Below are 56,637 nucleotides of genomic sequence, written 5' to 3'. Positions count from 1 at the left end.
ATCCTGCCGGAGGCTTTTGCCACCTGCCGCGAGGCGTCCTACCGGGTGCTGGGCATGCGCCATTTCCCCGTGCAGGTCATCGGCGGCATCGTGCTGCATCGCGGCGAGATCGCCGAGATGAAAACCGGCGAGGGCAAAACGCTGGTGGCGACGCTGCCGGTCTATCTCAACGCCCTTGCCGGCGCGGGCGTGCATGTGGTCACGGTCAACGACTATCTGGCCAAGCGCGACTCTGAGTGGATGGGCAAGGTCTATCGCTTTTTGGGGCTTTCCGTGGGCCTGGTGACCCATGACATGCCGGGGGCCGAGCGCAAACGCGCCTATGCCTGCGACGTCACCTACGGCACCAACAACGAGCTGGGCTTCGACTATCTGCGGGACAATATGGTCACCTATAAAGAGCAGATGGTGCAGCGCGGCCACGCCTATGCCATTGTGGACGAGGTGGACTCCATCCTCATCGACGAGGCCCGCACCCCGCTGATCATCAGCGGCGAGGGCGACAAGTCCACCGATCTGTACCGGGATGCCGACGCGTTCGTCAAGCGGCTGAAAAAGAAAGTCTTTGCCGACGTGGACGACAAAGAGGAGCACGACGACGAGGTGGAGGACGACGTGGACTACATCGTCGTCGAAAAGCAAAAGACCGTCACCCTGACCCAGAACGGCATCAAGCGGGCCGAGGCCCATTTTCATATCGAGAACCTGGCCGACGCCGAAAACATGACCCTTTCGCACCACATCAACCAGGCCATCCGCGCCCACGGCATCATGAAGCGGGACGTGGACTATGTGGTGAAGGACGGCGAGGTCATCATCGTCGACGAGTTCACCGGCCGCCTGATGCTGGGCCGCCGTTTCAACGAGGGCCTGCATCAGGCCATCGAGGCCAAAGAGGGCGTCAACGTCCAGAAAGAGTCCAAAACGCTGGCGACCATCACGTTCCAGAACTATTTCCGCATGTACAAAAAGCTGGCCGGCATGACCGGTACCGCCAAGACCGAGGCCGACGAGTTCAACGAGATCTACGGCCTCAACGTGGTGGAGGTGCCCACCAACCGGCCCATCGTGCGCCGGGACATGGACGACGTGGTCTACAAAACCGAGCGCGGCAAGTTCAACGCCGTCATCGAGCAGATCGTGGAGAGCCACGCAAAGGGCCAGCCGGTGCTGGTGGGCACCATCAGCATTGAAAAAAGCGAGCTGCTCTCCAAAATGCTTCGGCCCCACGGCATCAAGCATGAGGTGCTGAACGCCAAGTATCACGAAAAAGAGGCCGAGATCGTGGCCCAGGCCGGCAAATTCGGCGCGGTGACCATCGCCACCAACATGGCCGGACGCGGTACCGACATCATGCTGGGCGGCAACGCCGAATTCATGGCCAAGGCCGACCTGCGCCGCCAGGGGTTTGACGACGAGCTGATCGCAGAGGCCGACGGCCATGCCGACACCAGCGACCCCGAGATCCTCAAGGTGCGCGCCGCTTTCAGCGAAGCGCTGGCAAAGTACCGGCCCATCGTTGCGGATGAGGCCGAAAAGGTCAAGGCCGCGGGCGGCCTGTTCATCATCGGCACCGAGCGGCACGAATCCCGCCGCATCGACAACCAGCTGCGCGGCCGTTCCGGCCGCCAGGGAGACCCGGGCGCGACCCGGTTTTTCCTCAGCCTGGAGGACGACCTGATGCGCCTGTTCGGCGGCGAGCGGGTACAGAACCTGATGGACACCCTCGGCGTCGATGAGGATATGCCCATCGAGAACCGCATGATCACCAGCACCATCGAAAGCGCCCAGAAAAAGATCGAGGGCCAGAACTTCAGCATCCGCAAAAACGTCCTCTCCTTTGACGACGTCATGAACCAGCAGCGCGAGATCATTTACGGGCAGCGCAACAAGGTGCTGCAGGGCGACGACGTGTCTGAAAGCGTGCGCAGCATGATGGAGGATTCCATCCGGGAGACCGTGGCCCAGTACACCGCGGGCGATCTGTCCAAAGAATGGGATCTCTCCGGCTTGCGGGACCACTACCGCGGCTGGCTGTGCCGCGACACCGACTTCCAATACGGCGAGGAGGAGCTTGCCTCCCTGCAGCGGGATGCGGTATCGGATCTTCTGATCCAGCGCGCCCGCGGCATCTGCGAAAGCAAAGAGCGGGAGTACGGCAGCCAGATGATGCGCGAGCTGGAGCGGGTCGTGCTGCTGCGGGTCGTGGATACCAAATGGATGGAGCACATCGACAATATGGATGAGCTGCGCAAGGGCATCTATCTGCGCAGCTACGGCCAGCGCGACCCGGTGGTGGAGTACCGCATCGAGGGCTTCGACATGTTCGACGGGATGGTGGCCTCCATCCGCGAGGACACCACCCGCATGCTGCTGACGGTGAAGATCCGCACCAAAGAGGAACCCAAACGCGAGCAGGTGGCTATCCCGGTGGGCGAGGGCGTGGGCGGCACCAAAACCAACACCAAGACCCCGCAAAAGGTCAAAAAGATCGGCCGCAACGACCTGTGCCCCTGCGGCAGCGGCCTGAAGTGGAAAAAGTGCAACTGCAAGGAATACCATCCCGACCTGTGACGGCCGCAAAGCGCCCCGGCCTGCCCTGTTGAATCAGGGCCCGGCGGGGAATGCGGTTCCGGGAATGCCGCAAAGCATCCGGCAGTAAGAGGGATCCCCCGCCCGTTTTAAGATGGGCGGGGGATTTTTTGTCTGCTGCGCCCGCCGGCAACGGGGCGGCCTGCTTTCAACCCAGATGTCCTCGCGGGCGGCGGCCTCTTTTGCATTTCGCCGGCTTACCGGGCGTCCCTGTTTCCAAGCGCGCCGCTCTTTCGAGCGGCGCGTTTGTTTTTTCGGGCGAACTTGTTTCTCTACTGAGGATCTCTGCCGGGCTTTTGCCCCTGTTTTCCTGCGTTGCCCGGCGTTTTTTCTGCTCCCTCACGGCGGTTTCCGATTCCGTCGTGGTGCTGTCCCGCGCCGCCCCGGCGGTTTCCCGCGTCGTCTCGGTAGCTTTCTGCGCCGTCCCTGTGTTTCCCCGCGCTCTGCCGGTGCGGCCATTGGCGCTACCGGCGCTTGTGTCCCATCCGTGTGCCGCTGTGCTTTTCCCGTCCGGGACCGGCGGCGAGATTTCCGGCCTCTTCTTTTTGTGTGCCTCCGCAGCATCGTCCGGGCCTGAGGCGCCCCCCCTCTCCCCCAGGGGCACCGGCAAGGTTGTCGTCCGGCATATGGTATCTCTCCCTCTCGGTCTGCACGGAGGGAGACTGTGCGCCGCTTAGACGGGCGCCCCGGCAGGACACGGGCGTGGAAAAACGCCTCTGCCTGTGGTAAAATAGTCAAAAGGAAAACGGTCCCCGGCCGCCGGAAAACGGTCCCGCCGCTGCGCGGCCCGCCGGGGCGCCGGAAAAGGTCCATAAAAAGGAGAGATGCAAACGATGCGGCAACCGAAATGGTGGCAGGACGCGGTGGTTTACCAGGTCTATCCGCGCAGCTTTTACGACGCCAACGGCGACGGGGTGGGAGACCTGCGCGGCATCACGGAAAAGCTGGACTATATCGCCTCGCTGGGGGTGGATGTGGTCTGGAGCTGCCCATTTTTTGTCAGCCCCTGGGCGGACGGCGGCTACGACATCGCCGACTACCGCGCCGTCGACCCGGCTTTCGGCACCATGGAGGATTTTGAGGCCCTGGTGGCGGGCGTCCATGCCCGCGGCATGAAATTCGTCATGGACTTTGTGGGCAACCACACCTCTGACGAGCACCCCTGGTTCCAGGCGGCGCTGGCGGACAAAAACAGCCCTTATCACGATTACTACACCTTCCGCCCCGGCAAAGACGGGCGGGAACCCAGCAACTGGGCCAGCATCTTCGGCGGCAGCGCCTGGGAGTATGTGCCCGCGCTGGACGAATATTACCTGCACCTGTTCGCCAAAAAACAGCCCGACCTGAACTGGGAAAACCCGCAGGTGGTGGAAGAGGTCCTTTCCATCCTGGAATTCTGGGCCGACAAGGGGGTGGACGGCTACCGGCTGGACGCCATCAACTACCTGTACAAGGAACCCGGCTACCCCGACGTGGAGCCGCTGCCCGGTTCCCCTTACGGCTTTGCCACTGCACACTACGCCAACAAGCCCAGGGTGCACGAGCATTTCCGCACCCTGCGCAGCCGGGTGATGGGGCCGCGCGGCCTTTCCACTGTGGCCGAGGTGGCGTATCTCGACGACGAGACCGCCCGCGGCTATGCCGACCCCGCCCGCGGCGAACTGGATATGCTCTACCTGTTCGACGTGCTGAACGTGGACCAGCAGGGCTTTGACAAATTTTCTCCCCTGCCGCTGGACCTGCCCCGCTTCAAGCAGGCCCTGGCCCACTGGCAGCAGGTGCTGCACGGGCACGGCTGGCTGGCGCTGTTTTTGGGCAACCACGACCAGCCCCGGGCGGTGAGCCGCTTTGGCGACGAGGGCCGATACCGGGCCCGTTCCGCAAAGATGCTGGCAAACGCCATGTACTTTTTGCAGGGCACTCCCTATCTCTACCAGGGGGAAGAGCTGGGCATGACCAACCCGCACTATACGTCCTTATCCCAGTTTAAAGACGTGGAGGCGCTGGACGCGCTGCGGGCAGGGCTTGCCCGGGGCGAGAGCGAGCAGCACTGGCTGGAACTGCTGAACGCCCGCTCGCGCGACTGCGGCCGCGCACCGTTCTCCTGGAATGACGGCCCGGCCGCAGGGTTCACCGCCGGCACGCCCTGGATGGACCCCTGCGCCGACGCCGCCCAGATCAATGCCGCCGCGGAGGAAAACGATCCCGACTCGGTGCTGAATTTCTACCGCACCCTCATCCGCGTGCGCAAGGGCCGCCCCTCGGTCTTGTGGGGACGCACGGACTTTCTCGTGCCGGAGGATCCGGACCTGTTTGTCTACACCCGCACGGCGGAGGAAGAGGCGCTGCTTTCAGTAAACAATTTTTCCGGCGAGGAGCGGCACTTCCCGCTGCCCCAGGGCTTTGCCGGAGGCGAGCTGCTGCTGTCCAACTGCGGCGCGCCGCAGCTGGATGAAGAGGGCGTCCTCACCCTGCGGCCGTGGGAGGGCTTTGTCCTGCTGCGCAAACAGCAGCCGTGACAGGGACCGCTGTCCCGGCCCCGCCCTTTGGCCCCGCGCATCCGCGCGGGAGACGGCGCGCAAAGCCGATCGGAAAAAGCATCGTCTGGCTTTGGGCCCGCACGCCCGCGCGGAAGACGCCTGCGGCTGCGGGCGGGCAAAGGCGGCTCCCCCTCTCTTTGCGCCCGCGCTCCCGCGGCGGGAGACGCTCCCCAAAAAGGGCATCTCCTCTTTTACACCGCAATTTTACACAGCAAAGAAAACAGCCGCCGGCTGTTTCTCCCCTCCCCGCTTCTCCGCTTTTGGGCGGGGCACGCCTCTCAAAATATGCCGTTTCAGATCCGGGCAAGGCCGGCTTTGCGAGACCGGGCGTTTGCATCCGCCTGTGTCCCGGCGGCGGCTGCAAACCGGGGAGGACCGTCTCTTTCTGCTGTGCTCCCCCGCATCAACATAGAAAAACAGGGTGCAGCCCCGCCGGGGCCGCACCCTGTTTTTCTATATTCACCGCCCAGCTTATTCCATGCCGGCAGTGATGATGGACATCTTGTAGACCTCTTCGGCGCTGCACCCGCGGGAGAGATCGTTGATATTGGCGGCCAGGCCCTGCAGGATGGGACCCACGGCCTCAAACCCGCCCAGCCGCTGGGCGATCTTGTAGCCGATGTTGCCCGCGTTGATATCCGGGAATACAAAGACGTTCGCCTCGCCCGCCACCCGGGAGCCGGGCGCTTTCAGCTTGCCCACCTCCGGCGCAAAGGCCGCGTCGAACTGCAGTTCGCCCTCCACAGGGAAAGGCAGATCCATATCTTTCAGCAGGGCGGCGGCGGCGCGCACCTTGTCCACATCCTCGCCCTTGCCGGAGCCCAGCGTGCTGTAAGACAGCAGCGCCACCTTGGGGTCGATGCCGAAAAAGCTGGCGGTCTTGGCGGTCTCGACGGCGATCTCCACCAGCTCTTCCGCGCTGGGGTGCAGGTTGATGGCGCAGTCAGCCATGGCGTAGCGCTCCGGTTTGCCGTCCGCGCCGGTGCGGTCCATGATGAAGCAGCTGGAGACGATCTTGCTGCCGGGACGGGTCTTGACGATCTGCAGGGCCGGGCGCACGGTGTCGGCGGTGGAATAGGTCGCCCCGCCCAGCAGGCCGTCGGCCAGCCCCAGCTTTACATACATGGTGCCGAAATAATTGGCCTTTTTCAGCGCCGCCGCGCACTCGTCAGCGGTCATCTTGCCTTTGCGCAGCTCGGTCATCTTGTCCACCATGGCTTCGAAACCGTCATAGTGCATCGGGTCGACGATCTCAATGCCCTCGATGTCAAAGCCGGCGTTTTCCGCCGCGGCCCGCACCGCCTCCGGCTCCCCCACCAGCACAGGGGTCAGCAGCCCTTCCCGGTGCAGGCGGCTGGCGGCCTCCAGAATGCGGGGGTCGCAGCCCTCTGTGTAGATCAGGCGTTTGTTTTTGATTTTCAGTGTCTCGACCAGTTTTTCCAGCATACCTTTTGTACTCCTTTCACTCCCGCCGCCGCAGCACAGGGCGGCGCTGTGTTCCGATGCTATTGTACCACGTTCCGGCGCACAAAACAGCCTGTTTCAGTAATCTTTTTCATGTCCCATATAAAAATATACCCGCGCGTACATGACAAAGGTAAACAGCATCATCCCGGTGCACAGCGCGATCAGGGCGTTTGCCAGGCCCAGCGGGATCTCCACCCAGAGAATGAGCGTGAAAACCACCAGATAAAACACAAATGTGCACACCTTGCCAAACCACTTCGCACCGTCCAGCTTTTTGCCCCGCCGCAGCATCACCAGGCCCGCCACGGTCATGAACCCCTCTTTCAGCAGATAGACGACCACCAGCGCCACCACCCAGCGGTAGCGGGTGGCAAGACAAAAGATGACCGCGCCCTCGGTGAGCTTGTCCGCCACCGGGTCCAGCAGGATGCCCAGCTCGGTGATCTGGTTCAGGCGGCGCGCCAGCCGCCCGTCGAACAGATCGGTAAAGCCCGAAACGCCGATCACCACCGCGGCCAGCGCAAAGTCGCGGGTGCTCTGCGCCCGCAGATAAAGCCACACAAAGAGCGGGATCAGCAGCAGCCTGAAATAGCTGAGAAGATTGGGGATGGTAAAGACCTCCCGCAGGGTCGGCTTTTTCATCATAGGCTTTTTCCCTTCCCGCGCGCTGCGGGCCCCCGCCGCGCCGCTTGTTTTCCATTAATACGAGGCGGGACCCATAATCGCCTCAAATTGACATTTTACGATAACTTTATTAATTTTTTGTGAACAGAGCTTCATTTTACAAAAACAGGGGGGCGGAAATTTTCCGCCCCCCGTCAGCTTCGCCGGGGCTGTTGTCCCGGAGAATCCCTTTATCACGCCCCAGCCGTTTTACAGGTTGGAGAGGATGTACATCAGCACAAAAAGCAGCGAGAGGATGTACATCAGCACCGGCACTTCCTTGAATTTGCCGCGGAAGACCTTGATGACCACCCAGCTGATGAACCCAAAGCCGATGCCGTCGGTGATGGAATAGGCAAAGGGCATCATGGCGATGGTCAAAAAGCAGGGCATGGCGATCTCAAAATCGCTCCAGTCGATGCGCGCGGCCGACTTGAGCATCAAGATGCCCACGATGATGAGGGCCGGGGCGGTAGCTGCGCCGGGGATGATGCCGGCCACAGGGGCCAGCACGCAGGAGGCGAGGAAGCAGAGGCTGACCACCAGGCTGGAGAAACCGGTGCGGGCGCCCTCGCTGATGCCGGTGGAGGACTCGACGAAAGTCGTGACGGTGGAGGTGCCCAGGCAGGCGCCCGCGCAAGTGGCGACGGCGTCGGCGATCAGGGCGCGGTCGCCGTGGGGCAGCTCGCCCTTTTCATTCAGCATGCCCGCGTTGCCAGCGGTGCCGATCAGGGTGCCCACGGTGTCGAACATGTCGCAGATGGTGAAAGTGACGATGGCGGTGATCAGCGGCAGCACGCCCATGCTCAGCAGGCCGCCGAAATCCATCTGCATAAAGGTGGGGGCCAGCGAAACGCCGGACAGGGTGATCTCGCCGGGCAGGGTGGTCAGGCCCATGGGGATACCGATGACGGTGGTGACCAGAATGCCGATGAGCATGGCCGCCTTGACGCCGCAGGCCATCAGGATGCCGGTGACGAGCAGGCCGATCAGGGCCAGCAGAGGCGCGCCGGAGGTGATGTTGCCCAGATCCAGCAGGTTGCCGTCAGCCACCACGATGCCGGCGTTGAGCAGGCCCACCAGGGCGATGAACAGGCCGATACCGGCGCTGATGGCGTTTTTGAGCGGGGCGGGGATGGCGTCGATCACCTGCTTGCGCAGCGGGGAGACCGTGATGGCCAGGAAGAGCAGGCCGGAGATAAAGACGATGGCCAGCGCCTGCTGCCAGGTATACCCCATGCCAAAGCAGACGGTAAAGGTGAAAAAGGCGTTGAGGCCCATGCCGGGGGCCTGGGCAAACGGCACGTTGGCCAGCAGCGCCGTCACCGCCGTGCCGACGGCCGCCGAAATGCAGGTGGCAAGCATCACCGCGTTGAAATCCATGCCCGTCTGGGACAGAAAATTCGGGTTGACGAAGATGATGTACGCCATGGCAAAAAAGGTCGTAAAGCCGCCCGCGACCTCTTTGCCGACTGTGGTGCCATGCTCCTTCAGCTTGAACATTTTCTCCATGAAACAAACTCCTCCATTTTTTGGTGCGCGTTGCCCCGCGTCCATATTTCCAAAGGGGGCGCAGCCCCCGTATGGCCCCTGTGCCCAAAACAAAAAGCGGCCGGATCACCGGCCGCCCTGAGCTTCTCTCAGAAAAAAACAAAACACAAAGGAAAGGGCCGCAGCTCGCGCACGTCCCGTTCTGTTTTTTCCAATAGTCGCGCCATTTACGGCGGCGCGGTAGAAACTCTGGACCCGTATTATCCATATTATATTGGCTTATTCAATTTTTTTGAGGCAATATCCTGCAAAAGATTTTCACCTTTTGTTCACAATCTAATTTTAGGCCATCCCGGCGGGAAACACAAGCCGCAGTTTTGCCCAAACTTTTTGCTGAATCGGCATAAGACTACAGCAGATTGCAGGATTCAGGTCAAAGATCCCCTCACCCGTTTTATCCGATCGCTGCTCTCAGCGCCGAAAACCAGCCGCTCAAACGCCGCCCTGGGCATGGGTCTTGCCAGATAAAAGCCCTGGATGGCGTCGCAGCCCTCGCGGCGCAGCCATTCCAGCTGCTCTTTCCGCTCGATGCCCTCCGCCACGGTGCTGATGCCCAGCTCTTTTGCCATGGAAAGGACGCTGGCGACGATGGCGCGCCCGCGGGAGCGGCTGGCAAAGTCGTCAAAGAACCGCTTGTCCAGCTTCAGCTCGTCAAAGGGGATACTGTCCAGCAGGTTCAGCGAGGAATACCCCGAGCCAAAATCGTCCATTGAGACCCGGAAGCCCGCGTCGTGCAGCTCCCGTGTCACCTCTACCAGCGCCCCGGCGTTGTCCAGCGCCGCGCTCTCGGTGATCTCGAGCACGATCATCCGCGGCGGCACGCCATAGCGGCGGACCGTGCCCAGCAGCCGCTGCAGGTAATCGGCCCGGTACAGGTGCAGGCGCGACTGGTTCACCGAGACGGGCACAGGGTCAAAGCCCGCGTCCAGCCACTCCCGCAAAAAGAGGCAGACCTCCTCCAGCACATAAAAGTCCAGCTCGGTGATCGAGCCGTTCTCTTCCAGCACCGGGATGAAATCCCCCGGCGACAGCAGTCCGCGGCGCGGGTCGTCCCAGCGCACCAGCGCCTCCGCACCGGTCACCCCGCCGCCCGCGGCGGAAAACTGGGGCTGCAGATAGACCACGAACTCGTGGGCCGCGAGCGCCGCGTCCAGGTTCGCCTCCACCGCCCGGCGCAGCTGTTCCCGCTCGTGCAGGGACACATTGTAAAAGCTGACCCGCTCCTGTCCGCCCCGGCCGGCGTCCAGGGCTGTTTTAGCGCGGTCCAGCAGCACGCTGATCTCCCTCACCTTTGCGTCCTCCGCGGTGAGCAGATAGACGCCGCAGTGCACCGAGAGCACAAACTGCCGCCCCTGCTGCGGGATCTCCCGCTCAAGGCGGGCGGCGAGCTTTTCTCCCAGCCCGCGCAGCCCCTGGGGGCTGTACCGCCCGGTGAGCAGATAAAAATTGTCCGCTTCCCCCCGCGCATAGAGGTCGCCCTCGCCCAGTTCTTTCTGCAGCATGCGCCCCACGGCCGCCAGCAGCCGGTCGCCCTCGGCAAAGCCGAACAGCTCATTGACGGTCCTAAAACCGCTCAGGTTGAAGATCATCACCGCCATCGGCGGCCCCGCCTGACGCTCCAGCCGGCGGGTCGCCTCCATCCGGAAGCGGTTTTTATTGTACAGGTCGGTGACCGGGTCCACATACGCCAGCCGCTGGGCCTCCTGGCGGCTCTTCTGCCGCACCCGCAGCACAAACCCCAGCGCAGAGGCAAACAGCAGCGAAAGCACCAGCAGCAGCTCCACCGTGGTGCGGGTAAACTGCCGGGCCTGCCTCTCGACGACCGCCTGCGGCACCACGCTGAACAGATACCAGTCCTGGACCCCTACCGGCGTGTAGGTCACCAGCACCTCCAGCCCGGTGGGGGTCCTGTGGGCAAAAGTGCCGCTCTCCCCCGCCGCCATGCGGTCCTGCACCAGGCGCATCTCTTTTGGGCTCTCAAAATTGGCCTCGTCCTCAAAGGCGTTGAGGATCTCCTGGTCGGCGTTCTCGTTGGCGCTGTGCATCAAAAAGGTGCCGTCCGCTTTCAGGATGTGGGCAAACCCGCTGCCGTCAAAGGAGGAGCCCCCCAGCGCGTCCCGGAAAAGTTCGTTGTCAAACACAGCGGTCAGCACCCCGATGGGCGCGCCCGCCGGGTCCGCCTGCCGGTAGATGGGCACCGCATAGGTATTGATGTATCCGCTGTCCGCCAAAGGGTCGGAACGGGTGTCGTCCAGATATCGCTCTCCGTCCATGGCATGGCGGAAAAAGGGCTCGTCCCGCACGTTGCGCTCAGCGGCGGAAACGGCCTCGTAGCTGACGGCATAGACCGTGCCGTCCGGCGCGATCATGGCCATGCGGCGGAAATGGTTGTTCAAATTTTCGCGGAACAGCCTGGGCAGCAGCGTCTCGAACGTTTCCCCGCTCTCGCCGATGGCCCGGGCCGCCGCCTCCAGCGCGTTGAAATCGCCCTCGATCTGCTTTTCGATCACTGCGGCGCTCTGGCGCGCCACCTCCAGAAGATAGCGCTCGGACTGTTCCTCCTGATCCTTTAAAACAGAAAACAGATATCCGCAGCCCAGCGCCATCACCAGGGCGGCCGCAAGCGCCGTGGCAAGGATCGTTTTCAGGATCGTCTTTTTCTCCGCCTGCATGGCGCCCTCCCCGTCCGGACAAGCAGTCACTAAACCTAATATTCCATTATAAAATATAAAGGCTTTTATGACCTGTGTCAACCGATTCTGTCCGGCCGGCACCCAGGCGATCATCTTTAATGAACTATTCTTTCTTTTCTCGTTGTTTCAGGATCTTTACTCCTTTTTGCGCCTTTGCCGCGGCCGCTGCGCCGCGCGGGCCCCGTTTGATTTTTTCTCTTCGCTTCTATAAAATAGGACGAAAAGGAAGGGGGCGGCCGGATGGACAAGGAGCGGTTCGACGCGCTCTGTCTGCAGGAGCAGGCGGCGGACGGCGGGATCGGCACGCTGGGAGAAAAGCGGCTGCACCGGGTGCTGAAAACGTATTTTGAACCCCGGGCGGCATGCCGGGAGCGGCCCTTTGCCGGGTACGTCGCCGATATCCTGAACGAGGAAGGCGTCACCGAAGTGCAAACCCGCAACTATGGCGCGCTGCGCAAAAAGCTGGACGCCTTTCTGCCCCTGGGGCCAGTGCGGGTGGTGTGCCCGCTGCCGGCGCGAAAATGGATCAGCTGGGTCGACCCCGCCACCGGCGAGATCTCCGCGCGCCGCCCCTCCCCCAAGCACGGCGCCCCCATCGACGCGTTTTATGAGCTGATGCGCATCGCCCCGGTGCTGGCCCACCCCAACCTGACGCTGCATCTGCTGCTTTTTGACGCGGACGAATACCGCATGCGGGACGGCTGGGACAAAAGCGGCAAGCGCGGCTCGACCCGGGCCGAGCTGCAGCCCCTTTCTCTGCGCGCCGAACAGGAGGTGCGCGGGCCGGCGGCCTACGCCGCCCTGCTGCCCGCAGGCCTGCCGGACCCGTTTACCCTGCGGGAGCTGCGCGCGGCTGCACGGCGCAGCGAAACGCTCTGCCGCCGCGCGGTCTACACGCTGGAAAAGGTCGGCGCCCTCCGCCGCGCGGGCAAGCGCGGGCGCGAACTTCTGTACCGGCGCTCTTGCCCGCCGGAGGGGGAAGCGCGCATTACCGGCAGCCCTTGAGCTTTGCGCGCGAATGTGTTAGCATGTCCGTAAAAGCAAGAGAACAGCTCCGGCGGGCGGGCAGCCGCCGCGCCGGCGAAGGGAAGCGATGATATTGAAAGAACTGCGCGCGGAACAGATCACCAGCGCCGTGCGGGAGCTGTGCATCGAAGCCAACTACCAGCTGCCGCCGGATGTGACCGCCTGCATCCGCGCCTGCCGCGAGCGGGAGAGCTGGCCGGTGGCAAAAGAGATCCTGGGCAATATCCTGGACAATGTCCAGGCCGCCGCAGGCGGAGATTATCCCCTTTGTCAGGACACCGGGCTGGCCTGCGTTTTCATCCGCCTGGGGCAGGACGTACACATCAGCGGCGACCTGAGGGCGGCCGTGGACGAGGGGGTGCGGCAGGGCTACCGGGACGGATACCTGCGCGCCAGCGCGGTGCGCGATCCGCTGCAGCGCGTCAACACCGGCGACAACATGCCGGCCCTGCTCACCGTGGAGCTTGCGCCCGGCGAGGACTGCGAGATCACAGTGGCCCCCAAGGGGTTCGGCAGCGAAAACATGGGGGCGCTGAAAATGCTGCGCCCCAGCGACGGCGCGGCAGGCGTGCGCCGGTTCGTGCTGGACACCGTCAGGGCCGCCGGGCCGAACCCCTGCCCGCCCATCGTGGTCGGGGTGGGGGTGGGCGGCAGCTTTGACAAGGTCGCCCTGTGCGCCAAACGCGCCCTGCTGCGCCCGCTGGGACAGCATCATCCCGACCCGGTGTGGGCGGCGATGGAAGAAGAACTGCTGGACGGGATCAACGCCCTGGGCATCGGCCCGCAGGGGTTCGGCGGCCGCACGACGGCGCTTTCAGTCGCCATTGAGACCATGCCCACCCACATCACCGCCCTGCCCGTGGCGGTGAACATCAACTGTCATGTCACCCGCCATGCACGGCGGGTGCTGTAGAGGAGGCGCGCGCCATGACTGAGATCACCACCCCTTTCACCCGGGAACAGGCCGACCGCCTGCGGGCCGGCGACAGCGTGCTGTTCACCGGCACCCTCTATACCGCCCGGGACGCCGCCCACGCCCGCCTCTGTCAGGCGCTGGAAACAGGGGCGCCCCTGCCCTTTGATCTCCGGGACGCCGTCATCTACTACGTGGGGCCGACCCCCGCCCGGCCCGGCCATGTCATCGGCAGCGCCGGGCCCACCACCAGCTACCGCATGGACACCTATTCCCCGGCGCTCCTCGAGCAGGGCCTGCGCGGCATGGTGGGCAAAGGGCTGCGCGGCCCGGACGTCGTCGAGGCCATGCGCCGCCATCACGCGGTCTATTTCGGCGCGGTGGGCGGCACCGGCGCGCTGATCGGCCGCTCGATCAAAACCGCCGAAATCATCGCCTATGAGGATCTGGGCACCGAAGCGGTGCGCCGGCTGACGGTGGAGCGGCTGCCGCTGACCGTGGTCATCGACACACTGGGCAACAACCTGTATGAGCTGGGGCCCCGGCGTTATCTGGAGAATCTGGAATGACCGATCTTGCGTCCCCTGGGCCAGCCTCGCGCCGGGACGCGGACAGGTCAAAAACGATTGCGGAGAGTATGCGCGCAGCCCCGGGCTGCGGGACGCGTACTCTCTCTTTTTAGGGAGCAGCAGAAAACGCCGGGCCGCCGGCTTTGCGGCGCTGGGCGGTCGAACCCCACGATTTTGGATGCAGCGTAGGCGAAAACCAAAAACGCGATCCTGTATGGATCACCCCGCATGTTTGAACCTGTGCTGCGCCAAAATCGTATGGCTCGACTCTTGTTTCCTTGTCCGGATCCGGTTTCTCCCTATCCCTGTTTTTTCCTTTTGATGACATCCGGCAGGAGGAGACCGCCTGCCCGCAGACAGGCGCTTTCGGTGCGGGGCAAAGCCTTTGGCCGCGGCAGGTTTATCTCTGTGTTCCCCTCCTCGTTCGATATAGGATGCGAAAACGCTTTCATCCGGCCCGGCAAGACGGAAAGCCTTTTTCGCCGATAAAACAAAGACAGCGGCAGGCCCTGCGCGGTCTGCCGCTGTTTTTGTTGGAAGATTTTTTGCCGTCCGCTGCCGCACAAATCGCCGGCCGGAAAACGCGCAGCCCCGCGGCACGTTGCCGCGATACGCCGCAGACCGCGCGGCGCTGCTCCTTTCCGTTCACTCATGCAGTTCCAGCGGCAGGCCGTCCGGGTCGAAGAAAAAGGTAAAGGGCTTGCCGGAAAACTCGTCGATCCGCACCGGCTCGGTGGCGATCCCCATGGCATTCAGGGCGGCTGCTTCCTGCTCCACGCTTTCCACCCGGAAAGCGAGATGACGCAGCCCCAGCGCCTCCGGCCGGGTGGGGCGGGCCGGCGCCTGCGGGGCGCTGAAGATCTCCAGTTCCAGTTCCCCCACGACAAGGTCCAGCTTCCAGTCGCCGCGCTGGGGGCGGTAATTCTCCCGTATCACCGCAAATCCCAGCAGGTCCACATAAAAATGACGGCTCTTCTGATAATCTTTCACCAGGATCGCCACGTGGTGCACCGCTTTTAAACTCATAAAACACTCCCTCTTTCTTCCCGCAGCCGGCTCTCGCCGCCGGGGAACGCCTCTTGCGTGAGCCTGTTCCCGCCCATTATAGCACAGACCTTTCCCCTGCGGAAAGTTTGTCTTTTGCAGAAGGACAAGTGGTTTTCGCCACCTTTTTATGCTATAATAAAAGCGACCGCAGCGAAGCGGAGGCCGTGCGGGGAGCCACCCGCCCGGCTGCACCGCGGCGGCGGGGCAAAGCCATTGAGACGGCAATTATCCGTGCACGCCGAAAATGCGCTTGAAATGCTGCGGCGCCGTCTTTTTGCCGGATCATCCCCTGGAGAAGCTGCCGCAGCAGCTGTCCAGGGCCCCGGCCGGCCCTTTTGCTGCTGTCTGGCACGGCGGCGAAGAGAACATCCGTTAAAATAAGCAGCGGAAGGTGTGGGCAAAATGTATCAGCATTCCCTGGACCAGCTTTCAGTCTACGACGTCGTGTCCCCGCTGGGGGATGCGGTGCGGCCCGACAACCGCTGGGTGCGCCTTGCCGCCCGCATCGACTGGCGCGCGCTGGAAGAGCAGTACGCCGCCCATTTCCGGCGGGGTGGCAAGCAGGCTATCCCGGTGCGCTGCGCTTTCGGCAGCCTGGTCATCAAGCGCGCGCTGGGTGTCTCCGACCGCCAAACCGTGGAGCTGATCCGCGAAAGCCCGTATCTGCAGTACTTTATCGGGCTGCCCGTGTTTTCCGAAACGCCCCCTTTCTCCACGCGCAGCATGGCCGCTTTCCGCAGCCGCATCCCGGAGCGGGAGGTCGCCCGCGCCGCACGGCTGCTGAACAGAAGATAACCGCCCGGACGCCCCTGCGCCCCTTTCTTCTCCAAAAAAGGACAAGCTGGGGGCGGTTTTTTCTTTTTTTGTTCCTCTGCCCGTCCAGGCGACAAAAATGTTCTCTTTTCCCCCTGTGAACTTTTCTCAAAATACGGTACAATATTTTAAAGTGAATATGGCCCTCTCCGCGGGGCTTAAAGGAGTGTAGGAGCAGCATGAATGTAATCGTCACCGAAAGTTATGAGGCCTCCGCCGCGTGGGTGGCTGACCAGATCTGCGCGCTGATCGCCGCGAAACCCGACGCAAAGCTCGGCCTTGCCACCGGGGGGACCCCTGTGCCGGTCTACCGCGCCCTGATCGAGGCCTGCAAAGAGGGGCGGGCAGATTTTTCCGCCGTGCGCACCGTCAATCTGGACGAATACTGGGGACTTCAGCCCGACAACGACCAGAGCTACCGCTATTTCATGGATACCAACCTCTTTGACCACATCAACATCAAAAAAGAAAATACATATGTGGCCAGCGGCCTGGGCGACCCGCAGGCGAACTGCCGGGCGCTGGACGCCGCAGTGCTGGAGGGCGGCGCGCCTGACCTGCAGCTGCTGGGCATCGGCGCAAACGGGCACATCGCGTTCAACGAGGCCAATCCCGACCGCCTTATCGCCCCCTCTCACCTGGAAGATCTGACCCCCAGCACCATCCAGGCCAACAGCCGCTTTTTCGACCGCCCCGAAGATGTGCCCACCAAGGCCATCACGATGGGGATGGCGGGGATCATGGCCGCAAAGTCCGTGGTGCTGCTGGCCACGGGCGCTTCCAAGGTGGAGGCGATCCGCGGGCTGGTGATGGAGGACGCGGTCACCACCAGCAACCCCAGCACTTTGCTCAAGCTCCACCCCAACGCCACCGTCGTCATCGACAGGGCGCTTGCCGACGCCGTGGGCTATCAGGGCTGAAACCGGCCCGGCAGCGCTGTGATAAGCCGGAGGCGGCGGCAGGGGTCGCCGTCCTCCGGCTTTTTGTCTGCGGCAAAACGGGTCCCTCCGCCGTCTTTTTTGGGCGCTGGGCGGGCCGATCAGCGCCTGCAGCCGAAAGTCCGGGCCCCCTGTGTGATCCGCAGCCCTGTTTTGAAAAAGAAAGACAGCCGCCCGGGAATGGCGGCTGTCTTTCTTTTTTATAGAGGGGTGGGAAAGTATCAATAGATTGTGTGATCTATCTGCTACGCTTTAATCATATCCAAAAACAGCTAAAAGTCAAGTCTTTTTTCTGTTTGGCTTTTCTTTTCGTGCTTTACATTTTGTTTTTTATTTAATATAATTAATAAGAAATCGTTTTTGTTTTTGTTTTAAAAATATTTTCTTTTTTATCCGCTCGCCGACTTTATTTTGCAAAAATTTTTGAGGGAGGAATGTCGCCGTGGACATGCTGGACAAGCAGATTTTGGCCCTGTTGGAGCAAAACGCCCGCATGAGCGTCAAAGAGATCGCCGCGCAGGTGGCGCTGACCCCGCCGGCCGTGTCCCAGCGCATCCGCCGTCTGGAGCAGGAGGGCATTATCCAGGGGTATACCACCGTCATCGACCTGGCCAGGGCGGGGCGCAGCATCCGCGCCCTGATCAGCCTCTCGGTGCCGCCCGCCGCGCGGGAGGATTTTCTTCACATGGTGGCCCAGCAGCCTTCCGTGCTCCAGTGCCATCATGTTACCGGGGACTACAGCTATATCCTCAGCGTCGCCACCCGGGACATGGACTCGCTGGAACGCCTGATCAACCGCTTCCAAAAAATCGGGCAGACCAGCACCCAGATCATCCTGTCCAGCACCGAAGCCAGCGTGAAGCTGCTGTAAAACAGCGCATAAAAAACGAGCGGACCATTTTACTGTGATCCGCTCGTTTTCCGTTTTTGTTTTCAAGCATCCACCAGGGTACCTGCCAGAGGAAGCCACTGAAGGACTTTTCGGATCTGTGGATCCCAATAATCCCAGTTATGAATGCCGGGCCCCTCGTCGTAGGTCAGATCAACGCCCAGCTTTTCCAGTTCTCTGCGCACCTTTTGGTTCTGGCCATAAAGAAAATCTTCTGTTCCGCAGCACTGGTAAAAACGCGGTAATTGGGCTCCCTGCTTTTTCAGTTCGCTGATGCGCCACAGGTTGTCATTCTTTGTTCCGGCAATGGTTCCTTCCCCAAACACATCTTCCATGCGGATAGAATTCGGCGCTCCCTCGATTCCTTTTTGATATACAGAGGTCATATCGATCGCCCCAGACAGACTGGCGACGCAGGAAAACCGCTCCGGGGCCTCAAGACCCACGCGAAACGCGCCGTATCCTCCCATCGACATACCCGCGATAAAAGTATCTTCTCTGCGGGTACTTACAGGAAACATGGCGTTGATAAAGGCAGGCAGTTCTTTTGTCATATAAGTCAAAAATCTGCCTCCGTGTGCCATATCCACATAACAGCTGTTCGTGACCGAAGCGCTTACCACCATTAACTTGTATTCCTGCGCATACCGCTCAATGCCCGTGTTGCGCGTCCAGACCGTGCAGTCTCCATGCGCCCCGTGCAGCAGATAAAGTATCTGGTAACGCTTATCAGGGCGGTAATACGGGGTATCGTCCGGCTGGAACGGTTCGTCGGGGGTAGGCACCACTACCCGTACATCGGTGTTGGTCAAAAGGGACGTAGAAAACAATTTGATATCAAATAGCGCCATATTAAACTCCTTTTTACGGTTTACAAAGGATCAGAAAAGTTTTTCTTACCCAGAAATTCCTCGAGATGCTCTGCGTCAAAAACAAAACCGCAGTATTCCGGATCGTCAAAATCCCGTCCCACGGTATATTCCAGCGGATGGATACCCGGCAGACGCAGGGAAAAACAGATCGGCGGTTTGCCCTTTGCGGGGTCAAATGCTTTCACTATCGTTTTCACCTTACCCAGCCAGCTGCGCGGAATCAGGTAAGGTACATGGGCCGCCACAATTTTTTCAAAATCCAGCTTTTCAGTGTCCAGCAAGGTCTGATAAAATTCGGGCAGTGTAGTGCTGTGGATGGAGTCCAGCAACAGCACCCGGCGGGTGATGTTATCCCCTGTGAAAAGGAACCTCGTCTTGCTGTCCAAAAAAGACATACTGCCGCGGGTGTGTCCCGCACAGCAATGCGCCGTGACTGTCCGGTCTCCCAGATCAAATACCGCGCCTTCTTCCAAAGGCAGCTTTTCCCAGGGGCCATCTCGCAAAAGTTCACAAAAGTCAGCGCTGCCCTCGCTGCTGCGCCGCATTTCCAGCGAGGTGTGCCAATTTGCCAGTTCCCAATCCTCTCGGTTCAGCCATACTTTGCCAAACTGGCAGTTCCCGCTGGCGTGGTCGATGTGCCCGTGTGTATTGACCACCGTTACAGGCCGGTCGGTAAGAGATTCTATATAGGTGCGGTAATCTCCAATGCCGTACCCTGTGTCGATCAAAAGCGCCCGTTTACTGCCCACGATCAAGGAACTGTAGACCCGCCCCGGCCCCGGCGTCTTACCCGGCATCAGCGTATGATATACCCCGTCTCCCAGTTTCAGACTGGAAAACAGCCCGTTTTCCCTCATTGCTCGTCCTTTCTCTTAATCGCCCGCCGCGCGGCGCTTTTGTATGGCGTCCATCGCGATGGCAAACAACAGCAAAAAGCCTTTGATGACCTGCTGCATATTCGAATTGACCCCCATCAGGATCAGTCCATTCGCCAGGATGCCAATGATCAGTACGCCGATAAAAGTATTGATCATATTTCCATTACCGCCGCCAAACGTAATACCGCCAAGACAAATCGCGGTCATGCAGTCAAACTGGTAATTGCCTCCGCTGGTTGCCGTAGCGCTGTTGGTACGCGCCAGCATGACGACGGTGCCGATGCTTGTGAACAGCCCGCAGAGGCCATAGACCATAATGCGCATCTTAACGATGTTGATGCCCGCCAGGCGGGCGGCTTCCTGGTTCCCCCCAAGGGCATAGACATTGCGACCAAAATAAGTTTTTGAGAGCACGAACCAGCCTATCAGGCAGACGAACGCCAAAACAATGACCGAGACCGGAATCGGCCCGATCCACCCCTGGCCAAACCAGAGGAAACTTTCCGGCATATCATAGATAGGGTATCCGTTTGTCACCACCAGAGCTACTCCGTTTAAGATCAGCATCGTACACAAAGTAATGACAAAGGGTGTTACACGAAGCACCGCCGCGATGGCCCCATTGATGCAGCCCAGGACGATGCCGGCCACGATCCCCAACAGGATCGCCACCGGCACAGGGATATGCCAGTAAACCATCATAGCCGCCATCAGCAGACCGTTACAGGCTACCTGCCCGCCTACGGACAGATCCGTACCGCCGGAGATCATGACAAATGTGACGCCAGTCGCCACGATCCCATAGATGGCCACCTGCTGAAGTACGTTCATCAGGTTCGCCGGCTTCAAAAAGGCCTTTTGTGTGAGTGCAAAGAATAGAAAAACTGCTGCGAGAATAATATAAGAGCCAAATTTTCTATAAAATTTCCAAAATTTATCGCCCATGATATTTCACTCCATTCTAATTGGTACCGGACGCAAGATCCAGGATATGCGCCTGGCTGAACTCTTCTTTGGGCACAATGCCGGCCTGCCTGCCCTCGCAGATCACCACGATCCGGTCGGACATACCAAGCAGTTCCGGCATATCAGAGGAGACCATCAGGATGGAGTGCCCCTCTTCTACCAGCTGGTTCATCAATTGGTAAATCTCCTGTTTCGCCCCCACATCCACGCCTCTGGTGGGTTCGTCAAAAATAATGACGCGCGTGTTCGCCGCCATCGTTTTCGCCAGCACCACCTTTTGCTGGTTGCCGCCGGACAGATTGCCCGCCAGCTGATCCGGGGACGGGGTGCGGATACGCAGACGTTCAATGTAATAATCTGCAATTTCCTGCTCTTTTTTCCGATTTACGATCCCGAACCGGCTGATGCGTTTAATTGCGGAGATCACGGTGTTCCAGCGTATGCTCATGCGCAGAAAAACGCCGGTACGCTTGCGATCTTCGGGGATCATGCCGATCCCTCGGGCCAGAGCGTCGGCCGTGTCTTTGATGCGGACAGGCTTCCCTTCCAGGTAAAGTTGGCCGCTCTCAAGCTTATTTGCCCCGTAGATGACATTCATCAGTTCGGTGCGGCCGGCACCCACCAGGCCGCCGAATCCCAATATCTCGCCTTTGTGCAGAGTGAAATTGATATCTTCGACCCCATTACCGGTGAACTTCTCGACTCTAAGGACCTCTTCCCCCAGGTCCACTTTGCGGCTGGGATAGCTTTCAGTGAGTTCCCGGCCCACCATCAGATCCACCAATTCCTTGCGGTTTGTCTCGCCTATATTCAACGTTTTTACGTACTGGCCGTCCCGCATGACAGATACCCGGTCACCGATCTCAAACAACTCTTCAATGCGATGTGAGATATAAATAATCGTGACGCCCTGCTCTTTGAGCTGTTTTACGATGCGGAACAGCAGCCCGACCTCGTTGACAGTCAGCGGTGCCGTGGGCTCATCCATGATCAGGATGCGCACGTTGCGGCTCACCGCTTTGGCGATCTCGACGATCTGCATATACGCGGGCGTATAGCTTCCCACTTCCCTGTCAGGGTCCACATCCACTCCAAGGTCCTCAAATATCTTTTTTGCTTTTTGAGAGCGCTCCTTGGTATTCACGATCAAGCCGCTGGTGCGCTCATTCAGATAAACATTCTCTGCACAGGACATCTGCGGCACCAGATTAAATTCCTGATAGATGACCTGGACCCCTTTTTCTTTTGCCTGTTGGGGCGTCAGGGAGGTAAATTTTTCTCCACTGATCTCTATGATCCCCTCATCCGGGTGGATGGCGCCTGCGATGCATTTGATCAGGGTGGACTTGCCTGCGCCGTTTTCACCCAGCAGCGCATGGACCTCTCCTTCTCTGAACTCCATCGACAGATGATCGATGGCCTTGACACCCGGATAATACTTGGAGAGTCCCTCGATCTTCAGTATCGTCTTGTCTGTCACAATGAGCCTCCTATTTTTACAGAGGGAAAGCGGATATATCCGCTTTCCCTCTGTCTCGCGTCTTCAGTATTGTCTGCCGCTCACTCCTGAGCGTTCAGCTCCGCATAGTAATCGTCATAGTAGGTGGACAAATTCTCCCGGGTGATGGGGAAGTTGAGCGCGGCCCAGTCGTGAGGGTAGCTTTTTCCCTCCAACAGGCCCAGAGTATGCTCAGCCAGGTTGCGGCCCTGATCTCCCATCCAGATCTCGCCCTCATAAATGCTGTCTTCTTTATTCAGTTCGCTGAGGACCTGTTCGGAAAGAGCCGAACCAAACACCGCGAACTCGTCTTTAACGGCTTTGCCTGCCGCTTTTGCCGCTTCCAGGCCGATGAGAGAAAACGCATTGTGCATCGCTACGATGCAATGTACGTCGGGATACTGCATCAGCAGGGTATCCAGATCAGCACGCACCTGATCGGGGCTGACGAGCACGACCTCGCCCACGCATTCACCGTTCGGCAGCAGTTCTGCCATACCGTCTACCACGCCTTTGGATTTGTCTGCCGTCGCCTCGGTGGTATTGTTGGAGACACAGATATACTGACCGTCTTCATAGCCATGTTCTTTCATCCAATCAGCCGCCATAACAGCCGTCTGGTAGCCCACGTCAAAGTTGTCCTGCATGAGCCAGTGATGATAATACTGGATTTTTGCAGAGGCGGATACCACCAAAATCCCCTGCTCCATTGCCTTTTTCAGAGCCAGGTCGCAGGTCTGATCCTGAGCCATGATGATGATCGCGTCGATACCGCCGGCGATCCAGCTCTCGATCGCAGTCACGCCGCGGGTGGCATCCTTGTTAACGCCGTCGGAGACAAACTCATAACCCGCCTCCTCAAAGATCGCTTTCGCGTCCTTGATGATGCCGTTATAAAACTCGCTGGTCGTATCGGGAACGATCAGCCCGACTTTTTTGGTCACCTCGTTGACCGGTGTCCAGGTGACAATCTCGTCAGCAGCCATATCGAAAAATTTTTCGGCGGAATAAGTCTCTCCCCCGCTGGATACTGTTACCGACGCGCTGCCCGAAGCAGCCGTGCCCGAGCTGGGATCCGAGCCGCCGCAGGCGGCCATCGAGAGCGCCATCGCGCCCGCCAGGATCAGTGCTAATAGCTTTTTCATTTTCTTTCCTCCTGTTTCTGTGATGGGGTCCGTTCATTTCTGCATGCTGTATAGTCACGGCGCTTTCTGCGCCGTTGGCCACAGATCTTCCGTCTCTATCCTATCGCGTCCAAGGGGACAAGGTAAAATCCAATTTCTGTCAGCCGGCCCGGGCCGCTTCCAGCTTTTCTCTCAAAAAGCGGTCCGCCTGCGCCAGATCCTGCCTCCAGGCGTCCCCGCCGGTATACCAGAATTCTCCCACAAAGGCCCGCACCCCCAGCTCAAGCGCCGTGCGGGCGGCGGAGACAAAGTCTACATGCCCCGTCCCAAAGGGGACCTCCCGGAACACCCCCGGCACGGTCTCCTTGAGATGGACGGCCGCCAGATGCCCGCGGCCGAGCCGCAGGTCCTGTTCCACGCCGCCGCCCCCGGCCTTTGCGGCGTTGGTGAGGTTGCCCACGTCCGGGTAGACCTGCAGCCAGGGGCTGTTCACCCGCCGCACCTGGGCCATGGCCTTTTCCACCGTGTTCATGAAAGGGGTCTCCATGGTCTCAAAGGCAAGGGTCACGCCGTATTCGGCCGCCAGCAGCGCCGCGCGGTCCAGGTTTTCTTCAAACCAGCGCCGGGTGTCCGCGGTGCCGGGTTCGTAATAAACGTCGTACCCGGCCAGCTGGATGACCCGCACCGAGAGCCGGGAGGCCAGCACCAGCGCCTTTTCCATGATCTGCAGGCTGCGCTGCCGCACCGCCTTTTCCGGGTGGCCCAGGGGATATCTGCGATGCCCGGACAGGCAGATGGAGTGGATGGGCACCCCTGCCGCGTAGACGGCGTCCGCCAGGGCTTTGGCTTCTCCGGCCGTCCAGTCCAGCCGCGCCAGCTTCTCGTCCGTCTCATCCACCGACAGCTCCAGATAATCAAAGCCCGCCCGGGCGGTCTCTTCCAGCTTTTGCGGCAGGGAAAGGCTGCCCGGCATGCTTTTTTCATAGAGCCCCAGCCGGTAATGCGCCATCTCGCCGCCCCCCGTCATCTGTTCTGCCCGTAATAAGCGTCCGGGCCGTGCTTGCGCAGGAAATGCTTGTCCTGGACGCGCCGGGGGGCGGGGGCTGCGCTGGGGTCGACCTCACGGGTGAGGATGGCCATTTTGGCCACCTCCTCCAGCACCACGGCGTGATATACCGCCTGGGCCGCGTCCGTGCCCCAGGTGAAAGGCCCGTGGCTGCTGCAGATCACACCCGGCACCTGCGCCGGGTCCAGCCCGCGTGCGCGGAACGTCTCCGCGATCACGGCCCCGGTGTTCTTTTCATAGTCCTCGTCGATCTCCGCCTGGGTGAGCTGCCGGGCGCAGGGCACCGGGCCGTAGAAATAATCCGCGTGGGTGGTGCCGTAACAGGGGATATCCCTGCCGGCCTGGGCCCAGGCGACGGCGGCCGGGCTGTGGGTATGTACCACCCCGCCGAGCGCGGGAAAGGCGCGGTACAGCTCCAGGTGGGTCCTGGTATCGGAGGAGGGGTTGAGGCTTCCCTCCACCACCCGTCCGCTCTCCAGGTCCACCGCCACCATGTCCTCGGGCCTCAGGTCCTCGTAGTCCACCCCGGACGGCTTGATGACCATCAGCCCCCGGCTGCGGTCAACGCCCGAGACGTTCCCCCAGGTGAAGGTCACCAGCCCGTATTTCGGCAGCAGCAGGTTTGCTTCCCACACCTGCTTTTTCAATGTTTCATATGCCATGCTCAATCCTCCGCAAAATAGACCGCAGCCTGCGCGGCCTCGCGGTCGGCGGCAAAAATGCAGTCGCCGGAAGGCCCATTGTAAATGACGGCGTTGCTGGGGCCCACCCCCTCGTCCACGATATGGGTCTCAAAGCGCCGGCGCTCCGCGTCCCAGGTCACGGCAAAGAGCTGCTGCTTCCCCCGCCGGCAGCCACCCAGAAACACCGGTCTGCCGCAGAGGGTCCCCGCCCGCACCACGTGGTAAAACTCGCTGACCTCCGGGTGCTGAAAGACCTGCTCCCACACACCGTTCAGCTGCTTGTAGATGCGGAAATAGCTGCCGTGAAACGGCTCTATCGCTGCGATCTCCAGCTCGCCGTCCCCGTCGATGTCGATGACATCGGCATCGCTGGTGGGCTGGTCCATCAGCTGTTCCAGCTTCCAGTCCCGCTCCCCCGCTGGGGGCGGCACGGCCAGGAACACGCCCTGCCCGCAGGTGATGAGGCCCGCGTCATATCCGTCCCGCCGCAGTCTGGCATAACCGTGGTTCTGGTAAAGATCGTCCCGCAGCACCGAGAGTTCGAAGGGCTGTTCAGGGCTCTGCGGCAGGGGCGCCGTGTAGACGCTGCCCGGGCAGCTCCAGTCGTCCCGGGTCTGCTTGTGGGCGGCCAGCGTGCAGCCGATGAACCAGGTCCGGCCGTCCCGCTGCAGCAGATCGAAGCGATGCAGGTAAGGCAGTGTGAACAGCTCTTTCACCTGGTAGCCGCCCAGGCCGTCCGGCCGCGCCCACACCAGGCAGGCCTCTTCCCAGTCGTAGAGCCGGAAAAATTTCTGTACCGCCAGGAACTCGCCCGGCCGGCCGGGGATGGGCACGATGCTCATGGTGCCGCCCGGCTGCTCCCACACGGCTTTGCGCCGGGTGAGGGTATCACAGTCCCAGGCAAAGCAGCCGCCGCGGTTTTCCGCCGCAAAAAAAGCGTGCGGCGCGCCGTCAGCCTCCATCACGGCGACGGCATAGCAGTGATCCTGCTCTTCCAGGATCCGCTTGGTAAATTTCATGCTCTGTCCGCCCTCCCCGCTTACAGGATGGAACGGAACGGGGTGTTCGGTTCCTCTTCAAAGCAGTCGCTGAAGCCCCGGTCGTGATGATAACGGCGCTTGTCCGCATCCTGCGGGTAGACGTATTTGCCGCCCACCTCCCAGATAAACGGGTGGAAGCGGTACTCCAGCCGCCGCCTGCGCAGCTCGTAAAGGAGTTCGATCTCGCCCGGGTCCGCCGCAAAGTTGCTCCACACATCATAGTGCAGGGGGATCACCACCTTGCAGCGCAGCGCCTCCGCCATGCGCAGGACGTCCACCGAGGTCATCTTGTCGGCGACGCCCACCGGGTTTTCGCCGTAAGAGCCGAAAGCCACGTCGATGTCATAGTCCTTGCCGTGTTTGGCAAAATAAATGGAATAGTGGCTGTCGCCGCTGTGATAGATGTTGCCGCCGCTGGTCTTGATCAAATAGTTGACCGCCTTGTCGTCCATATCGTTGGGGCAGGTGTTGTGGATGTCCTGCTCGCCGTCGGTGGTCACAAGACAGGTGCGGTCAAACGAGTCCAGCGCCACCAGTTCCACGTCCTTGACCCGGACCGTGTCGCCGGGCCTCACAACGACGCACCGCTCTCTGGGCACCCCCCAGCCGACCCAGGTCTCCACCGCTTTCAGCGGCCCGATGAAGGGGATGTCCCCCGGCAGGTCCCGCAGCACGTGAGCGGCCAGATTGGGGTCCATGTGGTCCTGATGATAATGGGTGGCGACCACCGCGTCCAGCTGCTTCACCGCAAAGGGGTCCAGCACATGGGGGATGGCCCGCAGGTTCGGCTGCAGTTTGCGGCCGCCGCACATGTTGGCCATCTGGTGCCCTTTTGCCATCAGCTTTCCCGCTTTGGTGCGCTTGCCGTTGCCGGCCCAAAAATCCACGCTCAGGTTGCAGCCGCCCGCGCTTTTGATCCACATGCCGGTGCAGCCGAGCCACCACATGGCCACGTTTCCCGGCGGGACGGCCTCCTCTTCAATTTCCTCGTTCAGCCAGGTGCCCCACTCGGGGAAAGCACTCATGATCCAGGACTCCCGGGTGATCTCGTCGACTTTGCTCATCTGCTTCTCTCCTCCGCCAGCCGTCCCTGCATTCTCTGATCCTGCAGAAGATCGTAAACGCATTTTTACGTTCTTTTTGTGTTCATTTTTTGTTGGCATCCTCATTATATTTTCTTTTTGCTCTAAATTCAATCTATAAAATGAACTATTTTTGTCGTATTTTATTGTTTATTCTCACAAAAGCATAATATAAGTTCTTTTTAAGATTGTTTTTTCCATTCCATCGTGCTATCCTGACTTCTGTAAGATCATCTATTTCAACTATTCCATCCAGAAAGGGGAGGATGAGACCATGCCTGTCATTCTTGTGATCGACACCGGCTCTTCCAGCATGCGGGGCATCCTGTTCGACCAGAACGGAGAGATCCTGCTCAAGGAACGGCGCAAATATTTTATGTCGGTGGAAGCGGACGGCACAGCGGAGCAGGACCCCGCCGTGTTTGCCCGCTGCCTGGAAGAGATCTGCGCCGCGTGCGCGGGCTGGGCCGGGGCGCAGGGACGCTCTATCGCCGCCCTCTCCTTTACTTCCCAGCGCTCTTCGATCCTGCCCCTTTCGCGGGCGGGCCGGCCGCTGTGCAATGTGATCACCTGGTATGACAAGCGCTCTGCCGCGATCTGCGAGCAGATGATCCGCCGCTGCGGGGAAGAGCTTTACACCCTGGCGGGCATGAGACCCACGCCGGTGCTCTCCGCCCCCAAGATGGCCTGGCTGCGGCAGGCCCGGCCCGACGTGTACGCGCAGGCGGATAAGATCGTGGGCATCCACGATTATCTGCTGCTGCTCTGCACCGGCCGCGCCGTCACCGACGCCACCCTGGCCAGCCGCACCTGCCTGATGGATGTGCGGCGGCTGCGCTGGTCGGACCGCCTGCTGGACCTGTTCGGGCTGGATGGGGACAAGCTCTGCGAGCTGCTGCCGCCGGGGTCGGTGGCGGGCTCGGTGACCCGCAGCTTTGCCGAAAAGACCGGCCTTGCCCCCGGCACGCCGGTGGTCACGGCGGGCGGGGACCAGCAGTGCTCGGTGCTGGGCCAGGGCCTGCTGCAGGCTGGCATGGCGGGCGTCACGGTGGGCACCGGGGCCTATCTCGCCGCCGTCAGCGACCGGCCGGTCTTTGATCCGCTGCGGCGGGTCAACCTCAATGCCGCGGCAAGCCCCGGCCAATGGGTGCTGGAGGCCAGCACCCTCTCCTCCGGCTCCGTTTACGACTGGTTCAACCGCCTGTTTTACGCCCGGCCGGGACAGACTGCCTCTCTGGAGCAGATCGACCGGGAGGTCCGCGAGAGCCCGGCGGGCGCGCGCGGGGTGCTCATGCTGCCGGACCTGGCCGGCAAGGGCTGCCCCGACTGGGACGACTGGGCCCGCGGCGTCTTTTACAATCTGAGCTTTGCCGCCACCCGCGGCGACTGCGCCCGCGCCCTGCTGGAGGGGATCGCCGCGGAGATCGCGGAATGCCATCAGGTTCTGCGGGAGCTTTTGCCCGGCACCGGCCCCATCCGTTCCACGGGCGGGCTGGCGAAATTTGACATATTCGATCAGATACTGTCGGATATGATTGAATTTCCGGTCGAAAGATGTACAATAGAAGAGACGACTGCAATCGGGGCATTCCTTTCCGCCGGGCGGGCGCTGGGGTGGACCTCCTCGCTGGAGGAGGCCTGCGGACGGCTGCCCGGCGGCAGGGCGGCGCGGCGCTTTGAACCGCAGGCGGCGGAGGTATCCCTCTACCGGCGGCTCAACACGGCGCGCAGGCAACTTGCACAGTCTCTGCCCAACCGGGAGCTGTCCCGGCTTCTGGCAGGGCTGCGGTCACAATAGTTGCGAGGAGAAGAAGCATGAAAAATAACAGAGGTGCGATCCAGAAACGGCAGATGCAGCTGCTGCATCATCTCAAGGAAAAGGGCTTTGCGGATGTGACCCAGCTCTCAGAGCTGCTGCGGGTCTCCCCCATCACAGTGCGGCGGGACCTGGACGAGCTGGCCGGGCGCGGGCTGGTGACCCGCTATTTTGGTGGGGCAAGGCTGGCCGAAAGCGCGCAGGAGGACGACGAACCCGCCTATCTGGAGACCACGACCCAGCATCTGTCCCAAAAGCGCGCCATTGCCCGGCGGGCGGCAGAACTGCTGGAAAACGGCGACACCGTCTTTATCAACTCCAGTTCCACCGCGCTGCTGATCTATCCCTATATCCAGGACAAATCCGTTCTGGTGGTCACCAACAACGGCCGCAGCCTGCTGGCGCAGCGCGCCGCCGGCGTGGAGCTTGTGCTCACGGGCGGCGAGGTGTACGGCGACAAACAGTCCTTGGTGGGGCAGTTTGCGCTGGACGCGCTGTCCCGCATCACAGCGACCAAATGCATCTTGGGCGTCAGCGGCATCAGCGTGCAGGGCGGCATCACCAGCCGGGTGATCCAGGAGACTGCGATCAACCAGATGATGCTGCGGCGCTGCAGCGGCCCCAAGATCGTGGTGGCGGACTACACCAAGATCGGTCTGGAACACAACTTTTTCAGCGGACGGCTGGGGGATATCACCCATCTGATCACCGACACCGGCGCCGACCCGCAGAAGCTGGACAGCATCCGGCACGCGGGCATCGCCGTCGATGCGGTGGCGCCGCTGGAGGACGGCTGAAAGGCGGCACACAGCAAAAATACCGTGCGGCGGGGAGATTTCTGTGGAAACCGCGCGCCCGCGGCCTCGCCCGCAAAAAAGCGCCCTGCATCCAGGACGCTGCAGCGGTAAATTTTTGCAAAAAAGGCAGCCGGGGGCCACGACTCCCGGCAGGCGGATCCGGCCGCTGCAAAAAAGCTGCACAAAACCGCCCTTGGGCAGGCTACAAAAGCCTGGTTCCAAGGGCGGTTTTGTGCAGCTTTTCAAAATCGAGGTCTCAGGGCGCTTTTATCCCCCTCTGTGCGGGAACGTCTGCGCCCGCCGCCGTCCCGGAGGCAGGCCGCCCCCATGACCCGGGCACCGCCAGCGGCAGAGACAGTCTGCCGGAATATCGCACCTTCGGCCCTTCTCCTCCGTTGAAACGGTCAAAAAATGTTCTGCGGCCTGCTTCCCCAAAACGCCGTTTCTCTCTCAGACGGTCTCGTAATACACGTATTCCTCCAATTTTCTGCGGTCCGTATGCATTTTAGACGGAGCGCTCTCAGCCGCGGGATATCCCAGCGCAAGCAGATTGACCGGCTCCCAGCTGGCCGGAAGCCGAAACTCCGCCCGGATGACCTCCGGGTCAAAGCGGCAGATCCAGACGGACCCCAAACCCAGATCGGTGGCTTTCAGCATCATGTGATCGGTCAGGATGCTGGCATCGATGTCCAGGTGATTTTTGTGGTCAAACTCTCTCACCCACGCCGCGTCTCTGTCGGCACAAACGATCAGAACAAGCGGGGCGCGGTAAACGCGGGCGGCCTTTGCCACCTTGTCCAGCCCCTGTTCTTCCTGAACAACAATGACCCGTACCGGCTGACGGTTGGCCGCAGTGGGGGCCATTTGGGAGATGCGGAGAAGTTCATCCAGCTTTTCCCTTTCCACCTTTTTCGGAGAGTACTGTCTCACGGAATAGCGCTCTTTTATCGCCTGATCCAATTCCATTTTTTTGCCTCCTGTTTCATGATATGCTGTCTCTGGTCTTATTATAAAACATCATTTCTATCTTGCAAGAACCCACTTTTTAGGTATATACTATCTAATTGGAAAGTATAAGATAAAGGAGCCAAAGCAAAGATGCCCGAACAAACGGAAAAGGGATACGACCTGTGCGCGGTGGCCGGGACCATCCGCCTGATCAGCGGAAAATACAAGGCGGTCATTCTGTATCACCTGATGGATGAAAGCCTGCGTTACAGCGAGATCCACAGATATGTGCCCTATGCGACCGACAAAATGCTGGCGCAACAGCTTCGAGAGATGGAAAAAGACGGCCTGATCGTCCGCACAGTCTATCCTGTCGTGCCGCCAAAGACAGAATACGCCTTAACGGAATTCGGCAGGACGCTCCGTCCCCTGCTTCTGGAAATGGCCAAATGGGGAGAGACCTATTTTTTGAAGGAAAAAGCAGCGGGTCCGGGGGCGGAATAACGCTGCCGCGCCCCGGGTGCAAATTTTATCCGCCGGCCCAGCCGGTGGTTTTTCGCTGCAAAAAGAAACAGCGCTTCCGAACTCATTCGGAAGCGCTGTTTTTATACTCTGCAAAATGTAACCGGGCGGCACAGAGCGGACAGACGGTCCGCGCCGTGTCTGTTATCCTCTGTCAGTTACTCAGACTTGCCCGGAGCCGCGTCTTTCGGGACCATCTTGATGATGTTTTTCTTGTACAGGACCCAGGCGATGAGCACGTTCAGCGCCATGCAGGCCAGCACGGCAAACCCTTCTTTGCCGGACAGCGGGTAGACCAGATTGATGACAAAGACCAGCACCAGGGGCAGGATCATGACCAGATTTTTGCCCTTGGCAATGTATTCGCCGCAGCTCTCGTTCATAAAGCTGAGCACCATGCCGCCGAACAGGGAGGGCAGCAGATAGCTGGTAGCGGTGGCCACCATCGGGCTGGTCAGGATCGGGCGCAGGGGCACCATCAGAAGAACGCCCACGATGATGATAAGGGTGGTGGTGATGGAAGAAGCCGCAACGCTGATGGCTGCGATGGTGTCACCCTCATCGGTGCCCTGGGTGGTGCCGGTCAGGGTGTGCGAGTTGATGACGCAGGGCAGCTTCAGGTTCATGACGTTGCCGGTCAGGAACGTGATATAGGCCGAAGACCCCAGCACCGGGGTATAGCTGATGACCTCAGCCAGAGCGGTGGGGATAAACATCAGCAGCAGGCCGCCGCCGATGGTCATGACCTGAGTGATCGAAGAGGGCCAAACATCGTATACCGCGCTGATGACTGCCGGGATACCCAGCATGAATGCAATACCGATGATCAGACCGATACGGCCGATCAGGTGGATGCCTCTCTCGTACTTTTTATCCATGTTCGTTTCATCCTTTCTCTAGTGAGGTCTCAACCGAGGAGATTGGTCCAGAGCAGCGAAGAAGCCATACCGACAAGCAGTGTGACAGCCATGATAAAGTTGTTCCACCACTTCCAGCCGGTCAGCTTGATCAAAAACAGCTGCAGGACCGTGACGACGACAGAGGTAATCACAACCGCGATATAGACCGGGCCCTTGACCAGCTGCAGGGGCAGGAAAGCCTCGATGATGGCCATGGACAGTACGCCGGTCATCAGCGCGCCCCACGCGCCGTGTTTGCTGCGCAGGCCGGAAACGCCTTTCATGATGCGCGGTCCAAAGAGCAGGATGGCGATGACGCCGGCCATGATACCGATGCTCATTACGAACATGACGGTGCCCACCAGGGAAGCGCCCTCAGCAGAGGCGCCCAGCGCGGCCATATCTGCAAAGCCGGCGCCCGTGGCGGTCATCTCTGCCGAGATCAGCTCATAGGTGACCGCGCCCACGACCGACAGGCGGAACCAGGCCCAGGGCACACCGATCACGGTGGAAAGGCTGATCAGGCCCACCACGATCGAGATGGAGGGGACGATGGAGTAAATAGAAGACGAAGTGATCGCCGTCCTGAGCTGTTCTTTGCTCAGGCCGATCGCCAGGCCGTGGCGATAAGAGCGCACCAGAGTGATGCCGCAGAAAACCAGGATGTACAGGACGCCGAGGCCTACCAGTACAAACAAGATCGGGCTGGACATGATTTCCAGAAAGGTCATGATTTGATTTCCTCCTTCATTACCGGACAATTTTTTTCAAACCCGTGTCACAGGCTTGGTTTGACGTCGTCGGGTACCGGGCAGAGATAGCCGTCCGGCACGTTGAGCTTGTGCTCCTGTTTGGCGCGGTCGATCACCGCGGGGTCCTCGAACAGACGGGCCGCAGTGAGGGCCAGCGCCTTGCCTGCGGTCAGCAGGCCCTTGTGGCCGATGGCGCTGCCCACCTGGGCCGTCATCTGCCAGGTATGGGCGCCGGTGCCGATCGCCGCGCAGGCCGAGCCCAGCTGGGCGGTGGGCACCGCATAGCTCACGTCGCCCACGTCGGTGCTGCCGGGCATCGCCATCTGGGGCATATGCGCATAGGGCAGCACCACGTCGCAAAGCCCGCTCTCGGCGATCTCCATCGCCCTGGGCGCGCCCAGCAGCTGCGCGATGGCCAGCGGCGGGGCGCTGCGCTCCCGCTCACTCAGGGTGGCGCGGAACTCTTTTGCAAGCGCAAAATCCGCCTCGTCGAACTCGGGCGCCCCGACCTGGCTGAAGCACTCGGCCGCCAGCTCGCTGAGCGCGCGGTTGGGTATGTAGTCGCACAGGCCCTGCTTGATCTCGTAGGTCATCTCGGTGCCGGTCATCAGCGCCGCGCCGCGCGCCACGTCAAGCACCCGGTCGCACAGCTCCAGCACCTGTTTGATCTTCGGCGCGCGGATCATGTAATAGGTCGTTGCGGTCCCCTGCACCACATTGGGGGCGTCGCCGCCCACATCCAGATAAGCGTAATGGATGCGCGCCTCGGGGATCACATGCTCCCGCAGGTAATTCACGCCCACATTCATCAGTTCGCAGGCGTCCAGCGCGCTGCGGCCCATCTGGGGCGCGGCCGCCGCGTGGGCGGTCTTGCCCTTGAAATGGAAATGGATGTGGCGGTTGGCCAGCGTGGAGATGCCCCACACGCTGTTGCTGTCGCCGGGATGCCAGGTCAGCGCCGCATCCAGGTCGGCAAAGACGCCGTCCCGGGTCATGAACATCTTGCCGCAGCCATGTTCCTCCCCCGGGCAGCCATAATAGCGGATGGTGCCCGCCTTGCCGGTCTCCTGGAGGTAATCCTTTACCGCCACCGCAGCGGCCAGCGAGCCGCTGCCCAGGGCGCAATGCCCGCAGCCGTGCCCGTTGCCGCCCTCTTCCACCGGCTCTTTGACCGGGCAGCCCGCTTTCTGGCTCAGCCCCGGCAGGGCGTCAAACTCGCCCAGGATGCCGATCACCGGCTTGCCGCTGCCCCAGCTGCCCACAAAGGCGGTGGGGATGCCCGCCAGCCCTTCTTCCACCTGAAAGCCCTCTGCTTTCAGCGCCCCGATGAGGGCCGCCGCACTTTTTGTCTCTTTGAAGTCCAGTTCCGGCGTAGACCAGATGCTGTCGTTCAGCTGGACAAAGCGGTCGGCCTTTGCATCTACGAGACTACAGATTTTGTCCCGCAATTCCACTTTCCGCGCCTCCTTTTGTATCGCTCAGCCCTCCGAATGTACTCCCGTGAAGAACTGTGCGCTTCGCTTCATATAATAGCGTAGCAAATTTTAACAAAAAATTCAAGAATTAACCGCAAGTTGGAAAAACTTTATTCTCTATGCATAACGCGGCGGGGACAAAAAAAGAAGCCCCGGCGCATCCGGGGCTTCTCTCAAAAGGCAGGCAGAGCTTACAGTTCGGTGGCGGTCTCTTCCTCGGCCGGATCGACGCGGTCGGGGTTGGGCTCCACCTTGATGATGTTTTTCTTCCACAAAAAGCGCGCCCAGAGCAGGGTCACGGGCAGCATGACCAGGATCGCGATGCCCTCCATGCCGCTGGAGATAATGCCCATCAGGCCCAGGACCAGAACGATCAGGGCCGGCAGCGCGGGGATGAGCAGCTTTTTGCGGATGACCGTCTCGCCTCCGCCGTTGCCCAGCAGGCCCAGGAACATACCGCCGAACAGGGCGGGCAGCATATAGTTGGTGGCCACCTGCACGCTCTCGTTCTGCAGGATGCCGCTGTTGTTGAGGGGCACCGCCAGCACAACGCCCACAGCGATGACGCAGATGGTCAGGATGCTGCTGGCCGCGACCGCGACGGTGGAGATGGCGTCGCCCTTTTCCGTGCTCTGGTCCACCTTTGCCAGCTTCATGGCGTTGATGGCGCAGGGCAGTTTCAGGTTCATGACGTTGCCGGTCAAAAAGGTGACGTAGCAGGCCGAACCGACGATGGGGGTGTAGCTGAGCACCTCGGAGATGCCCAGCGGGATGAAGAGCGCCAGCACCCCGGCGCCGCCCTTGAGCACGCTGGCGATGGGCGGGAAGCAGTCGAACACTGCGCAGGTGATGACAGGCATGCAGAGCATGTACAGGATGATGACGATGATGCCCACGCGGCCGAAATTGTGGACCCAGTTGATGTATTTTTCGCCCGGGGTCAGGGCGGCGTTATCTTTTTTACTCAACTTTTTTCCCTCCCTTTCTCAGTGCAGCAGCGCGTTCCAGCCGACGGCGGAGACCATGGAGACGATCAGAGTGATGGCCAATACAAAATCGTTGAGCCATGCCCATTTCGTCACCTTGATCAGCAGCCCCAGCAGGACCGTGACCACCGCGCTGGTCGCCAGCACAGCCACCTGCACCGGGTCGCCGGTGACCATCAGCGGCAGGAACACCGCCACCATGGTCAGCATAAAGCAGCTGCTGAACACCACGCCCCAGGTGCTGGTGCTCTTGCGCGCTTTCATCATGCCGGTCGTCAGCTTTTTGCCGAAAGGCACCAGCACAAACAGCAGGCCGCCGATGATGCCGATGGTCATGACGAACATCACCGCGCCGAACACCTTGGGGTCGTTGGCCTGCGCCATGGCGGCCAGGCTCTCGTAGCCCATGCCCTTGGTGGCCATATCCGCAGCCATCAGCTCATAGCCCACTGCGCCCAGCACCGACAGGCGCCACCAGGGCCAGGGCACCCCCAGCGCCGCAGAGAGGGTCAGAAAGCCGATCACAATCGAAATAGAGGGCACCACCGAAAAGGTCAGGCTGGACTTGATGACCCCATTGACCGTTTTCCTGTCAAAGCCCAGCGCCAGGCAGCGGCCGTAGGCTTTTTTCAGAAAAACAGCCGCATAGGCCGCCACCATCAGGATGCCCACGATGACCAGGCCGTAGAGCAGCGGGCTGCTCGCAATCTCTTTAAATCCCATAACGATTCCTCCTTATAATTTCCCGTCGCGGACGGGGCATGACTGAACCGGGCGCGGGGCGGGCCGCCGGCCGCCCGCCTCTTTTCCCCCGCGCCGCCGCCGTACCGGCGGGGCGGCGTTTTCTTCTTTCCGGCGCGCAGCTCCCCGGCGGCCGCAGCACGCCGTGCGGCACAAAAAGGGAGCGTCCAAAGCGCGGGGACCAATCGGGCGGCGGCACGGGCGTTTTTTGTTTTTCTTATCCGTGCATCTGTTCTCACACGAAAGACTACCGCAACCAATTTGTAACATAGAATATCAAATATTAACAAAAAATTCAATAATTATTTTCAAAAAATATTTTTATTTTTTCTCGTTTATTGACCTTTCCCAAATTTTTCTGCGATTTTCCCGTCAAATCGCCATTTTGGTAAAAACCTTTGGGGGAAATGTCAATATCATTTCCGTCCGGAATCTGCTACAAGCAAACGCCCCGGGAACCTGATCTCCCGGGGCGTTTGTCTGCGGCAGACGCAAAAAAAGCCAGCCTCCGCAAGGCGGAAGCTGGTCTGCAGCGGCCTGTTTCGGCCGCCTGGAAAACAAAAAAATAAATCGTCAGGCCCTTCGTTTGGCGGTGCGGGCAGGACGCGGGCAGACGCCAAAAAACAGAAGCCGTTCGCTGCGCTCAGCCGCCGTTTTTCGCTTTCTGCCGCAAAGCGCCGCGCACGTTTTTGACCTCCCCGGCGCTGCGCGCCAGGATCTCCTCGGTCTGGCGCAGCATGTTTTCGCAGTAATCGGTGATGGTGGTGCGCATCTCCCGCGACTGCTGCTGCGCAGCGGACAGCAGCTCGGCCGCTTTCTGCTGGGCCTGGCGCACGATCTCCTGCTGGTCCAGCAGGGCGCGGGCCCGGTCCTCCGCTTTTTTGATGATGCCCTCCGCCTCGCGCCTTGCCCCCGCCACGATCTCGGCCCGGTCGTTTACGATCGCTTTGGCCTGCTTGATCTCAGCCGGCATATTGAGCCGCACATCGTCGATGATGTCCCGCACCTTGTCCACGTCCACCATCCGCTTGCCGCCCGTAAAGGGCAGGTTCGTCGATTCTTCCAGCGTTTCGTCCAACAGGTCCAGCAACTCGTCCACATTCATCTCGGTGACACCTCGTTCCTCTCAATTCTCGTCTCATTGCTTCATTCTACCGCTATTTTGCCGGTTTGTATACCCTGTGCATGACGTCCTCATAAATACTGGCGGGGATGAACTCCCGCACGTCCCGGCCCTCAGCGGCGATCTGCTTGACCATGCTCGAGGATAAGTACATGTAGTGGCTGTTGCAGCTCATAAACACCGTCTCAAAATCCGGGTAAAGCTTTTTGTTGATCAGCGCCTGCTGGAACTCGTACTCAAAATCGGTCACGGCCCGCAGGCCCTTGACGGCGGCCTTGGCGCCGTGCGCCTTGGCGTAATCCACCAGCAGGCCGGGGGAGGAATCCACCTCGACCCGGCCCTGGTCCAGACCCGGGATGTCCCGCACCGCCCGGCGCAGCAGTTCCACCCGTTCTTCCACGGTAAAGGTGGGGGTCTTTGCCGGGTTGATCAGCACCAGCACGATCACCCTGTCAAAGATGGCTGCGCTGCGCTGGATGATATCCAGGTGGCCCTTGGTCACCGGATCATAGCTGCCGGGGCAGATGGCTGTCGTCATAGGGGGTCCTCCTCTGCGTTCTCTTTGCGATACCTGCTCACCAGCACGGCGCCATATCGATACTGCTTTTGCAGCGTCAGGCCGCCCGCCTGCGCGGGCAGTTCGGCGTCCCGCTCGCTTTCGCAGAGCACCGCGGCGCCGGGCGCCGCCACCCGGTCGATCTGAGGCAGGATGCGCGCCAGCGTGCCCTGGCGGTAAGGCGGGTCCAGCAGGATCAGGTCGAACTGTTCCCGCGTGGCGGCCAGAAAGCCCTCCGCGCTCATATTGGCCACGCTTGCCTGCGCAAAAAGCCCTGCGGCTTTCAAATTCCGGGTCACGATCTGCGCCGCCGAACGGTTTTCATCCAGAAACGTACAGCGCAGCGCCCCGCGGGAGAGGGCCTCGATGCCCAGCTGCCCGCTGCCGGCAAAAAGATCCAGCACCCGCGCGCCGGGCAGGATGAAATGCACGGCGCTGAACATCCCCTCTTTGACCCGGTCCACCGTGGGCCGGGTGACGTCGGTGCCCGGCAGCGCCGCGAGGCGGACGCCGCGGGCGGTCCCTGCGATCACTCTCATATCAGTTCTCCTTGCGCCGCCTCATCGGCGGCTCCGCTCTGCGGAATGGTATTATTATCTCCGCTTTGCCCCCCGTTGTCAACCTCGGCGCCGCCCGGGTGGTAAAACGCCCAGACCGCGTCCGCCGTGCGGGTGGGGATGCCCGCCTTTTCGATCAGCTCCTGCGGCGTGGCCTCACTGATGGCGTGCACGGTCTTTAAGGTACGCAGCAGTTTTTTTGCCGTGGCCTGGCCCACCCCGGGGATCTGCATCAGGGTGGAGGAAAAAGCCTTCTTTTTGCCCGCTGTGCGCTGGTACTCGATCGAGAAGCGGTGCACCTCGTTCTGGATCGTGCTGATAAAAGCAAAGACCGACTTGTGCATCGAGATGGCGATCTCGCCCTCCTTTGAGACAATGGCGCGGGTGCGGTGCCGGTCGTCCTTGACCATGCCGAAAGTGGGCACGTCCTCAAACGCGGTGCCCGCCAGGGCCTCGGTGACCGAGGAGAGCTGCCCCTTGCCGCCGTCCAGCAGGATCAGGTCCGGCTTGACGCCAAACTGGCCTTTTCCCTCGTTTGCATACTCATACGCCCGTCTCCAGAGCACCTCCGCCATGGAGGCATAGTCGTCGGTGCCGGCCACGCTTTTGATCTTGAAGCGGCGGTAGCCGCTTTTTTTGGGCCTGCCGTTCTCAAACACCACCATGCCCGCCACGCTGGTGCCCTCGCCCCAGTTGGAGATGTCATAGCTCTCGATGACGGTGGGCGGCGAGGCAAGGCCCAGGGTCTTGGCCACCTCGTCCAGCAGACGCTCCTCCCGCGAGACCCGGCCGCTGCGCAGCGTCAGGCTCTCAGAGGCGTTCAGCGCCGCCATCTGCACCAGCCGCGGCCCGTCGCCGCGCTGGGGCACCGAGATGGTCACCTTTCTGCCCGCCTGTTCTCCCAGCATCTGTTCCAGCTCTGTGGCCGCCTCGGGAAGCTGGTCCACCAGGATGAGCTTGGGCACCTCGCGCACGCCGTTGTAAAAGCGCGGCAAAAACTCTTCCCGCACCTCGGCCGCGTCCGTCGTGTCCGGAAAGGTGAACTCGTTTTTGTCCACCAGCCGCCCCTCGCGGAAAGAGAGCATCGCCGCGCAGACCGCGCCGTGGGCGGCCACAAAGCTGAACACGTCCGCCTGCTTGATGGTGCTCTGCACCACCCGCTGGCCGTTGGCGACCTTTTCGATGGCGTTGATCTGGTCCCGCAGGGTGGCGGCTTTTTCAAACTCCAGCGCCTCGCTGGCCTCTTCCATGCGCTGGCGCAGGCTGCGGACGATCTCGTTTTTGCCCTGCTTGATCAGCCGCACGGCGCCGTCGACGCACTCGGCATAGGCCGCCTCGCTGATCTTGCCGGTGCAGGGCGCCATGCATTTGCCGATATGGTAGTTCAGACAGGGACGCTCTTTTCCAAAATCCCGCGGGAACTGCCTGCCGCAGCGGTGCAGCTTGAAAGAGTCCTGCGCCGTGGCCACCATTTCCCGCACTGCAAAACTGCTCATGTAGGGGCCGATCCACTGGGCGCCGTCGTCCTGCTTTTGCAGCTCGGCCGAGATCTTGGGGTAAGGCCCCTTTCCCACCCGGATGAAACAGTAGCCCTTGTCGTCCTTGAGCAGGATATTATATTTGGGCGAGTGCAGCTTGATCTGGCTGCACTCCAGCACCAGCGCCTCGAACTCGCTGGTGGTGACGATGAAATCAAAGCTGTACGCGTGCTCGATCATGCGGGTGACCTTGGGCTCGTGGGGCACCCCCTCGCGGAAGTACTGGCTCACCCGCAGCCGCAGCCGCTTTGCCTTGCCGATATAGATGATCTCGCCCGTCTTGTCCTTGATGATATACACGCCGGGCAGCAGCGGCAAGCGCTTTGCCTTTTCATAGAGCTCCTGTTTGGTCATCCGCCGCCTGCCTCCTCTGTTTTTTCGTCCGCCGCGCGGGCGCCTGCAGGTAGTATGCGCGCGCCCGGCAAAAAAAAGCGCCGCCCCGCAGACGGAGACCGTCTGCGGGCAGCGCCGCACAGTTGCTGAAAAGGACCTTATTCGCTGAAGCCGGAGTTGACGAGCTTGATGAGGCCCTCGACGGCCTGCTGCTCGTCGGCGCCGTCCGCGATCACGCGGATGGTGGTGCCGCCCACAATGCCCAGCGACAATACGCCCAGCAGGCTTTTGGCATTGACGCGGCGCTCTTCTTTTTCGACCCAGATGGAGGATTTGAACTCATTGGCTTTCTGAATAAAGAAAGTCGCAGGGCGGGCGTGCAGGCCGACCTGATTCTCCACGGTAACTTCTTTCACATACATAATAAGAACGCTCCTATTCCAGAATTTTCTAAGAGAAGAAAAGTTGTAGTCTGATATGGTACTATCATAGCTCAATATTTCCAACCCGTCAACAAAATAATCCCCCCACCCGTCATTTTCATCAGTTCGCTAAAATCCAAAATGCCCGGGCGCAGCGCTTTGTATAATCTCACCACAAAGTTTTCAACATCGTTGGTCAAATCCACAAGTTTTCGAGTCCAAATTTTGGGGTTTTTGTCTATGGGTAACAGACAGGCCGGATTTTTCGCTCAATCGCTGTCGTTTTTCTCCTCTGCCGGGGCGCGCGGACAGGGCGGCGCGTCCGGCTGCCGGCGGCGTTCCAGCAGGTCCGGCCGCCGCGCCAGGGTGCGCTGCAGCGACTGCTCCTGTTTCCACTCAGCGATCTTTTTGGCGTGGCCGGACAGCAGCACCGGCGGCACCCGGCGGCCGTGCCAGACCTCCGGCCGCGTGTACTGGGGGTATTCCAGCAGGCCGCTGTAAAAGCTCTCGTCCTCATAGCCCTCCGGGCAGGACAGCACGCCGTCGCACAGGCGCGCCACGCTGTCGGCCACCGTCAGGGCGGCCAATTCCCCGCCGGTGATGACAAAATCGCCCAGGCTGATCTCCTCGTCGGCCAGCTCCTCCACGACCCGCTCGTCAATGCCCTCATAGTGGCCGCAGACCAGCGTCAGGCTGGGCAGCTGCGCCAGCTCCCGCGCCCGCTGCTGGGTAAAGGTCCTGCCGCCCGCGGTGAGAAAGATCACGTGGGGCTTTGCCTCCTGCTGGGCTTCGATGGCCCTGCAGCACAGATAGATGGGCTCTGCCTGCAGGATCATGCCGTGCCCGCCGCTGTAGGGGTAGTCGTCCACCCGTTTCTGCTTGTCCAGCGTGTAATCGCGGATGTTGTGGCAGTGCATCTCAATGCTGCCTCTGCGCCGCGCGCGGCCGATGATGCTCTCGCTGAGCACCGCCTCGCACATCTCCGGGAACAGGGTCGCGATATCAATCCGCATCGTCGAACATCCCCCCGATCGGCCGTATTTTCACAAAGCCCTGCTCCGGGCTGACCTGTGCCAAAAACTCCGGCACGGCCGGAAACAGCACGCTGCGGCCGTCCGGGGTGCGGATCTCATAGATGTCGCCCGCCCCGGCGTTGGTCACGTCGGCCACTGTGCCGTACTCCGCCCCGGTGGCCGCGTCCAGTACCCGCAGGCCGATGATGTCCTGGATGAACCAGGTGCCCTCGGGCAGGTCCACGTCCTCCCGGTCGATATAAAAGAGCCTGTCCACCAGCGGGCGCGCCGCGTCCAGGCTGTCCACCCCCTCCAGCTTGAGCAGCGCCATGCCCTTGTGGGCGCGGGCCGCCTCCACCCGCCAGGGATGCCCGCCGCCGGGCGCGGGGTAAAGCCGGTCAAAGCCGCATAAAAATTCGGCGCTGTCACAATAGGGATAGGCTTTCAGCTCTCCCATCACGCCGTGGGTGGTGACAAATTTGCCCGCCTCGAGATATCTCTTCTGCATTTCGGCCCCCTTCCGCCCCGCCGGGGCCTGCGCCGCCGCGGGGCAAAACATGCCGGACAGGTCCCTGCGGACGCGCCCGGCATGCTTTCTCTTGTGTAAAACTGCGGTCAGTCGATCTCGACCATGACCTTTTCACCCACGCGCACGGCGGCGGCGCGCATCACCACGCGGATCGCTTTGGCGATGCGCCCCTGCTTGCCGATCACGCGGCCCATATCCCCCTCCGCCACGCTCAGGTGGTAGACGGTGGTCCCCTCGGCGTCCGGCTCGTCGGCCGTGACCTTTACCGCGTCCTTGTCTTCCACAAGGCCCTGGGCAAGGGTGATCAAAAGCTCTTTCAACATAGGCGGTTACCTCTTTGCGTTGTGCCGTGCCTGCGCTTACAGGATCTCGTTCTTCTTGAGCAGCGCGCGGACGGTGTCGGTGGGCTGGGCGCCGTTGGCGATCCACTTTTTGGCCTTTTCCGCGTCGATCTTCACCTCGGCGGGGTCCTTGCCGGGATCATAGGTGCCGATCTCTTCGATGAAGCGGCCGTCACGCGGGAAACGGGAGTCGGCGACGACAACGCGGTAAAACGGATTTTTCTTGGCGCCCATGCGGCGCAGTCTGATCTTAACAGCCATGATAGAGTTCCTCCATATTATAAATTGAATGATCGGGACCTGCTTGAAAACCGGGACCGCCCTCTTTTTCTGCAGCCGGCGCGGCCGAGGCGCAAAAGCGGCCGGGACCCACGGGGCCCCTGCGCTTTTTGTCCTGCGGTCTGTCGCCCGCTGCGCAAAACGCGGCAATTCCTTTTTTTCAGACAAGCCCTGAACTGTATTTTTGACCGGTGTCCCGGTAAAAACCTTATCGATGCGGCGGGCCGCCGCCGGCGTTCAGCCGAACATGCCGCCCAGGCGCCTGCGCCCGCCCTTGGGACGCTTTTTCATCTGCTTCATCAGCTTGTTCATCTGCTCGTACTGGCGCAGGATGCGGTTGACATCTTCGACCCGGGTGCCGCTGCCCGCCGCGATGCGGCGTTTGCGTTTGGGGTCGATCAGGGCGGGCTTTGCCCGCTCGGCGGGGGTCATGCTCTGGATGATGGCCTCCATCCGCTTGAACATTTTGTCGCTGCCCTCAAGGTCGCTCTCGCTGACCTTTGCCCCGCCGGGCAGCATCGACATCATCGCCGCCGCGCCGCCCATCTTTTTCATCTGGGCGATCTGGTCCAGCAGGTCGTTCATGTCGAATTTATTTTCCAGCAGCCGTTTGGCCGCCTCCTGCGCTTTCTTTTCGTCCTGCGTCTCCTGGGCCTTTTCAATCAGGGTCATCACGTCGCCCATGCCCAGGATGCGGCTGGCCATACGGTCGGGGTGAAAGACCTCCAGATCGTCCAGCTTTTCGCCCACGCCCGCGAATTTGATGGGCTTGCCGGTGACCGCGCGCACGCTGAGCGCAGCGCCGCCGCGGGTGTCGCCGTCCAGCTTGGTGAGCACCACGCCGTCCACGCCCACTTTTTCGTTAAAGCTGGCCGCCACGTTGACCGCGTCCTGGCCCACCATCGCGTCGATGACCAGCAGCGTCTCGTCCACCGGCACGGCCTCTTTGATGCGGCCCAGCTCAGCCATCAGCTCTTCGTCCACATGCAGGCGGCCGGCTGTGTCCAGGATGACCAGGTCGTTGCCGTGGTCCCTGGCGTGGGCATAGGCCCTGCGGGCGATGACTTCCGGCTGCTCGGTGCCCAGCTCAAAAACAGGCGCCCCCGCCTTTTCCCCCACGACCTTCAACTGGTCGATGGCCGCCGGGCGGTAGATGTCGCAGGCGACCAGCAGCGGCCGGTGGCCCTGCTTGATAAAATACCTGGCGATCTTGGCCGAATGGGTGGTCTTGCCGCTGCCCTGCAGGCCGCACATCATCACCACCGTGGGCGGCTTTGAATTGATGTGGATGCCCCGGCTCTCGCTGCCCATAAGGGCGGTGAGCTCCTCGCTGACGATCTTGATGACCTGCTGGGCGGGGGTGAGGCTCTCCATCACCTCGGCGCCCACGCTGCGCTCGGTGACCCGGGCGATGAACTCCTTTGCGACCTTATAGTTTACGTCCGCCTCCAGCAGGGCCATGCGCACCTCGCGCATGGCGGCCTTGATGTCCGGTTCGGTCAGCTTGCCCTTGCTGCGCAGCCGCTTGAATGCGGCGGACAGCTTTTCACTTAAACTTTCAAACGCCATAGGTCCGCCTCACTTAATCGCTGATTCTTTCTGTCAGGGCGAGGATCTCCCCCGCGTCGCGGGAGACCTTTTCCGACGGCGCGTACCCCTCCTCGTTTTCAAAGCGGATGTCCCGCGCCAGCTCCTCGATGCGGGCGACGTCCCGCTGCACCTCGCGGTAGCGGCCGGCAAACCCCACCTTGTCCTCCAGATCGAGCAGGATGGCCTCGCCGCGCTTGATGGCGTCCCGCACGCCCTGGCGCGAGATGCCGAAATTGGCGGCGATCTCCGCCAGCGAGAGATCGTCGTTATAGTACTGCTCCATCACATCGCGCTGTTTTTCCGTCAGAACGCGCCCGTAAAAATCCAGCAGATACGAGATCTCCAGGTTTTTGGCCATCTTCTCGCCGCCTTTCCGCCGCAGGTTGGATGGTTGTAAAGCATTCAGCTTTACATAGTTGTCATTATACCAGATCTGCAGGCGCCCGTCAAGAGCCGTAAAGGTGAAAAACTTGACGCATTTCCGGGCGGCTGCGCGCAGCTTTTTTGTGAAAGATGCGGGGCATGCCTCCGCCGCGCGGGAGGCATGCCGCCAAAATGGCTGCGCACTGCGCAGCGAATCGCCATCGGGATGCCTGCCCCGCGCGGGAGGTCCGCCGCCGGGGACGTTCCGGTCCCCGCGCCGCGGGTGAAAAAGAGGGGGCCCGCCCTTTCCCAGCCAATAAGAAGAGGCCCTGCATTTCCCAGCTGCGAAAAGCCGCCCTCACCGCATCCCAGCTTTAGCTACGCTTTCGCCGCCCGCCTCCCCCGGCCTGTGGAAAACCGCCCGCCGCCGGCCCGGGCGGCGGTTTTCCACACAGTGCTTCGGCCCCGGGCGGCAAGATTGACATTCCCCCTGAATCCGGGTAGGATGGAGAAAAGATCCTCGCCGTTTTCATCCTCAAGCCGATACCGGAGGTGCAGTATGGGCGTTTATCACGATTATACCCAGGCGCGGGGGGCGGGCGTATTGGTGCGCGCCGGCGGCCTTGCCGCCCGCTACCGGCTGGAGGCGGAACTGCTCTGCTTTGTCAACTTTTTCGGCCCCACCGACAGCTTTAAGGACAGCCTTGCGGAGGGGATGATCCGCATGGCCGAGCAGTCCGGCGCGCTGGCCCCCGGCGCGCTGATCACCGAAGCGGCCAGCGGCAGCTTTGCCGCCGCCCTCGCCCTGGCGGGCTATCGCACCGGCCACCCGGTGACCCTGTGCCTGCCGGCCACGGCGCCGCTGGCCCGGCAAAAACAGCTGGCCGCCCTTGGGGCCAAACTGGCGCTCTGCAACTATGTTTACGGCCGCGCGGGCTGTGAAAAGCGCGCCGCTGAAATCGCCGCAGAGCGCGGCGGCTATTTTATGGACCATTACGCCAACGACCTCAACCCGGAATATCACCGCCGGGTCACCGGCCCGGCCATCCTGCAGGCCACCGACGCCAGGCTGGACTTTATCGTCGCCGGCGTGGGCAGCGGCGGCACCATCTCCGGCGTGGGCGAACATGTCAAGGCCTGGACCAACGGGGTGCAGATCGTCGCGGTGGAGCCCTACGAGAGCCAGGTCCTGTCCGGCGGCTTTGCGGGCCAGCACGGGCTGGCGGGGCTGGGCTGCGGTTTCGTCCCGGAAAACTACAATCCGTATATTGTCGACAAAATAGTACCAGTTTCCACCGGCGACGGCAAAAAACTGGCGGGGGAAGCGCTCCTCTGCGACGGCCTCCCCCTCTGTCCCGCTTCCGGCGCGGTGCTGGCCGCAGCGCTGGAGCTGGCCCGCGCCCCGGAAAACAGGGGCAAGCGCATCGTCGCCCTCACGGGAGGCAAGGTGAGTTACTGAAGCCGCGCTTCTCCTGCCGCCCCCTCTGCGTCTTGAGCCGAACAGGCTGGGGCTCTTGTGCCCCGCAGCGCGGTGGACGCGGGCATCGTCCTCTGCGCCTCCCGCCGAGCAGGCTGGGGCGGCGCACCGGGCGGTCAAGCCGTGTATGGCCGCATCTCCCGCGGCCGCGCCGCGGCAGCGCCTCGACCCTTGAAAAGGCCTTTCCCCGTGCCCCGTGCCCCGCTGAGTCCGTCTGCCGGGAAAAGCGCAGCGCTTCGTCCCGCCTCTGTTTCTGTCCCGGCCGCTCCTGCAGGCACCTCACGATCTCTCCCGGTCTGTCCGTCCCGCGCGCCTGTGGCGTGCCATTCGTCCGCCCGCCGCTCTCGCCCATCCGCCTTTGTCCCCCTTTGCCGCCCGCCGGGGACAAGCGCGCTTCGTCCGCGCCCTGTCGCCGCAGCTTTTCGCCGCTCACTGTCTCCGGCCGGGCCGGGGATCCTGTTTTCAAAAAAGGGAAGCTGGGGATCAACGCCCCCGCTTCCCTTTTTCGTGTCATCTCAAATCCATTTGATCACAGGGCGGTTCGCGCCCTGCGCTGCCTTAAAAGGCACCCGGGGCGCGTTACGCCTCCGGCTCGGCCACCTTTTTGGTGTGCATCATGGCGTCGACCTCCACCAGCGCCTTGGTGTCGCGGGCGATCATCAGCTCCTCATTGGTGCAGATGATAAAGGTCTTGACCGCAGCGCCCTCGGCAGTCAGGTCGACGATGTCGCCCTTGGTTTTGTTTTTTTCCTCATCGATCTTGATGCCCAGGTACTCCATATTGGCGCAGACGTCGCCCCGCACCTCGTCGCTGTTCTCGCCGATGCCGCCGGTAAAGACCAGCGCGTCCAGGCCGCCCATGGCTGCGATATAGCCGCCGATATACTTTTTGATCTGGTAGCAGAGCATGTCGTGGGCCAGCTGCGCCTGCTCGTTGCCCAGCGAGGCCGCCCGCTCGATGTCGCGGTTGTCGCTGGAGATGCCCGACACGCCCAGCAGGCCGCTGCGCTCGTTGAATACGCGCAGGAACTCGTTGCCGTGCTCGCCGGTCTTCTCGGCGATATAGGTGACCACCGAGGGGTCCAGATCGCCGCTGCGGGTCCCCATCATCAGGCCGCCCGTCGGCGACATGCCCATCGTGGTGTCGATGCTGCGGCCGTGGTCCACCGCGGTGATGGAGGAACCGTTGCCCAGATGGCAGGTGATGATGCGCAGCTGGTCGATGGGTTTGCCCATCAGCTTGGCGCAGGTCTTGCTCACATAGCGGTGAGAGGTGCCGTGGAAGCCATAGCGCCGGATATTGTATTTTTTGTAGTACTCGTAGGGGATGGCGAACATGTACGCCTTGGGAGGCATCGAGTGGTGGAACGAGGTGTCGAAGACACAGGCCTGCGGCAGATCGGCGCCGAACACTTTCTGCGCGGCGCGGATGCCCTGAATGTGAGCGGGGTTGTGCAGCGGCGCCAGCTCGGACAGGTCGGAGATCTGCTGGATGACCTGCTCGGTCAGCAGGCAGGAGTGGGGGAACTTGTCCGCCCCCTGGGCGACGCGGTGGCCGATGGCGTCGATCTCCGCGATGTTCTCGATGACCGCGCCGTCCCCGGCGGTCATCATGGAGATCAGCTTGGTAAAGGCCTCGGTATGGTTCTGGAACGAGCAGTCCACCTTGATCTCATAGCCGTCCGCAGTCTTGTGGGTGATCATGCCGCCGGGAATGCCGATCCTCTCACAGTTGCCCTTGCAGAGGACCTTTTCCCCGTCCATATCGATCAGCTGATACTTCAGGGAGCTGGAGCCGCAGTTGATAACCAGAATCTTCATAAACGCCAAACCTCCATTTATAGTTTCACATTCAGGATGTCTTCTCTCTTTAACCAATTTATTATATAATAAACACAGGGTCTTTTCAAGAAAACACGCCGTTTTTTTGCCTTTCCAGCCGCAAAAACAGCGTTTTTCGTCACAGAACGGCGGTTTCGCGCCCGGGCAGGCACAGGGCCGCACGGCTTTTGCGCCCGCGGGGGGACCGCGGCAAAAGGGAGGGACAGACTTGGAGCGTTGCAGCTGGTGCCTTGGCACCGAAGAGATGACACGTTACCACGACGAGGAGTGGGGCGTGCCGCTTCACGACGACCGGAAGCAATTTGAATTTTTGTGTCTCGAGGTCCTTCAATGCGGCCTGAACTGGGACATGATGATCCGCAAGCGGGAGATCTTCCGCCGCTGTTTTGAAAACTTTGAACCGGCCCGCGTTGCCGCTTACGGGGAAGCGGAGATAGAGCGCATCCTCGCCGCCGAGGGGATGATCCGCTCCCGCCGCAAGGTGGAAGCCATCGTGAACAATGCCCAACGCCTGCTGGAGATCCAGCGGGAGCAGGGCTCTTTCAGCAGCTGGCTCTGGGGGCTGGCCGGCGGGACGCCCATCCTGTACGCCGGCCACCAGCGCGGCGGCCTGCCGGCGCAAAACGGGCTTTCCCGACGCATCAGCGCTGAGCTGAAAAGGCGCGGCTTCCGCTATCTCGGGCCGGTCACCGTCTATTCGCACCTGCAGGCCTGCGGCGTCATCAACGACCACGCCGAGACCTGCTTTTGCCGCAGTGCCCTGCTGCGGCGCTATCCTGCCGTGCGCAGGCGGCGGGACGCAGAGGGGTGAGCGCGCAAAGCGCGCCGCCCGGAAAAGAAAGGGGGCCGGGAATGAAAAGAGTGGGCATCATCGCCGAGTACAATCCGTTTCACAACGGCCATGCGGGCCAGATCGCGGCCCTGCGCAGCCGCGGCGCGCAGAGCGTCGCGGTGGTGATGAGCGGCAGCTTCGCGCAGCGCGGCTCCCCAGCCGTATTCTCCAAATTCACCCGGGCGCGGGCCGCGCTGGAGGGCGGTGCCGACCTGGTCGCCGAACTGCCGGCGCCCTGGGCCACCGCGGAGGCCGACCGGTTCGCCGAGGGCGGCGTCTTTCTGCTGGCTGCCCTGGGCTGCGACGCCATCTGCTTTGGGGCGGAGTGCGGCGGCGCAGAGCCCTTGGCGGCGCTGGCCCAGATCCTGGACGACCCGGGGTTCGACGCCGGGCTGCAGGCGCGTCACGCCGCGGGCGGGGGCAGCTTGGCCGCGCTGCGCGCCCAGCTGGCGGAGGAGCGGCTGCCCGGCGCGGCGGCCCTGCTGGCGGGGCCGAACAACAATCTGGGCGTGGCTTATCTGCGCGCCATCCGCCGTCTGGGCCTGCCTCTGCAGGCCATCGCCCTGCCCCGCGAGGGCGCGGCGCACGACGCCCCTCTGCCTTCCGGGGGCGTCTGCGCCAGCGCCGGGGCGCTGCGCGGGCGCATTTTGGCGGGCGATCTGGCCGCCCTGCGCCCCTATGTGCCCGCGGGCGCTTTCGCGCTTTATGAAGAGGACGCGGCGGAGGGGGCCGTGTTGGACGAGCAGGCTTTCTCCCTCTCGCTGCTCACCGCGCTGCGGCTGGGGGACGCCGCCGCCTTTGCCCGGCTGCCCGGCGCGGGCGGGGAGGGGCTGGCCAACCTGCTGGCCCGGGCGGCGGCGGAAGCCACCAGCGCCGCCGGGCTTTACGCCCTGCTGAAAAGCAAGCGTTACACCCACGCCCGGCTGCGCCGTCTGGCGCTGGCCGCCTATCTGGGGCTGACCGACGATCTGCCCCGCCTGCCCCCCTATCTGCGCCTGCTGGGGGGCACAAAGGCGGGCCTGCAGGGCATCCCCGGCCAGGCAGCCGGTGCGGCGGTGCCCGTCTCCCACTCGCTGGCGCAGCTGGCCCGGCTGCCCGGCGCGGCGGGCCAGGTCGCCGCGCTGGAGGCCCGGGCCGGGGCGCTTTGGGCGCTCTGCCTGCGCCGCCCCCGACCCGCGTCGGAGGAGTTCACCGAAAAATTCATCCGTCCCTGACGAAACCGCCGAAGCGGCCCTGCCCGGGGAGCGCCGCCCGGCCGCCAGAGCCGCGCCCGCAGCCCGGCCCCGCCGGACGACGGCGGAGGCGCAGAGCCCCCTGCACAGGGTGCCGGCACAAAAAGAGGGCCGCCTTTTCCCTATGACTCCGCCGCTCGGCCCCCTTGTTCCCGACATCGAAAAAATTTTACATTAAAGATCCCGCAGACCGGTTTTAACAGCCGATCTGCGGGATCTTCTCTGTTCCCGACGTCACAAAACGCCTGTTCTTTCAAGGGCGGAGAACGGCGGGAATATAAAATCAAAAAATCTCCCTGGGGCCCAGCGGCACCCGGAAGCTACCCGCCACCCGCCAATGGGGCGCAGAGCCGCTCCGCTGCAAAGTCTCCCTTTGCGGATCCCAAAAACGCTTCGGCAGGACTTTTTCGTTCCAACTCCGCCCGGGGCCGGCCCGCCCGGGGCGTGCCCCGTCCGCTGCAGCACGCGCACAAAAAGGCGTTTTCCCGCCCGTCGGCGGGACAAAACACAGCGGGGGCAAAGCCGCACCGGCAGGGCCGCAAAAAACAGCCGGACGGACAGCTGCGCCCTGAAAACCGCCTCTGCGGCCGAAAACGGCTTTTGCCGCGTTTCGGCCGTTTTTGTCATCCCGGCATCCCGATCAGCATATAAACGGCGCCAAAGGCGTTGAAGAGAACGCCCAGCAGGCAGCAGGCCCGCTCCCAGCGGCGAGGCGGGGCCTGCGGGACCGCGCAGAAATACAGCAGCGCCGCCGGCAGCAGGTCCACGGTGTACCTTGCGCCGAACTGCCAGCCGCCCGTGGTGCGGTGGGCACACAGCAACAGCAGGCCCAGCAAAAAAGCGCCGCCCGTCAACAGCCCGGCGATGCGCCCATCTTCCTTTTCCCGCCAGCCGCGGACCAGGCGGGCGGACCAGGCCAGGAACACCGGATTGGACAGAAAAAACAAAAAGCCGTCAAAGCGCGGGAAGTCCAGCGCCAGATCGGCGGTCAGTGTGACCGGGCGCAGCAGCGCCAGCAGATTGCCGGGCAGATAGGACAGCGAAAACTGCCCCCTTTCGCTGCGCTGAAACTCGGGGAGATAGGCGTGCCCAAACTCAAACGGGTCGCCAAAGCGCAGCACATTCAGCGCCATCAGGCCCGCGGCCACCAGCGCCGCCGCCGCAAGCCCCGCAAGCGCGCTCTTCAGCGTCCAGCCGGCGGCTCTTCCCTCCCTGCGGTCCTGCAGCCGGAACAGCAGCAGCGCCAAAGGCAAATACAGGGCGGAAAAGGGGCGGCAGCCAACGGCAAGGGCTAACAAAAACAGGCAGCGCCCGCGATGCCCGGCGGCAAACTGCCATGCGCCGAGCGCGCAGAGCATAAAGTTCAGCACCTGCGCCTGATACCACACGCCGCCGCTGCAGCAAAGCCCCAGCAAATTGGTGGCCAGCACAAAGAACGACGCCCAGAAAGCGCAGGCCTGCGGCGGATGGCCCAGACGGGCAAAGCAGGCGTAAACTGCGGCCAGCCCGGCGGCGGCGTAGCCTGCGACCAGCAGATTGGCCGGGGCGGCCGCCCCGCCGCCCAGCGCCGCCCAGGGCAGGGCAAACAGCGTGGGCACCGGCGGAAAAGAGAGATAATACCGCCCCTGAAAGACCGCCAGCTCCAGCCAGGGATACGCCTCCCCGTGCCGGATGGACAGCGACCCCGCAAGCCAGTTTTGGGCCTGCAGCGAATAGCTGTCATAGGGGTTCGCCGCCAGAAGCGTGCCGCCCGCCAGTGTGTGGTACAGCACCACGCCCAGCCAGAAAAACGCCAGCAGAAAGGCAAGCGGCGCGGCATGCGCCTGCCAGCCTCGCGCCGGCGCCGGGCTTTTCTTCCCCATACGGCCGTCCTCCCCGCTTCGGCTCTGTGCCATCTTTTCTATTTTGCGCCCACGGCCCGGCGCACACGGTACACTGCATATTTAAAAAATCCGCCGATGAGCCAGAACTGGATCAGCACATAGTTGGGCAGGTTTTCAAAGCGGAATTTCGGTTTTTCCAACTTGCCGAATACGGCAAACGCCTCTTTTGTCCCCTGCCAGTAAGGCCTGCCGAAGCCCCGCAGCGCAAACATGGCAAACTTTACCAGATAGCCGGTCAGCAGGAAAGGCAGGTTCAGAAGCAGCATGAGCAGCGGCTCGTTTTTGTAGGGCAGCAGCAGCGAATTGCGGCCACTCTGCACCGATTTGAAGTCGTTGTAGCGCGCGCCGCCGGCGCCGCCGGTGGTCGCCCCGCAGATATGGCGGCAGACCGCATGCGGGCAGTAGATGTTTTTGTAGCCCAAACTGTTGGCGCGCCAGCCCAGGTCCACGTCCTCGTAATAGGCGAAAAAGTGTTCGTCAAACAGGCCGATCTGCTCCAAAATGCTTTTTCGGTAAAGGGCCGCGCCCCCGCAGGCCGAAAAGCAGCGCCGCTCGCGCTGATACCGGCGGGCGTACAGGCCGTCGCCGGTCTTGGCCGCCCAGCCGAAGAGATTGACATAGTCCCCCGCGTCGTCCGCAAGCTCGGGCTCATAATAGCGCAGCATCAGCGACGCCACAGAAAAGATCTTCGGATCCCGGTCCGCCACCTCCACCAGGCGGCGCAGCCAGTCCGGCCGGGCAAACGCGTCGTTGTTGAACAGCACCGCGTACTCCGCCTGCGAAGCGCGGATGCCCGCGTTGACCGCGGCTGAAAACCCGGTGTTCTGGCTGTTCTCGATCAGCCGGTAGCCGGGCCGCCCGAGATAGGACCGCGCGATCTCCAGGCTTTCGTCGGTGGAGCCGTTGTCTATCACGATGAGCTCAAAATCGGCGAGATCCTGTGCCAGGATGCTCTCGATGCTTTCCCCAAGCCAACCGGCCCCATTGAGGTTGGGTATGATGACTGATGCTTTCACGCGCTTCTCCCCCGCCGTCTTTTTTCCTGCCCCCGCGGGGGCGATCCCTTTACAGTTTACCCTGCCGCAGTCCAATTTGCAACGGCGGTTGCCGTTTTCGCCCTCTTCTTTTATAATAGGTGAAGGACGCCTGCCGGGCCTGGGCGCAGTTTCGGCGCAAAAAGCCTGTGTCCCGCAGCCCCAGGGGTCGGGACGCTCCCCGCATTTTGTTGTTTGCCCCGGCGCGTCCGGGCCGCCTTATCCTCTCTCTGCTTCGCGTGGTAAGGCGGAGGCTCTTTTTGAAATTTATGCCGGCGCGAAGCGGCGGAATGGATGATTTTTGTGAATGCGCTCTCTTCGGTCCGGCTTTTCCTGCTCGATCTGGACGGCACCTTTTATCTGGACGGCACCCCGCTGCCCGGCGCGCTGGATTTTCTGGCGGCGCTGCGCGGCAAGGGGATCCCCTTTGCATTCCTGACCAACAACTCCTCCCGCAGCCGGGAGGACTATATCCGGCGCCTGAACGCCATGGGGGCCGCCGTCAGCGGGCGCGAGGTGCTGACCAGCGCCGACGCCACGCTGGACTATCTCGATGAAAACCACTTTTCCCGCCAGCTGCTGCTCATCGGCACCCCCAGCCTGGAGGCGCAGTTCACCGCCGCGGGATACGCCGTGCGCGCGGACGCGCCGCAGGCGGTGGTGCTGGGCTTTGACACCACGCTGACCTATGAAAAGCTGGTGCTGCTGTGCAATGCGGTGCGGGCCGGCCTGCCCTATATCGCCACCCACCCGGACTATAACTGCCCGGTAGAGGGGGGCTTCATCCCCGACATCGGCGGGGTCATCGCGCTGGTGGAGGCCTGCACCGGCCGCCGCCCCGACGCGGTGATCGGCAAGCCGAACGCCTATATCGCCCGCGCCGCCGCCGCCCGCTTCGGGGTGCCGCTCGAGCAGATCTGCATGGTGGGCGACCGCCTGTACACCGACATCGCCCTGGGCGCCTGCGGGGTGCGCACGGCGCTGGTGCTCTCCGGCGAGACCTCGGCAGCGGACTATGAAAAAAGCGCGGTGCGCGCGGACTTCGTATTTGGGGGCATCGGTGAGATGGCGGCGGAGCTGTAAAGAGCGCCCGCACAAAAAGGCGCGGACGGGAGGGGCCTTTCGGTCCCCCCGCTCCGGTCTGGCCCGGCCCGGACGGAGAAACCACGGCAAAGCCGCAGGGGCCGTCGCCCTGCGGTGCGGCGGGGCTTTCACAGCGGCCGGTCCCCCCCGCCCCGGCATTTTCCCATTTTTGCCGAACCCCTCCAAAAAGCCGGCAAAAGGCCCCGTCCCCTCTGTTCCCGTTTTTAGAGCGCGGCGGGGCTTTTCCCTGTGCAGAGCGCAGAGGGCCATATCAAAAAGCCGCCGCTTTGTGAAAAGCGGCGGCTTTTGTTTTTTCTGCCCGCGTCCCGCGGTCAATAGGGGTAACTCATGCTCAGGACGATGATAACAAAGATCAGGGTCACGATGGACAGGCCGATCGTGATGCCCATCCAGACCAGACGCGCGCGGGCCCAGTTTCTGCGGTTGATGTTGCTGCTGTCTGAAAAACTCCAGATGATCAGCATGACGATGCCCGCAACGGGGATCAGGCAGATCAGGTCCTGCAGCAGGAACTGGCCCATCGTCAGCGGCGCGTCCTGCCGCTCTCTTACCGGGGGCTGATAGCTGTTCTCAGCGGGCGGGACCGTCCCCACAGAATAGCTGGGGGCGGTGGGCGGCATGGGCGGCGCGCCCGCCGCGCCGTAGCCGGGCTGTATGGGGGGCGGCACCGAGGGGCCGCCCGCGGGCGCGGCGCCGGCCTGTGCGGACGCCTCTTCCACGGCAGGCGCCTCCTGCTGCGCACGGGCAGCCTGCAGGTCGGGCTGCTCTGCCGCCGGGGCGGCCGGGGCGGGGGACGCCGGTGTGCCGGGGGCGCCTGCAAGCGGCCCCACCGGGGTGCCGCAGACCCCACAGAACCGGGCGTCTTCCGGTAATTCTCTTCCGCATTTTCTGCAGATCATCGCTTTTCACTCCACATCTTTCACGGCCGCCGGTATCGGGCTCCCCGCTGAGGGAAATGCCTCCCCGCGCACCGCGCGGACAAAGGCGTGCCCCGGCAGGTCCCGGCGGGCCGGACTTTTCTTTCATCATAGCATGCAAACGGTAAAAAAACAATTGCAGGGGTGTGAAAATCCGGTGAAGCCGGACAGAGGGAACAAAGGGGAGGGGCAGGCCGCCACGGCGCGCAGCGCCCGCACCGGCGCATCCTTTAGCACCTTTGCCCTCACGGACAAAACGCCGGGGCATGCCCCTTCCCGGCGCCGGGCCCAGGGGACGGCCAAACGTGTTTTTCTGCGTCGCCCACCGGCGGCGGCAGCGGCGCGGGACGACTGCTCCTACCCGCAGACCCGCACCGGCGGTGCGCTTTTGGGCGCTCTGCGTTCTCTGGGCCCTGCGGCGGGCCCGGCCCCCGTTTTTTGCCGGGCCCCGCGCCTTTTCGCCGGGAAACCGCCGGAAGATCCGCGTCTTTCGGTCTTTTGGAGAGCAGCGTCCCCGGCGGGCGTTTGCCCCGCACGCAAAAATGCGGCCGGCGATGCGGCCGCATTGGGGTCTTCGGTTTTTTCAGGGCAAACGGCGCGCGGCCCGGCCGCAAAAAACAGTGTCAGCCCTGCCCCCGCCCCTGCGGCGGAAAGGTCACGGTGAAAGTGGTCCCCTCCTCCGGCGTGGAGGCAAGGCCGATCTCTGCCCCATACTGGCCCGCCACATGCTTGACAATGGCAAGCCCAAGGCCGGTGCCCCCCATGGCCTTGCTGCGCCCCTTGTCGATGCGGTAGAACCGCTCAAAGATCCGCTGCCGGTAGCGGGGCTCGATATAGCCGCCGCTGTTGTGCACCGAAAGCACGATCCCCTCCGGGCGGGAGAAAAGGGTCACCTCCACGCGGCCGCCCTCGCCGTTGTACCGTACCGCGTTCTGGATCAGGTTCCCCGCCAGCTCCTGCATCTCTTTGCGGGAGGCGGAGAGCACCGCCCGCTCTGCCGCGCAGGAGATCTTTACCCCCTGCTGGGCCGCCAGCGGCTTTGCGTCGGCGCAGCACTCGCGCACCACCTCCGCCAGGTCCAGGACCTCCCGCTCAAAAGTGATGTCCCCGGCCTCCAGCCGGCTGATCATGATGATGTCGCTGATCAGGTTCTGCATGGTGCCCGCCTCTTTCAGGATGCGGTGGGCAAACTCGCGGCGCTTTTGCTCCGGCAGCTCGGCGGGGCCGCACAGCAGCTCGGCAAAGCCGCTGATGGAGGTGATGGGGGTCTTGAGTTCATGGCTGGCGTTGGAGAAAAACTCCTGCCGCATCTTGACCGCATTTTTGCGGATGGTGACATCCGACAGGACCGCGATGGCCGCCTCTGCCAAAGCCTCCTGCCCCTGACGCTGCGCCACAGGGCTGACCACTGCTTCCACCAGGGCGCCGCTGGGCAGCGGCATCTCCACCCGCGCCGTCTTTGCCCCCTGCACCGCCTCGTCCACCGCGCCGACAAAAGCGATGTGCCGGGTGGCATAGATGATGTTTTTCCCCGTCACCGATTTGTCGCAGCCCAGAAAACCGCAGGCCGCCCGGTTGATGGTGAGGATGGTCTCCTCCGCGTCCAGCAGGATCAGCCCCTCGGACATGTTGTCCAGCACATAGTCGATGCGGGCCCGCTCTTTTTTCAGGCTGGCCAGGTTTTCGTCCACCTCCGCCGAGAGCTGGTTGATGTCCGCGGCCATGTCCTGCAGCTCCTCGTACTGATAGCGGTCCGGCTGAAGCGTGGTCCCGCCGCTGCGCACCAGCTTCAGGCTGTCGGACAGCTCTTCGATGGGCCCGGTGAT

General features: G+C 62.1%; 52 protein-coding genes and 1 riboswitch (2 of these 53 cut by a window edge). Of the genes, 15 read left to right on the top strand and 37 right to left on the bottom strand.

The features are described 5' to 3' along the window. Positions 1-2,574: the 3' portion of a preprotein translocase subunit SecA gene (gene secA, locus H8S23_RS07135; RefSeq protein ID WP_186887640.1), read on the top strand. It extends 180 nt beyond the left edge of the window; only the last 2,574 of its 2,754 coding nucleotides appear in the window; the start codon falls outside the window, past its left edge; it ends in the stop codon at positions 2,572-2,574. An 851-nt stretch (positions 2,575-3,425) separates the two neighbouring features. After that, on the top strand, positions 3,426-5,111 hold the full coding sequence (locus H8S23_RS07130) for a glycoside hydrolase family 13 protein (RefSeq protein ID WP_186887639.1): 1,686 nt from the start codon (positions 3,426-3,428) through the stop codon (positions 5,109-5,111). 492 nt (positions 5,112-5,603) lie between these two features. Here H8S23_RS07130 and pta read toward each other — a convergent pair whose 3' ends face one another. From pta to H8S23_RS07110, 4 genes are all read right to left on the bottom strand, one after another. Then, entirely contained in the window at positions 5,604-6,578 is a 975-nt protein-coding gene (gene pta / locus H8S23_RS07125; RefSeq protein WP_186887638.1) for a phosphate acetyltransferase, read from the bottom strand. A 96-nt stretch (positions 6,579-6,674) separates the two neighbouring features. After that, entirely contained in the window at positions 6,675-7,244 is a 570-nt protein-coding gene (locus H8S23_RS07120) for a CDP-alcohol phosphatidyltransferase family protein (protein ID WP_341479901.1), read from the bottom strand. A gap of 228 nt (positions 7,245-7,472) precedes the next feature. Continuing rightward, a complete protein-coding gene (locus H8S23_RS07115; protein WP_243165914.1) occupies positions 7,473-8,774 on the bottom strand; it encodes an NCS2 family permease in 1,302 nt (433 codons plus the stop codon). 174 nt (positions 8,775-8,948) lie between these two features. Beyond that, a riboswitch (purine riboswitch) is annotated at positions 8,949-9,050 on the bottom strand. 131 nt (positions 9,051-9,181) lie between these two features. After that, complete coding sequence (locus H8S23_RS07110; protein ID WP_186887636.1) at positions 9,182-11,485, bottom strand: putative bifunctional diguanylate cyclase/phosphodiesterase; 2,304 nt, start codon at positions 11,483-11,485, stop codon at positions 9,182-9,184. A gap of 261 nt (positions 11,486-11,746) precedes the next feature. Here H8S23_RS07110 and H8S23_RS07105 point away from each other — a divergent pair, with 261 nt between their 5' ends. The 3 genes from H8S23_RS07105 (at position 11,747) to H8S23_RS07095 (ending at position 14,014) form a co-directional block, all read left to right on the top strand. Next, positions 11,747-12,511 carry a DUF8091 domain-containing protein gene (locus H8S23_RS07105; protein ID WP_186887635.1) on the top strand — a complete coding sequence of 255 codons (765 nt, stop codon included), beginning with the start codon at positions 11,747-11,749 and terminating at the stop codon, positions 12,509-12,511. A gap of 94 nt (positions 12,512-12,605) precedes the next feature. Continuing rightward, positions 12,606-13,445: a fumarate hydratase gene (locus tag H8S23_RS07100; RefSeq protein WP_186887634.1), complete on the top strand. Its 840-nt coding sequence runs from the start codon at positions 12,606-12,608 to the stop codon at positions 13,443-13,445. A gap of 14 nt (positions 13,446-13,459) precedes the next feature. Further along, positions 13,460-14,014, top strand: a complete 555-nt coding sequence (locus tag H8S23_RS07095) for a Fe-S-containing hydro-lyase (protein ID WP_186887633.1) — start codon at positions 13,460-13,462, stop codon at positions 14,012-14,014. A gap of 645 nt (positions 14,015-14,659) precedes the next feature. Here H8S23_RS07095 and gloA2 read toward each other — a convergent pair. Then, on the bottom strand, positions 14,660-15,040 hold the full coding sequence (gene gloA2 / locus H8S23_RS07090; protein ID WP_186887632.1) for an SMU1112c/YaeR family gloxylase I-like metalloprotein: 381 nt from the start codon (positions 15,038-15,040) through the stop codon (positions 14,660-14,662). A 423-nt stretch (positions 15,041-15,463) separates the two neighbouring features. Here gloA2 and H8S23_RS07085 point away from each other — a divergent pair, with 423 nt between their 5' ends. The 3 genes from H8S23_RS07085 (at position 15,464) to H8S23_RS07075 (ending at position 17,683) form a co-directional block, all read left to right on the top strand. Continuing rightward, on the top strand, positions 15,464-15,856 hold the full coding sequence (locus H8S23_RS07085) for a transposase (protein ID WP_186887631.1): 393 nt from the start codon (positions 15,464-15,466) through the stop codon (positions 15,854-15,856). 197 nt (positions 15,857-16,053) lie between these two features. Beyond that, entirely contained in the window at positions 16,054-16,794 is a 741-nt protein-coding gene (locus H8S23_RS07080) for a glucosamine-6-phosphate deaminase (protein ID WP_186887630.1), read from the top strand. 466 nt (positions 16,795-17,260) lie between these two features. Then, positions 17,261-17,683: an Lrp/AsnC family transcriptional regulator gene (locus tag H8S23_RS07075; protein ID WP_207721126.1), complete on the top strand. Its 423-nt coding sequence runs from the start codon at positions 17,261-17,263 to the stop codon at positions 17,681-17,683. Between the two features lie 62 nt (positions 17,684-17,745). Here H8S23_RS07075 and H8S23_RS07070 read toward each other — a convergent pair whose 3' ends face one another. From H8S23_RS07070 to ulaG, 9 genes are all read right to left on the bottom strand, one after another. Then, the gene (locus H8S23_RS07070; protein ID WP_186887628.1) at positions 17,746-18,552 is read right to left on the bottom strand and encodes an alpha/beta hydrolase; all 807 of its coding nucleotides are present in this window, start codon (positions 18,550-18,552) and stop codon (positions 17,746-17,748) included. 20 nt (positions 18,553-18,572) lie between these two features. After that, positions 18,573-19,430, bottom strand: a complete 858-nt coding sequence (locus H8S23_RS07065; RefSeq protein ID WP_186887627.1) for an MBL fold metallo-hydrolase — start codon at positions 19,428-19,430, stop codon at positions 18,573-18,575. Between the two features lie 15 nt (positions 19,431-19,445). Then, on the bottom strand, positions 19,446-20,396 hold the full coding sequence (locus H8S23_RS07060; RefSeq protein WP_186887626.1) for an ABC transporter permease: 951 nt from the start codon (positions 20,394-20,396) through the stop codon (positions 19,446-19,448). Between the two features lie 16 nt (positions 20,397-20,412). Continuing rightward, a complete protein-coding gene (locus tag H8S23_RS07055; protein WP_186887625.1) occupies positions 20,413-21,897 on the bottom strand; it encodes an ATP-binding cassette domain-containing protein in 1,485 nt (494 codons plus the stop codon). Positions 21,898-21,977: 80 nt separating this feature from the next. Next, positions 21,978-23,060 (bottom strand): sugar ABC transporter substrate-binding protein, encoded by a 1,083-nt coding sequence (locus H8S23_RS07050; RefSeq protein WP_186887624.1) that lies wholly within the window; start codon positions 23,058-23,060, stop codon positions 21,978-21,980. Positions 23,061-23,199: 139 nt separating this feature from the next. Next, a complete protein-coding gene (locus H8S23_RS07045; protein ID WP_186887623.1) occupies positions 23,200-24,048 on the bottom strand; it encodes an L-ribulose-5-phosphate 3-epimerase in 849 nt (282 codons plus the stop codon). Between the two features lie 14 nt (positions 24,049-24,062). Further along, complete coding sequence (locus H8S23_RS07040; protein WP_186887622.1) at positions 24,063-24,767, bottom strand: L-ribulose-5-phosphate 4-epimerase; 705 nt, start codon at positions 24,765-24,767, stop codon at positions 24,063-24,065. A gap of 2 nt (positions 24,768-24,769) precedes the next feature. After that, the gene (locus H8S23_RS07035; RefSeq protein ID WP_186887621.1) at positions 24,770-25,807 is read right to left on the bottom strand and encodes a hypothetical protein; all 1,038 of its coding nucleotides are present in this window, start codon (positions 25,805-25,807) and stop codon (positions 24,770-24,772) included. A gap of 20 nt (positions 25,808-25,827) precedes the next feature. Continuing rightward, positions 25,828-26,892, bottom strand: coding sequence for an L-ascorbate 6-phosphate lactonase (ulaG, locus tag H8S23_RS07030; RefSeq protein WP_186887620.1), 1,065 nt, complete (start codon positions 26,890-26,892; stop codon positions 25,828-25,830). 292 nt (positions 26,893-27,184) lie between these two features. Here ulaG and H8S23_RS07025 point away from each other — a divergent pair, with 292 nt between their 5' ends. Next, the gene (locus tag H8S23_RS07025) at positions 27,185-28,708 is read left to right on the top strand and encodes an FGGY-family carbohydrate kinase (RefSeq protein WP_186887619.1); all 1,524 of its coding nucleotides are present in this window, start codon (positions 27,185-27,187) and stop codon (positions 28,706-28,708) included. A gap of 17 nt (positions 28,709-28,725) precedes the next feature. Then, entirely contained in the window at positions 28,726-29,523 is a 798-nt protein-coding gene (locus H8S23_RS07020) for a DeoR/GlpR family DNA-binding transcription regulator (protein ID WP_186887618.1), read from the top strand. A gap of 450 nt (positions 29,524-29,973) precedes the next feature. Here H8S23_RS07020 and H8S23_RS07015 read toward each other — a convergent pair whose 3' ends face one another. Further along, positions 29,974-30,489, bottom strand: a complete 516-nt coding sequence (locus H8S23_RS07015; protein ID WP_186887617.1) for a nitroreductase family protein — start codon at positions 30,487-30,489, stop codon at positions 29,974-29,976. 132 nt (positions 30,490-30,621) lie between these two features. Here H8S23_RS07015 and H8S23_RS07010 point away from each other — a divergent pair, with 132 nt between their 5' ends. Further along, on the top strand, positions 30,622-30,975 hold the full coding sequence (locus H8S23_RS07010; protein WP_186887616.1) for a winged helix-turn-helix transcriptional regulator: 354 nt from the start codon (positions 30,622-30,624) through the stop codon (positions 30,973-30,975). Between the two features lie 176 nt (positions 30,976-31,151). Here the strand turns inward: H8S23_RS07010 and H8S23_RS07005 are convergent, their stop codons facing one another. The 17 genes from H8S23_RS07005 to ylxM all read right to left on the bottom strand — a co-directional run bounded on the left by H8S23_RS07005 (position 31,152) and on the right by ylxM (position 44,485). After that, positions 31,152-31,871 carry a hypothetical protein gene (locus H8S23_RS07005; RefSeq protein ID WP_186887615.1) on the bottom strand — a complete coding sequence of 240 codons (720 nt, stop codon included), beginning with the start codon at positions 31,869-31,871 and terminating at the stop codon, positions 31,152-31,154. A 29-nt stretch (positions 31,872-31,900) separates the two neighbouring features. Next, complete coding sequence (locus tag H8S23_RS07000; protein ID WP_186887614.1) at positions 31,901-32,623, bottom strand: DUF5058 family protein; 723 nt, start codon at positions 32,621-32,623, stop codon at positions 31,901-31,903. A 47-nt stretch (positions 32,624-32,670) separates the two neighbouring features. Beyond that, positions 32,671-34,098, bottom strand: coding sequence for an amidohydrolase (locus H8S23_RS06995; RefSeq protein WP_186887613.1), 1,428 nt, complete (start codon positions 34,096-34,098; stop codon positions 32,671-32,673). A 212-nt stretch (positions 34,099-34,310) separates the two neighbouring features. Continuing rightward, complete coding sequence (locus tag H8S23_RS06990; protein WP_186887612.1) at positions 34,311-35,087, bottom strand: hypothetical protein; 777 nt, start codon at positions 35,085-35,087, stop codon at positions 34,311-34,313. Positions 35,088-35,105: 18 nt separating this feature from the next. Then, entirely contained in the window at positions 35,106-35,828 is a 723-nt protein-coding gene (locus H8S23_RS06985; protein WP_186887611.1) for a DUF5058 family protein, read from the bottom strand. A 661-nt stretch (positions 35,829-36,489) separates the two neighbouring features. After that, positions 36,490-36,951: an ATPase gene (locus tag H8S23_RS06980; protein WP_186887610.1), complete on the bottom strand. Its 462-nt coding sequence runs from the start codon at positions 36,949-36,951 to the stop codon at positions 36,490-36,492. A 52-nt stretch (positions 36,952-37,003) separates the two neighbouring features. Further along, positions 37,004-37,507, bottom strand: coding sequence for a pantetheine-phosphate adenylyltransferase (gene coaD, locus H8S23_RS06975; RefSeq protein ID WP_186887609.1), 504 nt, complete (start codon positions 37,505-37,507; stop codon positions 37,004-37,006). Then, on the bottom strand, positions 37,504-38,064 hold the full coding sequence (gene rsmD / locus H8S23_RS06970) for a 16S rRNA (guanine(966)-N(2))-methyltransferase RsmD (RefSeq protein WP_186887608.1): 561 nt from the start codon (positions 38,062-38,064) through the stop codon (positions 37,504-37,506). Before rsmD ends, coaD begins: the two co-directional genes overlap by 4 nt. Next, positions 38,061-39,974: an excinuclease ABC subunit UvrC gene (uvrC, locus tag H8S23_RS06965; RefSeq protein ID WP_186887607.1), complete on the bottom strand. Its 1,914-nt coding sequence runs from the start codon at positions 39,972-39,974 to the stop codon at positions 38,061-38,063. The genes rsmD and uvrC overlap by 4 nt, the downstream gene beginning before the upstream one ends. A 137-nt stretch (positions 39,975-40,111) precedes the next feature. Then, positions 40,112-40,375, bottom strand: a complete 264-nt coding sequence (locus tag H8S23_RS06960) for an HPr family phosphocarrier protein (RefSeq protein WP_186887606.1) — start codon at positions 40,373-40,375, stop codon at positions 40,112-40,114. A 71-nt stretch (positions 40,376-40,446) separates the two neighbouring features. Continuing rightward, positions 40,447-40,581, bottom strand: a complete 135-nt coding sequence (locus H8S23_RS14110) for a hypothetical protein (RefSeq protein WP_279289064.1) — start codon at positions 40,579-40,581, stop codon at positions 40,447-40,449. Between the two features lie 63 nt (positions 40,582-40,644). Next, positions 40,645-41,388, bottom strand: coding sequence for a tRNA (guanosine(37)-N1)-methyltransferase TrmD (trmD, locus tag H8S23_RS06955; RefSeq protein ID WP_186887605.1), 744 nt, complete (start codon positions 41,386-41,388; stop codon positions 40,645-40,647). After that, positions 41,378-41,896 (bottom strand): ribosome maturation factor RimM, encoded by a 519-nt coding sequence (rimM, locus tag H8S23_RS06950; protein ID WP_186887604.1) that lies wholly within the window; start codon positions 41,894-41,896, stop codon positions 41,378-41,380. The genes trmD and rimM overlap by 11 nt, the downstream gene beginning before the upstream one ends. A 107-nt stretch (positions 41,897-42,003) precedes the next feature. Then, positions 42,004-42,237, bottom strand: coding sequence for a KH domain-containing protein (locus H8S23_RS06945; RefSeq protein WP_186887933.1), 234 nt, complete (start codon positions 42,235-42,237; stop codon positions 42,004-42,006). Positions 42,238-42,276: 39 nt separating this feature from the next. Next, positions 42,277-42,519, bottom strand: coding sequence for a 30S ribosomal protein S16 (gene rpsP / locus H8S23_RS06940; protein ID WP_186887603.1), 243 nt, complete (start codon positions 42,517-42,519; stop codon positions 42,277-42,279). A 255-nt stretch (positions 42,520-42,774) separates the two neighbouring features. After that, positions 42,775-44,106, bottom strand: coding sequence for a signal recognition particle protein (gene ffh, locus H8S23_RS06935; protein WP_186887602.1), 1,332 nt, complete (start codon positions 44,104-44,106; stop codon positions 42,775-42,777). A gap of 13 nt (positions 44,107-44,119) precedes the next feature. Then, positions 44,120-44,485 (bottom strand): YlxM family DNA-binding protein, encoded by a 366-nt coding sequence (gene ylxM / locus H8S23_RS06930; RefSeq protein WP_186887601.1) that lies wholly within the window; start codon positions 44,483-44,485, stop codon positions 44,120-44,122. Between the two features lie 564 nt (positions 44,486-45,049). Between ylxM and H8S23_RS06925 the strand changes: the two genes are divergently transcribed. Further along, positions 45,050-45,949 carry a pyridoxal-phosphate dependent enzyme gene (locus tag H8S23_RS06925; RefSeq protein ID WP_186887600.1) on the top strand — a complete coding sequence of 300 codons (900 nt, stop codon included), beginning with the start codon at positions 45,050-45,052 and terminating at the stop codon, positions 45,947-45,949. 597 nt (positions 45,950-46,546) lie between these two features. Here the strand turns inward: H8S23_RS06925 and H8S23_RS06920 are convergent. Continuing rightward, positions 46,547-47,788, bottom strand: coding sequence for an acetate/propionate family kinase (locus H8S23_RS06920; protein WP_186887599.1), 1,242 nt, complete (start codon positions 47,786-47,788; stop codon positions 46,547-46,549). 229 nt (positions 47,789-48,017) lie between these two features. Here H8S23_RS06920 and H8S23_RS06915 point away from each other — a divergent pair, with 229 nt between their 5' ends. Both H8S23_RS06915 and H8S23_RS06910 read left to right on the top strand, forming a co-directional pair. Continuing rightward, positions 48,018-48,620 carry a DNA-3-methyladenine glycosylase I gene (locus H8S23_RS06915; RefSeq protein ID WP_186887598.1) on the top strand — a complete coding sequence of 201 codons (603 nt, stop codon included), beginning with the start codon at positions 48,018-48,020 and terminating at the stop codon, positions 48,618-48,620. 41 nt (positions 48,621-48,661) lie between these two features. After that, positions 48,662-49,855 carry a nucleotidyltransferase family protein gene (locus tag H8S23_RS06910; RefSeq protein ID WP_186887597.1) on the top strand — a complete coding sequence of 398 codons (1,194 nt, stop codon included), beginning with the start codon at positions 48,662-48,664 and terminating at the stop codon, positions 49,853-49,855. A 641-nt stretch (positions 49,856-50,496) separates the two neighbouring features. Here the strand turns inward: H8S23_RS06910 and H8S23_RS06905 are convergent. Next, positions 50,497-51,735 (bottom strand): hypothetical protein, encoded by a 1,239-nt coding sequence (locus tag H8S23_RS06905; RefSeq protein WP_186887596.1) that lies wholly within the window; start codon positions 51,733-51,735, stop codon positions 50,497-50,499. Between the two features lie 38 nt (positions 51,736-51,773). Further along, a complete protein-coding gene (locus H8S23_RS06900; RefSeq protein ID WP_186887595.1) occupies positions 51,774-52,772 on the bottom strand; it encodes a glycosyltransferase in 999 nt (332 codons plus the stop codon). 312 nt (positions 52,773-53,084) lie between these two features. On the opposite strand from H8S23_RS06900, the gene H8S23_RS06895 reads away from it, so the two are divergent. Further along, on the top strand, positions 53,085-53,873 hold the full coding sequence (locus tag H8S23_RS06895) for an HAD-IIA family hydrolase (RefSeq protein WP_186887594.1): 789 nt from the start codon (positions 53,085-53,087) through the stop codon (positions 53,871-53,873). Positions 53,874-54,205: 332 nt separating this feature from the next. Here the strand turns inward: H8S23_RS06895 and H8S23_RS06890 are convergent, their stop codons facing one another. Beyond that, complete coding sequence (locus tag H8S23_RS06890; protein ID WP_186887593.1) at positions 54,206-54,793, bottom strand: zinc ribbon domain-containing protein; 588 nt, start codon at positions 54,791-54,793, stop codon at positions 54,206-54,208. A gap of 641 nt (positions 54,794-55,434) precedes the next feature. Further along, positions 55,435-56,637, bottom strand: partial view of a sensor histidine kinase gene (locus H8S23_RS06885; RefSeq protein ID WP_186887592.1) — the 3' portion only. Its footprint extends 537 nt past the window's final position; the window shows 1,203 of its 1,740 coding nt (coding positions 538-1,740); the start codon falls outside the window, past its right edge; it ends in the stop codon at positions 55,435-55,437.

Source organism: Anaerofilum hominis, from assembly GCF_014287275.1.
Taxonomy (GTDB): Bacteria; Bacillota; Clostridia; order Oscillospirales; family Ruminococcaceae; genus Pygmaiobacter; species Pygmaiobacter hominis.
Note: the sequence above shows the minus strand (reverse complement) of the source record. Positions and strands in the feature narration are given on the sequence as shown.

Excerpts from the sequence above, each read along its gene's own strand:
- H8S23_RS07130 (WP_186887639.1), top strand. The coding sequence starts at position 3,426 with ATGCGGCAACCGAAATGGTGGCAGGACGCGGTGGTTTACCAGGTCTAT.
- pta (WP_186887638.1), bottom strand. The coding sequence starts at position 6,578 with ATGCTGGAAAAACTGGTCGAGACACTGAAAATCAAAAACAAACGCCTG.
- H8S23_RS07120 (WP_341479901.1), bottom strand. The coding sequence starts at position 7,244 with ATGATGAAAAAGCCGACCCTGCGGGAGGTCTTTACCATCCCCAATCTT.
- H8S23_RS07115 (WP_243165914.1), bottom strand. The coding sequence starts at position 8,774 with ATGGAGAAAATGTTCAAGCTGAAGGAGCATGGCACCACAGTCGGCAAA.
- H8S23_RS07110 (WP_186887636.1), bottom strand. The coding sequence starts at position 11,485 with ATGCAGGCGGAGAAAAAGACGATCCTGAAAACGATCCTTGCCACGGCG.
- H8S23_RS07105 (WP_186887635.1), top strand. The coding sequence starts at position 11,747 with ATGGACAAGGAGCGGTTCGACGCGCTCTGTCTGCAGGAGCAGGCGGCG.
- H8S23_RS07095 (WP_186887633.1), top strand. The coding sequence starts at position 13,460 with ATGACTGAGATCACCACCCCTTTCACCCGGGAACAGGCCGACCGCCTG.
- gloA2 (WP_186887632.1), bottom strand. The coding sequence starts at position 15,040 with ATGAGTTTAAAAGCGGTGCACCACGTGGCGATCCTGGTGAAAGATTAT.
- H8S23_RS07085 (WP_186887631.1), top strand. The coding sequence starts at position 15,464 with ATGTATCAGCATTCCCTGGACCAGCTTTCAGTCTACGACGTCGTGTCC.
- H8S23_RS07080 (WP_186887630.1), top strand. The coding sequence starts at position 16,054 with ATGAATGTAATCGTCACCGAAAGTTATGAGGCCTCCGCCGCGTGGGTG.
- H8S23_RS07075 (WP_207721126.1), top strand. The coding sequence starts at position 17,261 with ATGCTGGACAAGCAGATTTTGGCCCTGTTGGAGCAAAACGCCCGCATG.
- H8S23_RS07070 (WP_186887628.1), bottom strand. The coding sequence starts at position 18,552 with ATGGCGCTATTTGATATCAAATTGTTTTCTACGTCCCTTTTGACCAAC.
- H8S23_RS07065 (WP_186887627.1), bottom strand. The coding sequence starts at position 19,430 with ATGAGGGAAAACGGGCTGTTTTCCAGTCTGAAACTGGGAGACGGGGTA.
- H8S23_RS07060 (WP_186887626.1), bottom strand. The coding sequence starts at position 20,396 with ATGGGCGATAAATTTTGGAAATTTTATAGAAAATTTGGCTCTTATATT.
- H8S23_RS07050 (WP_186887624.1), bottom strand. The coding sequence starts at position 23,060 with ATGAAAAAGCTATTAGCACTGATCCTGGCGGGCGCGATGGCGCTCTCG.
- H8S23_RS07045 (WP_186887623.1), bottom strand. The coding sequence starts at position 24,048 with ATGGCGCATTACCGGCTGGGGCTCTATGAAAAAAGCATGCCGGGCAGC.
- H8S23_RS07040 (WP_186887622.1), bottom strand. The coding sequence starts at position 24,767 with ATGGCATATGAAACATTGAAAAAGCAGGTGTGGGAAGCAAACCTGCTG.
- H8S23_RS07035 (WP_186887621.1), bottom strand. The coding sequence starts at position 25,807 with ATGAAATTTACCAAGCGGATCCTGGAAGAGCAGGATCACTGCTATGCC.
- ulaG (WP_186887620.1), bottom strand. The coding sequence starts at position 26,892 with ATGAGCAAAGTCGACGAGATCACCCGGGAGTCCTGGATCATGAGTGCT.
- H8S23_RS07025 (WP_186887619.1), top strand. The coding sequence starts at position 27,185 with ATGCCTGTCATTCTTGTGATCGACACCGGCTCTTCCAGCATGCGGGGC.
- H8S23_RS07020 (WP_186887618.1), top strand. The coding sequence starts at position 28,726 with ATGAAAAATAACAGAGGTGCGATCCAGAAACGGCAGATGCAGCTGCTG.
- H8S23_RS07015 (WP_186887617.1), bottom strand. The coding sequence starts at position 30,489 with ATGGAATTGGATCAGGCGATAAAAGAGCGCTATTCCGTGAGACAGTAC.
- H8S23_RS07010 (WP_186887616.1), top strand. The coding sequence starts at position 30,622 with ATGCCCGAACAAACGGAAAAGGGATACGACCTGTGCGCGGTGGCCGGG.
- H8S23_RS07005 (WP_186887615.1), bottom strand. The coding sequence starts at position 31,871 with ATGGATAAAAAGTACGAGAGAGGCATCCACCTGATCGGCCGTATCGGT.
- H8S23_RS07000 (WP_186887614.1), bottom strand. The coding sequence starts at position 32,623 with ATGACCTTTCTGGAAATCATGTCCAGCCCGATCTTGTTTGTACTGGTA.
- H8S23_RS06985 (WP_186887611.1), bottom strand. The coding sequence starts at position 35,828 with ATGGGATTTAAAGAGATTGCGAGCAGCCCGCTGCTCTACGGCCTGGTC.
- H8S23_RS06980 (WP_186887610.1), bottom strand. The coding sequence starts at position 36,951 with ATGAATGTGGACGAGTTGCTGGACCTGTTGGACGAAACGCTGGAAGAA.
- coaD (WP_186887609.1), bottom strand. The coding sequence starts at position 37,507 with ATGACGACAGCCATCTGCCCCGGCAGCTATGATCCGGTGACCAAGGGC.
- rsmD (WP_186887608.1), bottom strand. The coding sequence starts at position 38,064 with ATGAGAGTGATCGCAGGGACCGCCCGCGGCGTCCGCCTCGCGGCGCTG.
- uvrC (WP_186887607.1), bottom strand. The coding sequence starts at position 39,974 with ATGACCAAACAGGAGCTCTATGAAAAGGCAAAGCGCTTGCCGCTGCTG.
- H8S23_RS06960 (WP_186887606.1), bottom strand. The coding sequence starts at position 40,375 with ATGTATGTGAAAGAAGTTACCGTGGAGAATCAGGTCGGCCTGCACGCC.
- trmD (WP_186887605.1), bottom strand. The coding sequence starts at position 41,388 with ATGCGGATTGATATCGCGACCCTGTTCCCGGAGATGTGCGAGGCGGTG.
- rimM (WP_186887604.1), bottom strand. The coding sequence starts at position 41,896 with ATGCAGAAGAGATATCTCGAGGCGGGCAAATTTGTCACCACCCACGGC.
- rpsP (WP_186887603.1), bottom strand. The coding sequence starts at position 42,519 with ATGGCTGTTAAGATCAGACTGCGCCGCATGGGCGCCAAGAAAAATCCG.
- ffh (WP_186887602.1), bottom strand. The coding sequence starts at position 44,106 with ATGGCGTTTGAAAGTTTAAGTGAAAAGCTGTCCGCCGCATTCAAGCGG.
- ylxM (WP_186887601.1), bottom strand. The coding sequence starts at position 44,485 with ATGGCCAAAAACCTGGAGATCTCGTATCTGCTGGATTTTTACGGGCGC.
- H8S23_RS06925 (WP_186887600.1), top strand. The coding sequence starts at position 45,050 with ATGGGCGTTTATCACGATTATACCCAGGCGCGGGGGGCGGGCGTATTG.
- H8S23_RS06920 (WP_186887599.1), bottom strand. The coding sequence starts at position 47,788 with ATGAAGATTCTGGTTATCAACTGCGGCTCCAGCTCCCTGAAGTATCAG.
- H8S23_RS06910 (WP_186887597.1), top strand. The coding sequence starts at position 48,662 with ATGAAAAGAGTGGGCATCATCGCCGAGTACAATCCGTTTCACAACGGC.
- H8S23_RS06905 (WP_186887596.1), bottom strand. The coding sequence starts at position 51,735 with ATGGGGAAGAAAAGCCCGGCGCCGGCGCGAGGCTGGCAGGCGCATGCC.
- H8S23_RS06895 (WP_186887594.1), top strand. The coding sequence starts at position 53,085 with ATGATTTTTGTGAATGCGCTCTCTTCGGTCCGGCTTTTCCTGCTCGAT.
- H8S23_RS06890 (WP_186887593.1), bottom strand. The coding sequence starts at position 54,793 with ATGATCTGCAGAAAATGCGGAAGAGAATTACCGGAAGACGCCCGGTTC.